The organism is Pseudonocardia sulfidoxydans NBRC 16205 (assembly GCF_007989085.1).
GTDB classification, from domain to species: Bacteria; Actinomycetota; Actinomycetes; order Mycobacteriales; family Pseudonocardiaceae; genus Pseudonocardia; species Pseudonocardia sulfidoxydans.
This window is the reverse complement of record NZ_BJVJ01000034.1, coordinates 1-57149: the sequence shown is the minus strand read 5'-3', so window position 1 is coordinate 57149 and position 57149 is coordinate 1. Positions and strand designations below refer to the sequence as shown.

The 57149-nt window shown below is 73.3% G+C and carries 54 protein-coding genes (1 of these 54 running past the window's edge); 29 read left to right on the top strand and 25 right to left on the bottom strand.

Translation table 11 applies throughout. The features are described 5' to 3' along the window. From PSU4_RS17210 to PSU4_RS17185, 6 genes are all read left to right on the top strand, one after another. Window positions 1-71, top strand: the 3' portion of a protein-coding gene (locus PSU4_RS17210) for an SCO6880 family protein (RefSeq protein WP_147109455.1). It extends 1441 nt beyond the left edge of the window; the window shows 71 of its 1512 coding nt (coding positions 1442-1512); its start codon lies beyond the left edge, outside the window; the stop codon is at window positions 69-71. Beyond that, complete coding sequence (locus tag PSU4_RS17205) at window positions 68-1624, top strand: putative type IV secretion/conjugal transfer ATPase (RefSeq protein ID WP_246115169.1); 1557 nt, start codon at window positions 68-70, stop codon at window positions 1622-1624. Before PSU4_RS17210 ends, PSU4_RS17205 begins: the two co-directional genes overlap by 4 nt. A 20-nt stretch (window positions 1625-1644) precedes the next feature. Next, the gene (locus PSU4_RS17200; RefSeq protein ID WP_246115168.1) at window positions 1645-2925 is read left to right on the top strand and encodes a right-handed parallel beta-helix repeat-containing protein; all 1281 of its coding nucleotides are present in this window, start codon (window positions 1645-1647) and stop codon (window positions 2923-2925) included. Further along, window positions 2922-3755 carry a trypsin-like serine peptidase gene (locus PSU4_RS17195; protein WP_147109449.1) on the top strand — a complete coding sequence of 278 codons (834 nt, stop codon included), beginning with the start codon at window positions 2922-2924 and terminating at the stop codon, window positions 3753-3755. Before PSU4_RS17200 ends, PSU4_RS17195 begins: the two co-directional genes overlap by 4 nt. A 5-nt stretch (window positions 3756-3760) precedes the next feature. Further along, entirely contained in the window at window positions 3761-4897 is a 1137-nt protein-coding gene (locus PSU4_RS17190) for a C40 family peptidase (RefSeq protein ID WP_373866065.1), read from the top strand. 73 nt (window positions 4898-4970) lie between these two features. Beyond that, the gene (locus tag PSU4_RS17185; protein WP_147109443.1) at window positions 4971-5777 is read left to right on the top strand and encodes an SCO6745 family protein; all 807 of its coding nucleotides are present in this window, start codon (window positions 4971-4973) and stop codon (window positions 5775-5777) included. A gap of 224 nt (window positions 5778-6001) precedes the next feature. On the opposite strand, the gene PSU4_RS32905 is transcribed toward PSU4_RS17185, so the two are convergent. Further along, window positions 6002-6418 (bottom strand): HigA family addiction module antitoxin, encoded by a 417-nt coding sequence (locus PSU4_RS32905; protein ID WP_307724792.1) that lies wholly within the window; start codon window positions 6416-6418, stop codon window positions 6002-6004. Between the two features lie 146 nt (window positions 6419-6564). After that, a complete protein-coding gene (gene ychF / locus PSU4_RS17170; protein WP_147109440.1) occupies window positions 6565-7638 on the bottom strand; it encodes a redox-regulated ATPase YchF in 1074 nt (357 codons plus the stop codon). A gap of 95 nt (window positions 7639-7733) precedes the next feature. On the opposite strand from ychF, the gene PSU4_RS17165 reads away from it, so the two are divergent. The 5 genes from PSU4_RS17165 (at window position 7734) to PSU4_RS17145 (ending at window position 12802) form a co-directional block, all read left to right on the top strand. Then, complete coding sequence (locus PSU4_RS17165) at window positions 7734-8177, top strand: hypothetical protein (protein WP_147109437.1); 444 nt, start codon at window positions 7734-7736, stop codon at window positions 8175-8177. A 68-nt stretch (window positions 8178-8245) separates the two neighbouring features. Then, window positions 8246-9751, top strand: a complete 1506-nt coding sequence (locus PSU4_RS17160; protein ID WP_147109435.1) for an AlkA N-terminal domain-containing protein — start codon at window positions 8246-8248, stop codon at window positions 9749-9751. Then, window positions 9748-10248 (top strand): methylated-DNA--[protein]-cysteine S-methyltransferase, encoded by a 501-nt coding sequence (locus PSU4_RS17155; RefSeq protein WP_147109433.1) that lies wholly within the window; start codon window positions 9748-9750, stop codon window positions 10246-10248. Before PSU4_RS17160 ends, PSU4_RS17155 begins: the two co-directional genes overlap by 4 nt. A gap of 140 nt (window positions 10249-10388) precedes the next feature. Next, complete coding sequence (locus tag PSU4_RS17150; protein ID WP_246115167.1) at window positions 10389-12017, top strand: DNA recombination protein RmuC; 1629 nt, start codon at window positions 10389-10391, stop codon at window positions 12015-12017. Continuing rightward, window positions 12014-12802 (top strand): DUF6542 domain-containing protein, encoded by a 789-nt coding sequence (locus tag PSU4_RS17145; RefSeq protein ID WP_147109431.1) that lies wholly within the window; start codon window positions 12014-12016, stop codon window positions 12800-12802. Before PSU4_RS17150 ends, PSU4_RS17145 begins: the two co-directional genes overlap by 4 nt. On the opposite strand, the gene PSU4_RS17140 is transcribed toward PSU4_RS17145, so the two are convergent. Next, the gene (locus PSU4_RS17140) at window positions 12732-13691 is read right to left on the bottom strand and encodes a 4-hydroxy-3-methylbut-2-enyl diphosphate reductase (protein ID WP_147109429.1); all 960 of its coding nucleotides are present in this window, start codon (window positions 13689-13691) and stop codon (window positions 12732-12734) included. The genes PSU4_RS17145 and PSU4_RS17140 overlap by 71 nt on opposite strands. A 235-nt stretch (window positions 13692-13926) precedes the next feature. Between PSU4_RS17140 and PSU4_RS17135 the strand changes: the two genes are divergently transcribed. From PSU4_RS17135 to PSU4_RS17125, 3 genes are read left to right on the top strand one after another with little or no spacing between them, the layout of a single operon-like run. Beyond that, window positions 13927-14553 carry a lipid droplet-associated protein gene (locus tag PSU4_RS17135; RefSeq protein WP_147109427.1) on the top strand — a complete coding sequence of 209 codons (627 nt, stop codon included), beginning with the start codon at window positions 13927-13929 and terminating at the stop codon, window positions 14551-14553. Next, a complete protein-coding gene (xseA, locus tag PSU4_RS17130) occupies window positions 14550-15821 on the top strand; it encodes an exodeoxyribonuclease VII large subunit (RefSeq protein ID WP_147109424.1) in 1272 nt (423 codons plus the stop codon). Before PSU4_RS17135 ends, xseA begins: the two co-directional genes overlap by 4 nt. Continuing rightward, entirely contained in the window at window positions 15818-16042 is a 225-nt protein-coding gene (locus PSU4_RS17125; protein ID WP_147109420.1) for an exodeoxyribonuclease VII small subunit, read from the top strand. The genes xseA and PSU4_RS17125 overlap by 4 nt, the downstream gene beginning before the upstream one ends. A gap of 7 nt (window positions 16043-16049) precedes the next feature. Here PSU4_RS17125 and PSU4_RS17120 read toward each other — a convergent pair whose 3' ends face one another. Further along, entirely contained in the window at window positions 16050-16856 is an 807-nt protein-coding gene (locus tag PSU4_RS17120) for a DUF4245 domain-containing protein (protein WP_147109418.1), read from the bottom strand. A 91-nt stretch (window positions 16857-16947) separates the two neighbouring features. Here PSU4_RS17120 and glpX point away from each other — a divergent pair, with 91 nt between their 5' ends. The 4 genes from glpX to PSU4_RS17100 all read left to right on the top strand — a co-directional run bounded on the left by glpX (window position 16948) and on the right by PSU4_RS17100 (window position 21844). Beyond that, complete coding sequence (glpX, locus tag PSU4_RS17115; protein WP_147109416.1) at window positions 16948-17979, top strand: class II fructose-bisphosphatase; 1032 nt, start codon at window positions 16948-16950, stop codon at window positions 17977-17979. A 130-nt stretch (window positions 17980-18109) separates the two neighbouring features. Further along, a complete protein-coding gene (locus PSU4_RS17110) occupies window positions 18110-18733 on the top strand; it encodes a L,D-transpeptidase (RefSeq protein WP_147109413.1) in 624 nt (207 codons plus the stop codon). A gap of 58 nt (window positions 18734-18791) precedes the next feature. Beyond that, entirely contained in the window at window positions 18792-20195 is a 1404-nt protein-coding gene (locus PSU4_RS17105) for a class II fumarate hydratase (protein ID WP_147109410.1), read from the top strand. A gap of 104 nt (window positions 20196-20299) precedes the next feature. After that, window positions 20300-21844 carry an ATP-dependent DNA ligase gene (locus tag PSU4_RS17100; protein ID WP_147109407.1) on the top strand — a complete coding sequence of 515 codons (1545 nt, stop codon included), beginning with the start codon at window positions 20300-20302 and terminating at the stop codon, window positions 21842-21844. 25 nt (window positions 21845-21869) lie between these two features. On the opposite strand, the gene PSU4_RS17095 is transcribed toward PSU4_RS17100, so the two are convergent. After that, a complete protein-coding gene (locus PSU4_RS17095) occupies window positions 21870-22901 on the bottom strand; it encodes a ketopantoate reductase family protein (RefSeq protein ID WP_147109404.1) in 1032 nt (343 codons plus the stop codon). 172 nt (window positions 22902-23073) lie between these two features. On the opposite strand from PSU4_RS17095, the gene PSU4_RS17090 reads away from it, so the two are divergent. Then, complete coding sequence (locus tag PSU4_RS17090; RefSeq protein WP_147109400.1) at window positions 23074-24525, top strand: GuaB1 family IMP dehydrogenase-related protein; 1452 nt, start codon at window positions 23074-23076, stop codon at window positions 24523-24525. A gap of 210 nt (window positions 24526-24735) precedes the next feature. On the opposite strand, the gene PSU4_RS17085 is transcribed toward PSU4_RS17090, so the two are convergent. The 3 genes from PSU4_RS17085 to PSU4_RS17075 form a co-directional block, all read right to left on the bottom strand. Continuing rightward, entirely contained in the window at window positions 24736-25692 is a 957-nt protein-coding gene (locus PSU4_RS17085) for a hypothetical protein (RefSeq protein WP_246115166.1), read from the bottom strand. Between the two features lie 158 nt (window positions 25693-25850). Further along, window positions 25851-27134 carry an RNA 5'-3' helicase PhoH2 gene (gene phoH2 / locus PSU4_RS17080; RefSeq protein WP_222596302.1) on the bottom strand — a complete coding sequence of 428 codons (1284 nt, stop codon included), beginning with the start codon at window positions 27132-27134 and terminating at the stop codon, window positions 25851-25853. A gap of 331 nt (window positions 27135-27465) precedes the next feature. Further along, on the bottom strand, window positions 27466-28791 hold the full coding sequence (locus PSU4_RS17075) for a DUF885 domain-containing protein (RefSeq protein ID WP_186817011.1): 1326 nt from the start codon (window positions 28789-28791) through the stop codon (window positions 27466-27468). A 343-nt stretch (window positions 28792-29134) separates the two neighbouring features. Here PSU4_RS17075 and PSU4_RS17070 point away from each other — a divergent pair, with 343 nt between their 5' ends. The 3 genes from PSU4_RS17070 (at window position 29135) to PSU4_RS17060 (ending at window position 30810) form a co-directional block, all read left to right on the top strand. Continuing rightward, window positions 29135-29551, top strand: coding sequence for a hypothetical protein (locus tag PSU4_RS17070; protein WP_147109393.1), 417 nt, complete (start codon window positions 29135-29137; stop codon window positions 29549-29551). A gap of 285 nt (window positions 29552-29836) precedes the next feature. Next, window positions 29837-30202 carry a hypothetical protein gene (locus PSU4_RS17065; protein ID WP_147109390.1) on the top strand — a complete coding sequence of 122 codons (366 nt, stop codon included), beginning with the start codon at window positions 29837-29839 and terminating at the stop codon, window positions 30200-30202. A 263-nt stretch (window positions 30203-30465) separates the two neighbouring features. Next, entirely contained in the window at window positions 30466-30810 is a 345-nt protein-coding gene (locus PSU4_RS17060; protein ID WP_147109387.1) for a hypothetical protein, read from the top strand. Window positions 30811-30926: 116 nt separating this feature from the next. On the opposite strand, the gene PSU4_RS17055 is transcribed toward PSU4_RS17060, so the two are convergent. Beyond that, window positions 30927-31688: an isoprenyl transferase gene (locus tag PSU4_RS17055; RefSeq protein ID WP_186817012.1), complete on the bottom strand. Its 762-nt coding sequence runs from the start codon at window positions 31686-31688 to the stop codon at window positions 30927-30929. 109 nt (window positions 31689-31797) lie between these two features. Here PSU4_RS17055 and trhA point away from each other — a divergent pair, with 109 nt between their 5' ends. Continuing rightward, a complete protein-coding gene (gene trhA, locus PSU4_RS17050; RefSeq protein ID WP_373866064.1) occupies window positions 31798-32481 on the top strand; it encodes a PAQR family membrane homeostasis protein TrhA in 684 nt (227 codons plus the stop codon). 4 nt (window positions 32482-32485) lie between these two features. Here the strand turns inward: trhA and abmR are convergent, their stop codons facing one another. Both abmR and PSU4_RS17040 read right to left on the bottom strand, forming a co-directional pair. Further along, the gene (abmR, locus tag PSU4_RS17045; protein ID WP_147109468.1) at window positions 32486-33085 is read right to left on the bottom strand and encodes an ATP-binding transcription factor AbmR; all 600 of its coding nucleotides are present in this window, start codon (window positions 33083-33085) and stop codon (window positions 32486-32488) included. Between the two features lie 184 nt (window positions 33086-33269). Then, a complete protein-coding gene (locus PSU4_RS17040) occupies window positions 33270-35270 on the bottom strand; it encodes a thioredoxin domain-containing protein (protein ID WP_147109381.1) in 2001 nt (666 codons plus the stop codon). A gap of 69 nt (window positions 35271-35339) precedes the next feature. On the opposite strand from PSU4_RS17040, the gene PSU4_RS17035 reads away from it, so the two are divergent. Further along, window positions 35340-35564 carry a hypothetical protein gene (locus PSU4_RS17035; RefSeq protein WP_147109379.1) on the top strand — a complete coding sequence of 75 codons (225 nt, stop codon included), beginning with the start codon at window positions 35340-35342 and terminating at the stop codon, window positions 35562-35564. Window positions 35565-35567: 3 nt separating this feature from the next. Here PSU4_RS17035 and PSU4_RS17030 read toward each other — a convergent pair whose 3' ends face one another. Beyond that, window positions 35568-35849: a hypothetical protein gene (locus PSU4_RS17030; protein ID WP_222596299.1), complete on the bottom strand. Its 282-nt coding sequence runs from the start codon at window positions 35847-35849 to the stop codon at window positions 35568-35570. Between the two features lie 160 nt (window positions 35850-36009). Between PSU4_RS17030 and PSU4_RS17025 the strand changes: the two genes are divergently transcribed. Next, window positions 36010-36624, top strand: coding sequence for a hypothetical protein (locus PSU4_RS17025; RefSeq protein WP_147109376.1), 615 nt, complete (start codon window positions 36010-36012; stop codon window positions 36622-36624). 12 nt (window positions 36625-36636) lie between these two features. On the opposite strand, the gene mca is transcribed toward PSU4_RS17025, so the two are convergent. Next, complete coding sequence (gene mca, locus PSU4_RS17020) at window positions 36637-37566, bottom strand: mycothiol conjugate amidase Mca (RefSeq protein WP_147109374.1); 930 nt, start codon at window positions 37564-37566, stop codon at window positions 36637-36639. Window positions 37567-38039: 473 nt separating this feature from the next. Between mca and greA the strand changes: the two genes are divergently transcribed. Beyond that, window positions 38040-38525 carry a transcription elongation factor GreA gene (greA, locus tag PSU4_RS17015; protein ID WP_147109371.1) on the top strand — a complete coding sequence of 162 codons (486 nt, stop codon included), beginning with the start codon at window positions 38040-38042 and terminating at the stop codon, window positions 38523-38525. Here the strand turns inward: greA and ilvA are convergent. Further along, window positions 38515-39783, bottom strand: coding sequence for a threonine ammonia-lyase (ilvA, locus tag PSU4_RS17010; RefSeq protein ID WP_147109369.1), 1269 nt, complete (start codon window positions 39781-39783; stop codon window positions 38515-38517). The two genes, greA and ilvA, sit on opposite strands and share 11 nt — an antisense overlap. Window positions 39784-39871: 88 nt before the next feature. On the opposite strand from ilvA, the gene PSU4_RS17005 reads away from it, so the two are divergent. Next, window positions 39872-40093, top strand: coding sequence for a hypothetical protein (locus tag PSU4_RS17005; protein ID WP_147109366.1), 222 nt, complete (start codon window positions 39872-39874; stop codon window positions 40091-40093). Window positions 40094-40095: 2 nt separating this feature from the next. Here PSU4_RS17005 and PSU4_RS17000 read toward each other — a convergent pair whose 3' ends face one another. From PSU4_RS17000 to PSU4_RS16990, 3 genes are all read right to left on the bottom strand, one after another. Then, entirely contained in the window at window positions 40096-41238 is a 1143-nt protein-coding gene (locus PSU4_RS17000; protein ID WP_147109364.1) for a cystathionine gamma-synthase, read from the bottom strand. Between the two features lie 92 nt (window positions 41239-41330). Further along, window positions 41331-42701, bottom strand: a complete 1371-nt coding sequence (locus PSU4_RS16995; protein ID WP_147109361.1) for a cystathionine beta-synthase — start codon at window positions 42699-42701, stop codon at window positions 41331-41333. Window positions 42702-42709: 8 nt separating this feature from the next. Further along, on the bottom strand, window positions 42710-46600 hold the full coding sequence (locus tag PSU4_RS16990; RefSeq protein WP_147109359.1) for a WD40 repeat domain-containing protein: 3891 nt from the start codon (window positions 46598-46600) through the stop codon (window positions 42710-42712). Between the two features lie 506 nt (window positions 46601-47106). Here PSU4_RS16990 and shbA point away from each other — a divergent pair. Further along, window positions 47107-48168: an RNA polymerase sigma factor ShbA gene (gene shbA, locus PSU4_RS32810; RefSeq protein WP_281290693.1), complete on the top strand. Its 1062-nt coding sequence runs from the start codon at window positions 47107-47109 to the stop codon at window positions 48166-48168. Window positions 48169-48212: 44 nt separating this feature from the next. Here the strand turns inward: shbA and PSU4_RS16980 are convergent, their stop codons facing one another. The 3 genes from PSU4_RS16980 to PSU4_RS16970 form a co-directional block, all read right to left on the bottom strand. After that, entirely contained in the window at window positions 48213-49472 is a 1260-nt protein-coding gene (locus tag PSU4_RS16980) for an RNA polymerase sigma factor (protein WP_147109356.1), read from the bottom strand. 4 nt (window positions 49473-49476) lie between these two features. Beyond that, on the bottom strand, window positions 49477-49836 hold the full coding sequence (locus tag PSU4_RS16975) for a YciI family protein (protein WP_373866063.1): 360 nt from the start codon (window positions 49834-49836) through the stop codon (window positions 49477-49479). An 86-nt stretch (window positions 49837-49922) separates the two neighbouring features. Further along, on the bottom strand, window positions 49923-50378 hold the full coding sequence (locus tag PSU4_RS16970; protein WP_147109355.1) for a pyridoxamine 5'-phosphate oxidase family protein: 456 nt from the start codon (window positions 50376-50378) through the stop codon (window positions 49923-49925). Window positions 50379-50504: 126 nt separating this feature from the next. On the opposite strand from PSU4_RS16970, the gene PSU4_RS16965 reads away from it, so the two are divergent. Next, on the top strand, window positions 50505-51734 hold the full coding sequence (locus PSU4_RS16965; protein WP_147109353.1) for an acetyl-CoA C-acetyltransferase: 1230 nt from the start codon (window positions 50505-50507) through the stop codon (window positions 51732-51734). Window positions 51735-51912: 178 nt separating this feature from the next. On the opposite strand, the gene PSU4_RS16960 is transcribed toward PSU4_RS16965, so the two are convergent. The 5 genes from PSU4_RS16960 to PSU4_RS16940 form a co-directional block, all read right to left on the bottom strand. Then, entirely contained in the window at window positions 51913-52725 is an 813-nt protein-coding gene (locus PSU4_RS16960) for a Bax inhibitor-1/YccA family protein (RefSeq protein ID WP_147109351.1), read from the bottom strand. Window positions 52726-52833: 108 nt separating this feature from the next. Further along, window positions 52834-53253: a hypothetical protein gene (locus PSU4_RS31375; protein ID WP_186817010.1), complete on the bottom strand. Its 420-nt coding sequence runs from the start codon at window positions 53251-53253 to the stop codon at window positions 52834-52836. Window positions 53254-53315: 62 nt separating this feature from the next. Continuing rightward, window positions 53316-54539, bottom strand: a complete 1224-nt coding sequence (locus tag PSU4_RS16950; protein ID WP_147109345.1) for an acyl-CoA dehydrogenase family protein — start codon at window positions 54537-54539, stop codon at window positions 53316-53318. A gap of 15 nt (window positions 54540-54554) precedes the next feature. After that, a complete protein-coding gene (locus PSU4_RS16945; RefSeq protein ID WP_147109342.1) occupies window positions 54555-55379 on the bottom strand; it encodes an SDR family oxidoreductase in 825 nt (274 codons plus the stop codon). Window positions 55380-55433: 54 nt separating this feature from the next. Beyond that, complete coding sequence (locus tag PSU4_RS16940; RefSeq protein ID WP_147109341.1) at window positions 55434-56063, bottom strand: TetR/AcrR family transcriptional regulator; 630 nt, start codon at window positions 56061-56063, stop codon at window positions 55434-55436. Window positions 56064-57149 lie beyond the last annotated feature (1086 nt).

Sequence of the window (57149 nt, the reverse complement as noted above, 5' to 3'; positions counted from 1 at the left end):
CGGCGTTCGTGGCGGCGGTACTGCCCGTCGGCATCGGGCTACCGCGGCTGCGGGGAGGGCTGGACGGATGAGCACACGTCCACGACGGATGTCCGACGGTGGCCGCGGTGCCCGCGAGCTGCTCGCGTCGTTCGGCGACGGTGCCCGCGGAGCCGATGCCGCGGCGCCCGCGCCGGTTCCGGATCGTCGCGAGCGGGCTGCGCGCCAACGGGTCCCGCGCCGTGGCCGGGCCGAGCCGGGCCACGGGTGGGCCGCGGTCGAGGCTGCCTCGCGGGTGCCGGTGTACCGGGCGACCACCGGCGAGGTCGGCGGCCTGTTCCCGCTGCTGGCAGCGGACGGTGTGCCGGCCGTCGGCGCCCGGATCGGGTACGACGCTCTGTCCGGCGGCGCGTTCTACTGCCATCCCGTCGAGTGGCTGCTGCGCGGCCTCGCGACGAACCCGAACATGGTCGTCTTCGGCGAGCCGGGCCGCGGGAAGTCGTCGACGGTCGTCGCGTTCTGCCTGCGCATGATGCTCTTCGGCATCAGGACCCTGGTGTCGGGCGACGTCAAGGGCGAGTACACGCCCCTGCTGCGCGCACTGGGCATCACCCCCGTCGAGCTCGGCAACGGCAGCGTCGCCCGGCTCAACGCCCTCGATCTCGGCCCGCTCGCGGCGCGCTGGCCGGGGTGGTCGGCCACCCGCCGGCGCGAGGAGCTGACCGGCATCCTGGCCCGCTGGACGCGGCTGCTCGCCGCGCTCGCCGAGACCCAGGGCTACAGCCCGACGGTCACCGACGAGCTGGTGATCGCGGTCGTCCTGCGGCGCCTCGTGGGCGGTGACGGTGACGCCACCCGGTTGCGCCCCATCACGATCCCCGACGTCGCGCGCGCACTCGCCGATCCCGATCCCGACCTGTGGCGGCACGCCCGCTTCGCCGGGGAGCGCGAGTTCCTCGACCACACACGGCTGATCACCGACGCCTTGTCCAACCTGGTCCACGGGCCACTCGCCGGGCTGTTCGACTCCCCCACGAACGTCGATCTCGACTGGGACGCGCCGATCCAGTCGATGGACCTGTCGCGGCTGCGCTCGCGCGGCGACCAGGCCGTCGCCGTCGCGCTGACGTGCCTCGGCTCGTGGTCGTCGATGATCACCGATCTGCAGGACGACGGCGAGGTCCGCATCGTGGTGCGCGACGAGGTGTGGCGGCAGCTGCGGCTCGGGTTGCGGGCGGTGCAGGCCGTCGACTCCGATCTGCGGCTCTCCCGCGCGGAGCGACGGATCCAGCTGCTGGTCATGCACAAGCCGTCGGACCTGCTGTCGGTCGGCGAGGCCGGGTCTCAGGAGGTCGCGATCGCGAAGGACCTGCTGTCGCTGTGTTCGACGCGGATCCTGCTGGGGCAGTCGACGCGGGTCGCCGACGAGCTGGCCACCGAGCTGGCGCTGTCCGAGCGCGAGCAGGAGGCGACGACCGGCTGGGCCATGGAGCGCCGCGGGCGGGCGCTGTGGAAGATCGAGAACCACCCGGGACGCAAGGTGCAGACCGTGCTGTCTCCCACCGAGCAGCGCATGTTCGACACCGACGCCCCGCTGCGCGCGCCGGCCCGGGCGAACGCCCGTCCCGTCGGGGTCTCTCGATGAGCCGGCGCCCGCTGCTAAGCGTGACGGTGGCGGTGGTCCTGGCCGTCGTCGCGCCGGCCACCGCGTCCGCCGCGACGGCACCACGTTGCGGCTGGCAGGCGGCCGCCACCGAGCTCGCCGCCGCGACCGCGGGCTCCTCCGATGCTCGCGCGCGAGCCGTCCACGAGGCCCTGACCGCCGCCGGGATCGGGACGACGTCCGCACCTGGCTGCACGGAGACGCCGCGCGAGCGAAGGACCCGCAGCGACACGACACAGGGCAAGGGGATCGACGACGGCGCACCCGGTGGTGGGCGCACGCTGACCGTCGGCTCCGGCGGGCAGTACCGCGACATCGCCGCCGCGGTCGAGGCGTCGTCACCGGGTGACACCGTCGAGGTCTCCGCCGGCACGTACCCGGGCTTCGCCGTGACCCGCGACGGCGCCCCCGGTTCCTGGCTGACGATCGCCGCCGCTCCGGGGTCCGAGGTCGTCGTCGAGGGCGAGCCGGGGTCGGGCAACGGGCTCGTCGGTCTCGACGGCCGGTCCTGGGTGCGGCTCGTCGGGCTGCATGTGCGCGGGTCGTCGACGCACGGCGTGTACGGCGACAAGGTCGACCACGTCGTCCTGCGCGACTGCGAGGTCTCGGGTTCCGCCGACGGCGGGATCGTGCTGTCCGGCGGCACGCACGTGCTCGTCGACGGCTGCGAGGTCCACGGCAACAACGCCCGCGGCACCGGCGCGAGCAACGAGGCGATCTCGATCGTCGGGACGACGACGTTCGAGGTCGTCGACTCGGCCGTGCACGACAACGGCGAGGAGGGCGTCGACGCCAAGTACGAGGCCGCCGACGGCGTCATCCACCACAACCGGGTGTGGGACAACCGCGGACCGAACATCTACGTCGACTCCGCCCACGACATCACCGTGCGCGACAACGAGGTCTGGGGCGCGACCGAGGCGAGCAAGTCCGGGATCGGGCTGGCGGTGGAGGACTGGTCGCAGACACGCCGGCTGGCGGGTATCACGATCAGCGACAACGTCGTGCGCGACAACGCGGGTGCCGGGATCGACTTCTGGGTGGAGTCCAGCGGCGACGTCTCCGACGTCACCGTCACCGGCAACCACATCGGCGGCAACGGCCGCGGCGGGATCACCTTCAACACAGGTGCGCTCGCCGAGGTCACCGTCCGGGGCAACACCTTCGGCGAGGGCGACCGGCCGCCCACCGGCCGGGGTGGGGTCGCGGTGCTCGACAACGTCACGGGGACGATCCCGGCCGTCACCGACGCCGTCCTCGGGCGACGCGGCGGTGACCGATGACTTCTCGTCGAGCCGGGCTCATCGTCGCAACGGTGCTGGCCGTGGCACTCGCGTACCCGAGCACCCCGGTGCTGCGCGCCGCCGCAGGACCTCCTCCGGCGGCGATCCTGACCGCCGCCGCGGATATCGGGGGCGGTGACGCGAGCGGCTCGCTCTTCCGGGCACCGCGCTCAGCGACGGTCGGGCAGCTGCGCACCGACCGGACGTCTTGCACCGCAACGGTCGTCGAGTCCCGTAGCGGCAGTGTCGCGGTGACGGCGGCGCACTGCGTCCACCGGCCCGCGCGGTCGCCGATGCAGCTGCCACCCGGCGCACCGGGTCCACTCACCGTCACCGGGTTCGTCCCGGGACGCGACGGCGACCGGGCGCCGTTCGGCAGCTGGCCGGTGGAGCGCGTCGAGATCGACCCGCGCTGGGCCGGGTCCGGCGAGCCGACCCACGACGTCGCGTTCCTGCGGCTCGGCGAGGTCGACGGCCGGACGGTGCAGGGCGTCGTGGGGACGCAGCGCATCGCGTTCGGCGCGGTCCCCGCGGGCACCCCGATGACGGCGCTGGGCTATCCCGCCGCGGCACCCTTCGACGGCCGCACCCTGCGCCGGTGCACGAGCCCGGGCGTCACGATCAGCCGTGCCGCGTTCGGCGCGCTGCAGATGCGGTGCGCGATGACGCCCGGCGCGTCGGGTGGCCCGTGGCTCAGCGGGTTCGACGCGGCGACGGGCGCCGGCACGGTCTCCGCCGTCACGAGCTTCGTCGACGAGTCGAACGGGCTGCTCAGCGCGGTCGCGCTCCATCCCGGGGCACGCGGGCTGTTCGATGCGGCCGACCGATGAGACGCGTGCGGCCCCGGGTGGCGGTGCTCGTGGCCGCCGCGGTCTGGCTGGCGGCGTCGACGACGCTGTTCACCGGTGTCGCGCTGGTCGCGGTCGCCGGGGGTGCGCTGGCGGGTGGCTGCGCTGGTGACGGCGGCCCCGGCGGGGGCGCCCGTCTGCTGGGCGACCGGGCGTGGTCGGCCGAGCAGACCGACAACGCGCAGACGATCGTCCAGGTCGTGGTGTCGCGGCAGCTGCCGCGGCGGGCGGCGGTCGTCGCGGTGGCCACGGCGATCGTCGAGTCGCGGCTGCGCAACGTGTCCCACGGTCACGCCGACTCGATGGGGTTGTTCCAGCAGCGACCGTCACAGGGCTGGGGGCCGCCCGAAACGGTGCTCAACCCCGCGCTGGCGACGGCCGCGTTCCTCGACCGCCTCGCCGGCGTGCCCGGCTGGGCCGCGATGGCGCCCGGCGTTGCGGCACAGACGGTGCAGCGCTCGGCCTACCCGCAGCGGTACGCACCGGCCGAGGTGGCCGCGGCGGCCCTGGTCGCGTACCTGTGGCCGGGTCCCGACGACGTCGCAGGGGGTGACCCGCAGGCCGCTGCGGCCGCGACCCTGCGCTGCACCGACCAGGGCGCGGCGGAGATCGCTCCCGCCCGCGCCGGTGGCGACCCACCCGCGCGGGGCGACCCGCCGCGCTCACCGGGGCGCGTGGCCAAGGACCGGGTCCCGCCCGATTTCACCCTGCCCGCCGACCCCCGCCAGCGCGCCGCCGTCGCCTACGCGATCTCCAAGATCGGCCGCCCGTACGTGTGGGGGGCCAAAGGCCCCGACGCGTTCGACTGCTCCGGTCTGATGACCGCTGCCTGGGCCGCGGCGGGCGTCCCCGTCCCGGCGGGGACGGTCACCCAGAAGACGGCGGGCACGCCCGTCGCCGTCTCCCGAGTCGCGCCGGGCGACCTGCTGCTCATCCCGGGCTCGCTGGGGTCGCCGCGCAACCCGCGCCACGTCGGCATGTACATCGGCCACGGCCTGGTGGTCGACGCCCACGACTCCCGTTCCGGGGTGATCGTGTCGTCGCTGTCGGCGTGGGTCCCGAAGATCGTGACGGTCCGCCACATCGCGGGACCGAGCGGCACCCCGACGGCCCGCGCGGCTTGAGCGCCGACGGCCGATGAGTTCGCGACGCGCGCGGCGTCTACCCGGCATGCCCACCGCGAGCACCGCCCGTCGCATGTTCGAGCTCCTCGAGCCGATCTGCCTGGTCACCTACTGCGCTGACGAGCCGAACGAGGAGTTGGCCGCGCTCGGTCACCGCACCTACTGGGACGGCTACTTCGCGAGCCGGGCCGCGCCGCTGGGCAGGGTGCCGGCCCAGGTCGTGCACGCGGCGTTCTACAGCTTCGCCGAGGGCGAGGCCGCGCGGCACATCCCGAGCGCGTGGCAGACGGTCCCGCCCGAGGTCTCGCGCGCCGCGTGGCAGCGGGGCAGCGTGACGGCGCTGCGGCGCATCCTCGGCGAGGAGCTGGCCGGTTCCGCCGGCCTGGTGCGCGCCGCCGACCTGACGGCCAAGGCCGCGACGGGCGCGCCGACGAACGGCCGGGTCATGTACGCCGGGATGCGGACGTTGCCCGTCCCGAGCGACCCGGTCGACCGCCTGTGGCACTGCGCGACCATGCTGCGCGAGCACCGCGGCGACGGGCACGTGGCGGCGCTGCTGGGCGCGCAGATCGGCGGCACGGAGGCACACATCCTCAGCGCGCTGGACTGCGGCATCCACCCGGCGGAGTCGTTCGGGCGGGTCCACCACCTGCCGAAGGCACGACTCGCCGAGGTGATGGCGGGTCTGCGCGAGCGCGGGCTCGTCGACGACGAGGGGCGGTTCACCGACGCCGGCCGCGAGACCAAGCGCGGCATCGAGGCCGTCACCGACGAGCTCGCCGCACCGCCCTACGCCGCTCTGTCGGCCGACGAACTCACCGAGCTGCAGACCACGCTCGAGCCCATCACCGCGACACTCGTGGCGGCCGGATCGCGGTGAGGAGGGGGCAGCCCACGTCGTCGTTCTCCAGGCGCGATGACTGCCACCGAGGCGCCACGCTCCGATCGCTCGGCGAACACGTCCGCCACAGCGGCCGAGTTCCGGAAACACCCGGCGACGACCTGAGTTCCAGACCTTTCGCGAGCAAGGGCTTGCGCCCTTCCAGCGGTGTGGGAAGACCCTCATGCCACGCTCGACCGCGACGCATACGGACGTCGAGAAACTCAGGACGTCGACGATGACTGCCGGCTTCGCTCCAACCGCCTGGGCACCCACAGGACCCAGTCAACCTCACTGCGTGGCAGCGCCGACCAACAAGGCGTGCTGATCAGGCAATTCACGCGACCCGCAATGGGGGTGATCGAAGCGATCTGCTCCCCTGCGATGTCCTCGGCACGATCGAGTTCGTAGCGACTCTGCAGGTTGATCCAGAACTCCGCCGATGTGCCGAAGTACCTCGCGAGCCGCAAGGCGGTGTCCGCCGTGATCCCCCGCTTGCCGTGCACGATCTCGTTGATCCGGCGCGGCGGCACTCCGATCGACACAGCCAGCTTGTTCTGAGTGATCCCGAAGCCCTCGATGAAGTCCTCCATGAGGACCTCTCCCGGGTGGATCGGGGCGATCTTGTCAGTGGTGGTCAACGATCTCCACCTCCTCCGGTCCGGCGTCCGTCCATACGAAACAGATCCGCCACTGGCACGCGCTCACGACGCCACAGACGCTCGGTCTCCTTGGCACCGAACGACCTGATCAAGGCACCGGCATATAACGCAGAGCGTCAATAACGCTAGACGTTGAACCGGAACTCGACGACGTCGCCGTCGGCCATGACGTAGTCCTTGCCCTCCATGCGGACCTTGCCGGCGGCCTTGGCGGCGGCCATCGACCCGGCGGCGACGAGGTCGTCGTAGGAGACGATCTCGGCCTTGATGAAGCCCCGCTCGAAGTCGGTGTGGATGACGCCGGCGGCCTGGGGGGCGGTGGCGCCCTGCTTGATCGTCCAGGCCCGCGACTCCTTGGGCCCGGCGGTCAGGTAGGTCTGCAGGCCGAGGGTGTGGAAGCCGGCGCGGGCCAGCGAGTAGAGGCCGGGCTCGGCCTGGCCGATCGACTCCAGCAGCTCGCGGGCCGACTCCTCGTCGAGCTCCAGCAGCTCCGACTCGACCTTCGCGTCGAGGAAGACGGCGTCGGCGGGGGCGACGAGGTCGGCGAGCTCCTTGCGCTTCGCGTCGTCGGTGAGGACGCCCTCGTCGGCGTTGAAGACGTAGAGGAACGGCTTGGTGGTGAGCAGCGACAGCTCGCGCAGCGGTTCCTTGTCGACGCCTGCGGCGAACAGGGTGGTGCCGCCGTTGAGGATGTCGACGGCGGCCTCGGCGGCCTCCAGCACGGCGCGGCGGTCCTTCTGCATCCGCGCTTCCTTGGTGAGGCGCGGGACGGCCTTCTCCAGGGTCTGGAGGTCGGCGAGGATCAGCTCGGTGGCGATCGTCTCGATGTCGGCGGCGGGGTCGATCCGGCCGTCGACGTGCACGACGTCGTCGTCGGAGAACACGCGCACGACCTGGCAGATCGCGTCGGACTCGCGGATGTTGGCGAGGAACTTGTTGCCCAGCCCGGCACCTTCGGACGCGCCCTTGACGATGCCGGCGATGTCGACGAACGACACGACGGCGGGCACGACCTTGGCCGACGAGTGGATCTCGGCGAGCTCGTCCAGCCTCGGGTCGGGCAACGGAACGACGCCGACGTTGGGCTCGATCGTCGCGAACGGGTAGTTGGCGGCGAGCACGTCGTTGCGGGTCAACGCGTTGAACAGGGTCGACTTGCCGACGTTCGGCAGGCCGACGATGCCGAGGGTGAGGGACACGACCGACCAGGGTAGTCGCCGTCCTCACCCGACGTTCCGACACCACCGTTCGGCGCAATACGATGGGCCGAAGAGGTCAACGAGGAACGGCGGTCGTGGTGCGTGTCCCGAGTTCGCGCGTCCTGCTCACCGGGGCGGTCACCGTCGCCCTCGCGGTGACGACGGTGGCGGCGGTGGCGTTGACGGGCGGCCCCGAGGAGGCGGTGGCGTTGCCGCGGTTCGCGCCGTCGCCGCCGGGGTCGTCGGTGGTGCTGCCGACGGTCGACGCGCCCCTCCCGACGCTCGACGAGCCGGGGACGCTGCCGCCGTTGCCGGCGCTGCCCGCGGAGACGCGCCCGCCGGCCCCGCGGCGGACCACGGAGGCTCCGTCGACGACGCAGGTTCCGCCGTCGACGCGTGAGCGCCGGGAGCAGCGGTCGTCGGCGCCGTCGACGGCGCGGTCGCAGGTGCCGCCGCCGTCGGCGGGTTCGTCGATGGACGAGCGGGTGCGGTTCGCGTGCGCGCACGGCTACCTGAACGGGCCGATGTGCGAACGGTGAACGACGCCTGACGCTCGTGTCCGATTCCCGCCGGAACCCGCGTCGGTGGGGCTGGCACGATCGATGGCATGCCGCTCGACCAGGACCTCTGTTACCGCGCCGTCGCGTCCCGCGACTCGCGGTTCGACGGCCAGTTCGTCACCGCGGTCCGCACGACGGGCATCTACTGCCGCCCGTCGTGCCCGGCGACGACCCCGTTGCGCCGCAACGTCGAGTTCCTGACGACGGCGGCGGCCGCGCAGCAGCGCGGCTACCGTGCGTGCCGACGGTGCCTGCCCGATGCGGTGCCCGGGTCGCCGGAGTGGAACTGTCGCGCCGACCTCGCGGGGCGCGCGATGCGACTGATCGGCGACGGGCTCGTCGAACGTGAGGGCGTGCCGGGGCTGGCCCGGGCGCTGGGTTACTCGGAGCGTCACCTCAACCGGGTGCTGACGGGTGAGCTGGGCGCGGGGCCGTTGGCGCTGGCCAGGGCGCACCGGGCGCACACGGCCCGGATTCTCGTCGAGACGACGACGATGTCGATGGCCGACATCGCGTTCGCGGCGGGCTTCTCCAGCGTCCGGCAGTTCAACGACACCGTCCGCGAGGTGTACGCGGTGTCGCCGCGGACGTTGCGCACCGAGGCGGCGGCGCGGGGCGCACGCGGGCCGACGCCGGTCGCGGGCGCGCTGGTACTGCGGCTGCCGCACCGGCCCCCGTTCGACGCCGCCGGCGTGCTGGCCTTCTTGCGCGACAGGGCGATCGACGGCGTCGAGGCCCTCGACGGCACCCGCTACCGGCGGACGTTGCGGCTGCCGCACGGCCCGGCGACGGTCGCGCTCGATCTTCCCGACGGCGCCCGGCACGTGACGGCGACGTTGCGCCCCACCGATCCCCGCGACCTCGGGCCGGCGGTGGCGCGGCTGCGGCGGCTGCTCGACCTGGACGCCGACCCGGTCGCGGTCGACGAGGTGCTGGGCGCCGACCCGGCACTGGCGCCGTCGGTCGCCGGGGCCCCGGGCGTGCGGGTGCCGGGCGCCGTCGACGCGTTCGAGCTGGCGATGCGCACGCTGCTGGGCCAGCAGGTGTCCGTGGCGGGCGCGCGGACGACGACGTCACAGCTCGTCGCGGCGCTCGGTGACCCGCTCCCCGACGGCGACGACGCGGCCGACGACGGCGGCCCCACCCTGCTCTTCCCCACGGCCGCAACGGTTGCCGAGCGCGGGGCCGAGTTCCTGACCGGGCCGGCGCGGCGCACGGCGTCGATCGTCGGGTTCGCGGCGGCGGTGGCGTCGGGCGATCTGGTGCTCGACCCCGGCCGCGAACCCGCCGCGCTGCGCACCGATCTGCTCGCGTTGCCGGGCATCGGCCCGTGGAGCGCGGGCTACCTGGCGATGCGCCTGCTCGGCGACCCCGACGAGCTGCTGGCCGAGGACCTCGCGGTCCGCCGCGGCGCCGCCGCGCTCGGCCTCCCCTCCGACCAGGCCGCGCTGACCGCCCACGCCGAACGCTGGCGCCCGTGGCGGTCGTACGCGGCCACCCATCTCTGGCGCGCCTCCGCGTTGCGCCCCACCGTCGTCAAGGAGACGTCATGAGCACCTGGTCCACTCTCGACACCCGCCTCGGCCCGTTCACCGCGGTCGTCGACGGCGACGGCGCGGTCCTCGCGTCCGGCTGGACGGGCGAGGTCGACGACCTGCTGCCGCTGATCCACCCGTCGCTGCGCCCGGCGGAGCCGCAGCGCGTGACCGACCTGGGGCCGGTCGGGAAGGCCGTCACGGCCTATCACGACGGTGACGTGGGTGTCATCGACGGCGTGCCGGTGCGGCAGCGGTCGGGCGAGTTCCTGGAGCGCGCCTGGCAGGTGCTGCGCACGGTCCCGGCCGGCGACCCGGTGACCTACACCGAGTACGCGACGCGCGCGGGGCGGCCGGCGGCCGTGCGTGCGGCGGCGTCGGCCTGCGCACGCAACGCCGCGGCGCTGTTCGTGCCGTGCCACCGGGTGCTGCGGCTCGACGGGTCGTTGGGCGGCTTCCGCTGGGGCGTCGACGTCAAGCGGGCGCTGCTCGACCACGAGGCCCGTGCCGCCTGACGCACCGTCGCAGTGGGTGTCGGCCGACTCGACCGTTTGTTCGACCGCTCGCCGACGTCCGGCCGCCGCCGACCGTGCACTCCGACGGGTGACCGGCGTGCCTGGCCGGATCTGTCGGACCCGGGGTGCACCCTGGCGGTGTGGATCTCGTGACCGCGCTGAACGTGCTGCTCATCGGCCTGCTCGTGGGGCTGCTGGCGGGCGGCGGCGTGGCATGGCTGTTCCTGGGTTCGCGGCACAAGGTGGCCACGGCCGAGGCGGCGCGCCGGGTCGCGGAGGTGTCGGCCACCGCGCGGGCCGACACGGCGGCGTTGCGCGCCGAGCGGTCCGGGTTGCTGGAACGCATCGAGGAGCTGTCCGAAGAGGTCGACACGGCGGTGGAACGCCTGCGCCGCGCCGAGAGCGAGGCGGCGGCCAGCGGTGCGGCGTTGCGCAGTGAGCGGGAGGCGGGTGCCGCCCGGGAGGAGCTGCTCGTCCGCCGCGACGCCGAACTGAAGGACGCGTTCCAGGCCCTGTCTGCGGATGCGTTGGCGCGCAACAACGAACAGTTCGTCGCGCTGGCCGAGGGCCGGATCAAGGAGGCCGCGGCGGCGCTCACCGCGAAGGCCGCGGGCGACGACGCGGCGCGGGCCGCGGCGCTCGACAAGCTGATCGACCCGATGACGGCCACCCTCGCCCGCGTCGAGGGCCAGCTGCGGTCGGTGGAGAAGGACCGCGAGTCGGCCTACGCGGGGCTGCGCGAGCAGGTCGTCGCGATGCACCGGTCGTCGCAGCAGCTGCAGAGCGAGACCCGTCAGCTGGTCAGCGCGCTGCGGGCGCCGCAGGTGCGTGGCCGCTGGGGCGAGCTGCAGCTCGAGCGGATCGTCCAGCTCGCGGGCATGGTCGAGCACTGCGACTTCGACACCCAGGTCACCGGCACGGGCACGGGCGGGGACGCCGACGCAGGTGTCCGCCCCGACATGGTCGTGCACCTGGCGGGCGACAAGCAGATCGTCGTCGACGCGAAGGTCCCGTTCGCGGCCTACCTCGACGCGGTGGAGAGCCGCGACCCGCAGGTCCACACCGAACGCCTGGCCGCCCATGCCCGGCAGTTGCGCGCGCACGTCGACTCGTTGTCCGCCAAGAGCTACTGGTCCGCGTTCGAGCCGTCGCCGGAGTTCGTGGTGCTGTTCGTGCCGGGCGACCCGTTCCTCGAGGCGGCGCTGCAGTCCGACCCGTCGCTGCTCGAACACGCTTTCGCGAGCAACGTCGTGATCGCCACGCCGACGACGCTGATCGCGCTGCTGCGCACGGTCGCGTACACGTGGCGGCAGGAGGCGTTGGCGCGCAACGCCGCCCAGGTGCACCAGCTGGGCAAGGAGCTGCACTCGCGGCTCGCGACCATGGGCAACCACGTCGCGAAGCTGGGCCGCAGCCTCGACACCGCGATCACCAGCTACAACCAGACGGTGTCCTCTCTGGAGTCCCGGGTGCTGGTCACCGCGCGCAAGCTCACCGAGCTGCGGGTGGCCGACGAGGAGCTGGCCGCGCCGGGGCAGGTCGACCGCGCGCCGCGCACGGTCGCGGCGCCCGAACTGGTCGCCTCGGCGGCCGACTCGTTGATCGCGCTGCACGAGCTCGGCCGTGAGTCCTCACGCGACGGACGCGACTCGGGGCGCGAGTCCGGGCGCGACGGGGGGCGCGATGTCCCCCGGGAGGTCGCACGTGAGATCCCCAGGCCGCATGTCGGCGACGACGACGGCGGATCCCGGGCTAACGTGGGAGGGTGACCGCACCCCGACCCGCCGGCGTCCGCGCGTCGGGCCGCCCCGCAACGGGTTCGTCGAGCGTCTCGGGGGCACACGGGCAGTGGCCGATGCCCGACCGTTCGATCATCGGGACGGTGCTGGGCATCCCCCCGGTCGCCGCGCTCGGGGTGGCGGTGGCGTTCACGGGCCTGGGCGTGCTGATCGACGTGCTCCGCATCGGCACCGTCGGCGTCATCTTCAAGATCGGGTTCTTCCTCGGCTGCCTGCTCGCGGTGATGTGGGTACGGCGCCGCAGCCTGTTCGGGCCGATGGTGCAGCCGCCCCTGTTGGTCGCGGTCCTCATCCCGGTGATCGTCCTGCTGGTCGGGCCGCCGCGTTCCGGGGGCGGGATGACCGAGACGCTGCTGCTCGTCGGCGCGCCGCTGATCAACTCGTTCCCGACGATGGCCACCACCACCGCCGTCGTCCTCGCGATCGGGATCGGCCGGTTGCTGCTGCAGCGCTACGACGACCCCGAGCTGCGCCTGCGTCGCGCCACCGCGGGCACCACCGCGGCACGCCCCGCCACCGCGAAGCCGACCCGGCCCGCGAGCAGCTCGGGCCGCATCAAGCGCGACGGCCGCAAGCCGGGCCAGACCGTCGCCGACCGCGCCCGCGAACGGGCCCGGGAGAAGCGGCTCGAGGCCGAACGCGCCGAGGCCGGGGACACGACCCCGGCGGCGCGGCCACGCGGCGTCAGCGAGCGACGCGGTTCGGGCGCAGCTCGCGGGGAAGCGCGAACGTCAAGGTCTCCTCGGCAGTCGTGATCTCCTCGACCTCGCCCCAGCCGCGCTCGGCGAGGTGGTCGAGGACGCCGCGCACCAGCACCTCCGGCACCGACGCACCACTCGTCACGCCGACGGTCCGCACACCGTCGAGCCAGCTGTCGTCGATCTGGCGGGCGTAGTCGATCAGGTACGACGCGCCGGCGCCGGCCGCGAGGGCGACCTCGACGAGCCGCACCGAGTTCGACGAGTTGGCCGAGCCGACCACCAGAACCAGGTCGCACTGCGGGGCCATCGCCTTGACCGCGACCTGCCGGTTCTGCGTGGCGTAGCAGATGTCGTCGCTCGGGGGGTTCTGCAGCGTCGGGAAGCGCTCACGCAGTGCGTGGACGGTCTGCATCGTCTCGTCGACGCTCAGCGTGGTCTGCGACAGCCACACGACCTTCTCCGGGTCGCGCACCGTCACCGAGGCGACATCGGCGACGGAGTCGACGAGCTGCACGTTGGCCGGCGCCTCGCCCGAGGTGCCCTCGACCTCCTCGTGGCCGCGGTGGCCGACGAGCAGGATGTCGTAGTCCTCGCGGGCGAACCGCTTGACCTCGCCGTGGACCTTCGTGACGAGCGGGCAGGTCGCGTCGATGGTGCGCAGCTCGCGGTCCTTGGCCTGGTCGCGGACGGCGGGCGAGACACCGTGCGCGGAGAACACGACGATCGAGCCGGGCGGCACCTCGTCGGTCTCGTCGACGAAGATCGCGCCACGGTCGCTGAGCGTCTGCACGACATGGACGTTGTGCACGATCTGCTTGCGGACGTACACCGGCGCGCCGTGCTTCTCCAACGCCTGCTCGACCGCCTCGACGGCCCGGTCGACGCCGGCGCAGTATCCGCGCGGCTTGGCCAGCAGAACTCGCTTGGTCTCGGGTCCGGACATACCTCCAGGGTACGGGCGCGGCCGCGACCCGGCCGCCGGACGTGACCCACGCCCGTCACCGGCGCGGGCCCGCCCATGTCGTCGGCGCGTGGGTTCCGACGTCACCGCCCGTCTCGCAGCGCAGGTGCGGGCCGTACAACTCTGGCGACGCCCACAGGAGTGACGCGTCGCCTACAGAAGCCGCGCGGCACCTCCCCCGGGTGACGCACCCACCGTTGCAGGGGATGATGCGGTCATGAAGCCGCTGCCGATGCCGGTGCGGATCGCCGCCGGCCTAGTCGCGACCGCCGTCGAGCAGGCACGTGACCTGCCCCGCCTCGTCACCGAACTGCCGGTGACGGCCGTGAGCCAGGCGCTGCAGGCGTCGATGCGGGTGCAGCAGCGCGTCACCGAGCTGGCGATCAAGGGCGACCGCGCGCTGGGTGCGCTGCGCCCCGTCCCGGAGACCCCCAGCTGGGCGACGTTCGACGAGGACGAACCGCCCTCGACCAACGGCGCGTCGGTCACGTCGATGCGCGGCCGCGCGACGTTCGACGAGGACGACCCCGCCGGTCCGGCCTCCCGTGGAAACACCCGTCTGCCGGCCGACCCGTCGGACCCGATCGACGTCGCCGACCCGGCCGCGGAGATCGCCGCCGAGACCAACCGTGCCGGGACGCAGGACCCGGCCGCCGCGGTGGGCGAGGGCCCGGCCGTCCTGCCCGGCTACACGGCCATGACGATCCCGCAGCTGCGTGGCCACCTGCGCCGCCTCGGCGTCGAGGACCTGCGCGCGCTGCTGCAGTGGGAGATCAGCCACGGCAACCGCCCCCCGTACGTGACGATGCTGGGCAACCGCATCGTGACCGTCACCGAGGAGTGAGCGAGGCCCCGACCTCGCCCGAGTCGCCGTGGCCGGTCCGCACGGTCGCGCGCAAGATCGCGGAGTGGGTGGACCGGCTCGGCGCCGTCTGGGTCGAGGGGCAGCTGGCGCAGGTCACGGCCCGGCCGGGCACCGGCACGGCGTTCCTGACGCTGCGCGACCCAGCCGCCGACGTGTCGCTGCAGCTGACGTGCCCGGTCGCGCTGGTCCGCGAGGGCGGGCCCGCGGTGGCGGAGGGCAACCGCGTCGTCGTGCACGGGAAACCGTCGTTCTTCCTGGGGCGCGGGACGTTGAGTTTGCGGGTCGACCGCATCCAGGCCGTCGGTCTCGGTGAGCTGCTGGCCCGGATCGAGCGGCTGCGCCGGCTGCTGGCCGCGGAAGGCCTGTTCGACGTCGCGCGCAAGCGGCCGTTGCCGTTCCTGCCCGCGCGGATCGGGCTGATCACGGGTCGGGCGTCGGCCGCGGAGCACGACGTCGTCAGCAACGCGACGGCGCGCTGGCCGTCGGTGCGGTTCCGCATCGAGCACACCGCGACGCAGGGCTCGCTGGCCGTGCCGCAGATCGTGGAGGCGCTGGGCGTGCTCGACCGTGACCCGGGCGTCGACGTCATCGTCCTGGCCCGGGGCGGCGGCAGCGTCGAGGACCTGTTGCCGTTCTCCGACGAGACGCTGTGCCGGGCGGTGGCCGAGTGCCGCACGCCCGTCGTGTCGGCGATCGGGCACGAGCCGGACACCCCGCTGGTCGACCACGTCGCCGACCTGCGCTGTTCCACCCCCACCGAGGCGGGCCGCCGGCTCGTGCCCGACCTGGCCGAGGAGAGTGCGCGGATCGCCGGTCTGCGCGACCGGGCGCGGCGGGCGTTGCACGGCTGGGTCGACCGGGAGCAGCGGCTCCTGGCTGCGTTGCGGGCCCGGCCGGTGCTGGCGGATCCGTTGCGCGCCATGGCGTCGCGTCACGACGAGATCGAGCGCCTGCGCGACCGCACCCACACCGCGATCGAGCGTGGGCTGACCGCCCGGACCACGGAGGTCGAGCACCTGCGCGCCCGGCTGACGACGCTCGGCCCGGCGGCGACCCTGGCGCGTGGCTACGCGATCGTGCAGCGGATGCCGGAGGACGGCGCACCGGACCGGGGCGTCGCATGGCCGGTGCTCCGCGCGGTCGACGAGGTCGGCGACGGTGACCGGCTGCGCATCCGGGTCGCCGACGGTGCGGTGACGGCCCGTGTCACCGGGAACGGGGACGCCCGGCAGGATGACCCGTCATGAGCGACGCACGGCCCCCGGTCGAGAGCCTGGACTACGAGCAGGCCCGCGACGAGCTGGCAGAGGTCGTCCGCACGCTGGAGGTCGGTGGCCTGGGGCTCGACGAGTCGGTGGCGCTGTGGGAGCGCGGCGAGGCGCTGGCGCGGCGCTGCGAGGAACGGCTGGCCGGGGCGCGCGAACGCGTCGAGAAGGCTCTCGACGACGCCCGCGGACAGGACGACTGATCCGGTCTCAGGACGGTGTGCGGCCCACCGGGAGCGGCCGGCCGTCGACGGCGGCCTGGGCGAGCGTGCGGAAGTCCGCCTCGGTGGCGCTGCCGGTGAGCAGCAGCCGCGACGGCGGGTCCGCCGACGGCAGCGGCGCCACCCACATCGCCTCGTTCCGGGGCCCGACGCGGTAGGTGACCCAGGTGAGCCCGGCGACGTCGACGGTGCCGGTCGCGGTCTGCGGTCCGCCGGCCTCGGTGGCGACAAGGTCCTCCTCGGTGGCGTCGCTCTGCACGAGCCGCACGTAGGCGCCGCCGTCGGTGAGGTAGCCGACCCGCACGGCGTGGCCACCGCCCTGGACGGGACCGGAGTCGGCGGAGTTGGCCCGCCAGCCCGCCGGCACGGTGGGGACGTGCAGCGCGAACGGTGTGAACGGTGCCGCGTCCTGCAACCGGGCGACGGCGTCGACGACCGGGGCCGATCCGGGCTCGACCGTCGGCCCGCCGGGGCTGAAGGAGCAGGACCTGGTGAACAGCACGGCGATGACGATGATCACGCCCATCGCGACGAGCATGTCGCGCACCGACAGCGCACCCCGCGACGGCTTGGCCGGTGGCGCCGACCCGGTGTCGAGGGGCCGTCGCGCCCGCTCCGGCTCGTCCCCGTTACCCGCCGCGTCTGGTCCGGCGGGCCCCCCACCTGCGGCGGACTGCTCCGGCGCGGCGCCGGTCGCGGACGCCGCGGCGTCGTCCGCAGCCGGTCGGGCGGCGGGCCCGTCGTCGGTGCGGTCGGGCTCGGGGCGCTGCGGGTCGGGAGGCGGTGCACTGCTCACGTCACCATCGTCTCAGGCCGATGACGGGCCGGCGCGGGGCGCCGATCTGCGAGGATCGAATCAGACACCCCCGACCCCTGGAGGCGCCCCCATGACCACCGAGCAGCGCATGCGGCCCGACCGCAACCTGGCGATGGAGCTCGTCCGCGTCACCGAGGCGGCGGCCATGGCCGCGGGGCGTTGGGTCGGGCGGGGCGACAAGAACGGCGGCGACGGGGCGGCGGTCGACGCGATGCGCCAGCTCATCCACACGGTCTCGATGCGCGGCGTCGTCGTGATCGGTGAGGGTGAGAAGGACGAGGCGCCCATGCTGTTCAACGGCGAGGAGGTCGGCAACGGCGAGGGGCCGTGGTGCGACGTGGCCGTCGACCCGGTGGACGGCACGACGCTGATGGCCAAGGGCATGACGAACGCGCTGTCGGTCCTCGCGGTCGCCGAGCGCGACGCCATGTTCGACCCGTCCGCCGTGTTCTACATGGAGAAGATCGCCGTCGGGCCCGAGGCCGCCGACGCCATCGACATCACCGCACCCGTCGGGGAGAACATCCGCGCCGTGGCCAGGGCGAAGGGCTACGACGTCGCCGACGTGACGGTCTGCATCCTCGACCGGCCGCGGCACGCCGAGATCGTCGAGCAGGTCCGGGCGACCGGTGCGCGCATCAACTTCATCTCCGACGGCGACGTGGCGGGCGCGATCTCCGCGGCGCGCCCGAACACGGGCGTCGACATGCTGTACGGCATCGGGGGGACACCGGAGGGCATCATCGCCGCGGCCGCGCTGAAGTGCATGGGCGGCGCGATCCAGGGCCGGCTGTGGCCGACCGACGACGCCGAGCGGGAGAAGGCCGTCGCCGCAGGTCATGACCTCAGCCGGGTGCTGACCACCGACGACCTCGTCCGTGGCGACAACGTGTTCTTCTGCGCCACGGGCGTCACCAACGGCGACCTGCTCAAGGGCGTCCAGTACGGGGCGGGCGGCTGCACGACGCAGTCGATCGTCATGCGCTCGAAGTCGGGCACGGTCCGGATGATCGACGGCTACCACCGGCTCACGAAGCTGCGTGAGTACTCGTCGATCGACCTGGGTTCCGACCGGAGCCCGGACTCGCCGCCCCTGCCCTGACCCCGACGGGCCCGCGAGCAGCCCGATCCGCCCCGACGTGACCGAATCGTGAACATTCGCCGACACGATCGGGGCGGGTCGACGTGGTGTGATCATCCCGCGTCCGGGGGGCCGTGACAGGGGGTGCGGGATGCGCACGTGTCGGGTGATGTTCGCGTTGCTGGTGGGTGTCGTCGTGCTCGCCGGGTGCGCGCACGCGGGGGCGGAGCCGTCGAAGTTCCCGCAGCGGGTCCCGCCCGCGGCGGCCACGTCCATGGAGCAAGTGGTCCCGCCCACGACGCCGGCCCCGACGACCGCCCCCACGACCAGGACGACCACAGCGCCCACGACGACCACAGCGCCGCCCACGACGACGCCGAAGCCGACGACCGCGAAACCCGCGGTCCCGGCCGGGCTCGCCCCCGGTACCCCGTGCAAGGCGACGGTGTCGGCGTGCGTGCAGCTGTCGACGAAGAAGGCGTGGCTGATCAGCGGCGGCAAGGTCTCCTACGGGCCCGTGCCGATCACCAGCGGCCGCCCCGGCTGGCGCACACCGCCGGGCACGTTCGCGGTGACGTTCAAGAACATCGACCACAAGAGCAGCCTGTTCGACAACGCCCCCATGCCGTACTCCGTGTTCTTCAACGGCGGCATCGCCTTCCACCAGGGCAGCCTGTCCCAGCAGTCGCACGGCTGCATCCACCTGTCGAAGGCGGCGGCGAAGACGTTCTTCGCGGCGCTGAGCAAGGGCGAGCCGGTCCAGGTCGTCTCCTGACGGTGCCGGTGGTCGCCGTCTCGTCGTGGATCGGCCGCGATCGGGGAACACTGGGGTCATGACCGACTCCGACGGCACCGGGTTCAGGATCGAGCACGACACGATGGGCGAGGTCCGGGTCCCCGCCGACGCGCTGTGGCGCGCGCAGACCCAGCGGGCCGTCGAGAACTTCCCGATCTCCGGCCGCGGCCTCGAGCGGGCCCAGATCCGCGCGCTGGGCCTGGTCAAGGCCGCCGCCGCCCGGGTCAACAAGAAGATCGGCGTGCTCGACGCGACCGTCGCCGACGCCATCGCCGCGGCCGCGGACGAGGTCGCCGAGGGCAGCCACGACGACCACTTCCCCGTCGACGTCTTCCAGACCGGGTCGGGCACGTCGTCGAACATGAACGCCAACGAGGTCATCGCGACGCTGGCGTCCGCGGGCGGCGTCGACGTCCACCCGAACGACCACGTCAACGCGTCGCAGTCGTCGAACGACGTCTTCCCGACGACGATCCACCTGGCCGCGACGGAGGCTCTGGCCCGCGACGCAGCGCCCGCGCTCGACCATCTCGCGGCCGCCCTGCGCCGCCGCGCCGCCGACTGGGCCGACGTCGTCAAGGCGGGCCGCACGCACCTCATGGACGCCGTCCCGATCACGCTGGGCCAGGAGGCCGGGGGCTGGGCCACGCAGGCGGAGAACGGCGCGGCGCGGGTGCGTGACGTGCTGCCGCGGCTGGCGCAGCTGCCGATCGGCGGGACGGCCGTCGGCACCGGGCTGAACGCGCCGGCCGGGTTCGGCGCGGCGGTCGTCGACGAGCTGCGCGCGGCGACGGGCCTGGAGGTGCTGGCGGAGGCACCCGACCACATCGAGGCGCAGGGCGCGCGGGACGCGCTGGTCGAGGCGTCGGGGGCGCTGCGGACGGCGGCGGTGTCGCTGTACAAGATCGCGAACGACCTGCGGTGGCTGTCGTCGGGACCGCGGACCGGGCTCTCCGAGATCCACCTGCCGGATCTGCAGCCGGGCAGCTCGATCATGCCGGGCAAGGTCAACCCGGTGATCTGCGAGGCGACGATGATGGTCGCGGCGCAGGTCATCGGCAACGACGCGACCGTCGCGTTCTCCGGCAGCCAGGGCAACCTGGAGCTCAACGTGATGATGCCGGTCATGGCGCGCAACGTGCTGGAGTCGGCGCGGCTGCTGGCGTCGGTGGCCCGGCTGCTGGCCGACAAGGTCGTCGACGGCGCGCAGGCCGACGTCGAGCGGACGCGGGAGTACGCGGAGTCGTCGCCGTCGATCGTGACGCCGCTGAACTCCTACATCGGCTACGAGGAGGCGGCGGCGATCGCGAAGCAGTCGCTGAAGGAGCGGCGCACCATCCGTGAGGTCGTCCTGGAGCGGGGGCACGTCGAGGCGGGTCGGTTGACGCTCGAGCAGCTCGACGCGGCGCTCGACGTGCTGGCGATGACCCGCCCGAAGTAGGAACCCCTGCCCTGTGAGCGGCAATAGTCGCTATAGCGACTATTGCCGCTCACGACCCCCGGTCGGGGAGGAAATCGTCGGTGGGCACTGCCAGACTCCGTGCTGTGTTGCTCGCCGAGGTCGTGACCACGTCCGCCGCGGTCGCCGCCATCCGCTCCCGCAAGGAGAAGGCCACGGCGATCGGCACACTGCTGCGCGCCGCGCACGCGGAGGGCGTCGTCGAACCCGCCACGGCGTGGCTGTCGGGCGAGACCCGGCAGGGACGCATCGGCACCGGCTGGCGCACCCTGCAGGCCGCGGCCACCGCTCCCGCCGCGGCGCCGTCGCTCACGATCGCGCAGGTCGACGCGACGTTCACCGAGCTCGCCGGCACGGCAGGCGCGGGCTCGGCGCGGCGGCGCAAGGAACTGCTCGGCGGCCTCTTCGGCGCCGCGACCGAGCCCGAGCAGGCGTTCCTCGCCCGGCTCATCGGTGGCGAGCTGCGCCACGGCGCGCTCGAGGGCGTCGTGCTCGACGCCGTCGCGATCGCCGCCGACGTCCCCCTCGCCACGGTCAGGCGCGCGTTCATGCTGTCGGGCCGGCTGCCCGAGACGGCGGCGACCGCGCTGTCCGGCGGCGCCGAGGCGCTCGACGCGGTGGCGCTCACCGTCGGCGTCCCGGTGCGGCCGATGCTCGCCTCCCCGGGCGACTCCCTCGACGCCGCGCTGGGCAACCTCGGGCCCGAGGTCACGGTCGAGTTCAAGCTCGACGGTGCACGCATCCAGGTGCACCGCGACGGCGACGAGGTCCGGGTGTGGACGCGGAGCCTGCGCGAGATCACCGCCGCCGTGCCGGAACTGGCCGAACAGGTGCGGGCGCTGCCCTGCCGGACCGCGGTGCTCGACGGCGAGACCCTGGCGGTCGACGACGACGGCCGCCCCCGCGCGTTCCAGGACACGATGTCGCGCTTCGGTTCCGACGACGACGGCGAGCAGGGCGGCCTCCTCAGCCCGTTCTTCTTCGACCTGCTGCACCTCGACGGGACCGACCTGCTCGACGAGCCCCTCGAACGACGGCTCGACGCACTCGCCGGGCTCCTCGCCGCCGACGCGCACGCCCACCTGCGGATGCCCGGTGTGCGGCGCCCCGATCCGGAGCAGGCCGCGCAGGTCCTCGACGATGCGCTGAGCGCCGGGCACGAAGGCGTCGTCGTCAAGGCGTTGGCCGCGCCGTACGCGGCGGGCCGGCGCGGGAAGGCGTGGCAGAAGGTCAAGCCCGTGCACACGCTCGACCTCGTGGTCCTCGGCGCGGAGTGGGGCTACGGGCGGCGTACCGGCAGCCTGTCGAACATCCACCTCGGGGCCCGCGACCCCGACGGCGGCGACCCGATCATGGTCGGCAAGACGTTCAAAGGCATGACCGACGAGCTGCTCGCCTGGCAGACACGCACGTTCCCCGAGTACGCGCGAGAGCAGGACGACGGCGCGGACGGGTATGCCGTCATGCTGCGGCCGGAGCTGGTCGTCGAGATCGCGCTCGACGGCGCCCAGCGCAGCATCCGCTACCCCGGCGGCGTCGCGCTGCGGTTCGCCCGCGTGCTGCGCTACCGCCCCGACAAGACCGCCGCGGAGGCCGACACGATCGACAGCGTGCGCGCGCTGCTCGCCTGAGCCCCGGCGCAGGCGGCCGGCCGGTTCAGAGCAGCGCGGCCAAGGGGCGCGCCACCCCGGTGTAGCCCAGCAGGTCCGCGATGTCCGACATCGGCAGCGACCGCGGCCGCTGGTGGCGTTGCGCCATCGTCGCCAGCCGGGCCTGCACCGCCTCGTTGAGCGGGGCACGCAACCCGTTCATGCGCGCGAGCAGCACGATCTCGCCGTACAGGTAGTCGCCCTCCGCGCTGCCCCCGCGGGCCAGGCTCTGCCACGTCGACGACCCGCCACGCCGGTGCCCCGGCACGTCCACCGACTCGAACCACGACCGGTCGAGCTCGTCGGGCGTCGACGTGCGCTGGTCGTAGCCCGCCGCCTCCAGGACGACCTCCGCCTCGGCGCACAGCGCGTCGCCCAGCTTCGAACGCAACCTGCTTCGCCGGTACAGCGCGTCGAGGTTCCACCAGAGGTTGGCCAGCAGCTTGCCGACCTTCCAGCGCGCGATGTCCGGCACGACCTGCACCGCGAACTCGGCCGCACGCAGGTCGACGGCGATGCGCTGGGCGTGCTCGCCCGCGCCCGTCGGCGCGTCGCCGAGGTAGAACCCGCCGGCCAGCGGGCTTCCCGGCGAGACGACCTCACCCGGCCGCACGTGCGACGCCCCGCTCAGCACCACGGAGTCGACGACCGTGGCGAACCGCCGCAACGCCGTCCGCGCCGTGTCCAGGCCGTTCTGCATCAGCACCAGCGGCAACGTCGTCGCCGCGGGCCGCTCCTCGTCGTCGTCGACGACCGGCTGCCACGCCCACTCGGCGATGGCTTCCTCGGCGTTCTGCGACTTGACCGCCAGCACCAGGACGTCGTCGGGCCGGAGCGTGACCTCACCCGGCCCGGCCGCCACGGGCACCGGGACCATCCGCACACCGTCGGGCCGCATGTAGCGCAACCCCTTGGCGCGCAGCACATCCAGGTTGGATCCGCGAGCGATGAGCACGACGTCGGTGCCCGCGAGATGAAGCTGCGCCGCGACGGTCGCGCCCACGGCGCCCGCGCCGACGACGACGTACCGTCCGGCCATCTCTCCATGGTTGCTGCGGAGAGTGGTTGTATGCACGTCGGAGTGCGGAGACGATGGTCACCCACACGTGCTAATGCCCTCGACTTCGCGACCCTCCGTGAACATCGCGGCGGCAGTGCCGCGTCACGACGAACGCTGACGCGCAGCCCGTACCCGCGTAGTTTCGAGCACCGTGCGATTCCTCGACAGCGGCGGCCCCGCCCCGGCCGTGACCACCGACCTGACCTACGACGACGTCTTCCTCGTCCCCGGCCGATCCTCGGTGACCTCCCGGTTCGACGTGGACCTCGCCACCACCGACGGTTCCGGCGCCACCGTCCCCGTCATCGCCGCCAACATGACCGCCGTCGCAGGACGACGCATGGCCGAGACCCTCGCCCGCCGCGGCGCCCTCACCGTCCTCCCCCAGGACGTCGACCCCCAGGCCGTCGCCGGGATCGTCACCTGGATCAAGTCCCGCCACCCCGTCTGGGACACCCCGCTCACCCTCCACACCGACGACGCCGTCGCCGACGCCCTCAACCTCCTGCCCAAACGCGCCCACGGAACCGTCGTCGTCGTCGACGACGGCCACCGCCCCGTCGGCACCGTCGACGACGCCGCCTGCCACGGCGTCGACCGCTTCACCCGCCTCGCCGACGTCCTCTCCGCCTCGCCCGTCACCATGCCGATCGACACCGCACCCCGCGACGTCTTCGACGCACTCGGCGGACACGGCGTCGCCCTCGGCCTCGACACCGACGGGCGCCTCACCGGCCTGCTCACCGCCATCGGCGCCGTCCGCGCCGGCATCTACGACCCCACCCTCGACGCGAACGGCCGGCTGCGCACCGCCGCCGCCATCGGCATCAACGGCGACGTCGGCACCAAGGCCAAGGCCCTCCTCGACGCAGGCGTCGACGTCCTCGTCGTCGACACCGCGCACGGCCACCAGGACAAGATGCTCGACGCCCTGCGCGCCGTCCGCCGCGAAGTCACCCAGTCCGGCGCCGACGTACCGATCGTCGCCGGCAACGTCGTCACCGCCCTCGGCGTCGCCGACCTCGCCGACGCCGGAGCCGACATCATCAAGGTCGGCGTCGGACCCGGCGCCATGTGCACCACCCGGATGATGACGGGCGTCGGCCGCCCCCAGTTCTCCGCCGTCGCCGAGTGCGCCGCCGCCGGCCGCGACCACGGCGTCCGCATCTGGGCCGACGGCGGCATCCGCCACCCCCGCGACGTCGCCCTCGCCCTCGCCGCCGGCGCCTCCGCCGCGATGATCGGCTCCTGGCTCGCCGGCACCTACGAGTCCCCCGGCGACCTCCTGCGCGACGAGGCCGGCCGGCCCTACAAGGAGTCCTTCGGCATGGCCTCCAAGCGCGCCGTCAGCGCCCGCACCCGCGGCGACGGGGACTTCGACCGGGCCCGCAAGTCGCTGTTCGAGGAGGGGATCTCCAGCTCGCGCCAGCTGCTGGACCCCGCCCGCCCCGGCGTCGAGGACGTGCTCGACGCGATCTGCTCCGGCATCCGTTCCGCCTGCACCTACGCCGGCGCCCGCACCCTCGCGGAGTTCCACGACCAGGCCGTCCTCGGCGTCCAGACCCCCTCCGGCTTCGCAGAAGGCACCCCCCACGGCCTGTGACCCACCCGGCCCCGCCCGCGGGTGCCCCTGTTGCCCGCGGGTGCCCCTGTTGCACGAACGGCACAGTCGCGCAACTGAGTGGCGCGACTGTGCCGTTCGTTCGGCCCGGGTGGGCCGTGTGACCCGCAACCCCCTCCGCACGAACGGCACGGTGCTGCAACTCAACTGCGTGACTGTGCCGTTCGTTCGGGAGGGGGCGTCAGGCCGGCGTCAGGCCGGGTGCGCCGTCAAGGGTGGGCGGGGACGGGCTGCCGCAGTGGCATGGACCCGTCGGAGCTCCTCGACCACCGCATCCGGCCGGGTGCGGAGATGCTGCGGCAACGTCTGCAGCACGACGATCCCCTGGGCCATCATCTCCGACCGCCGGCGCACGGTCCGTTCGTGCTCGGCCGGCCCGAGGTGGAACTCGTGCGAGTCGATCTCCCAGGCGAGGGCGACGTCGTCGAACCAGGCGTCCGGCACCGCGACGAACCGCCCCGCAGCGTCGACGACGCGCGCGTTCCACAGCGGTGCCCCCAGCCCGGCGCCCGCAACCAGCCGTCGGGCCTGCGCTTCGGCGACCGACCTGACGCCGTCGGACACCTCCGCGAGGACCGCGCGCGGCAGGGCCGAACCACGGGACGTGCCGGCGGCCAGCTCGCGGCGGAGCGTGGCCGGTTCGGCCAGCCCGCGCTGCACGACCTCGGCGATGGCCGACCGCACGTGGTTACGGTCACGGGAGCGTCGCGCGAAGTCGAGTACTGCACGAGCCACCGGCGCCAACGGCATCGACGAGTGGACCGGCTCCGGCAGCCGCTCGGTGCGTTCGGCGAGCACACGACCCGCCCCGGTGCGTCTCCGTTCGGCCGGGATCAGGAGGTGGACGGGTCCTGTCGCCCTGGGGATGCGGGTGAGGCCGTGCAGCTCGAGCGCGTCGAGTCCCGTGAGCACGGCCGGCTGCCTGACGTAGACGAGCGCGGCGCGGCGCCGGTCGTCGCGGGTCGTCGGCCCGTTGTGCAGGACGATCACGCCGGGGAGCAGGGTCCGCCACGGTCCCCCGGGCCGACAGCGGTGGAACGCGGTCCGACGGGACACGCCGACCGCTTCGAGCTCTCGGACGTGGACGATCCAGTCCCCGCAGAGGTCGGCCACGTCCACGACGGCGGGGCCGCTGCCACGTCGAGTCATGGGTCGATGATCGACAGATCCGCACCCGGCGGGAGCCGGTACGGCCGCACCTGTGGACAACCTGCCGGTATGTGGACAACCCCTCACGAACGAACGGCACAGTCGCGCAACTGAGTTGCGCGACTGTGCCGTTCGTGCACTTCAGGCGGGCGGCAGCGTCAGGCCGAGGGACCCTCCAGCATCTCCGTCACCAGGGCCGCGATGGGGCTGCGCTCGCTGCGGGTGAGGGTGACGTGGGCGAAGAGGGGGTGGCCCTTCAGTTTCTCGATCACCGCGGCGACGCCGTCGTGGCGGCCGACGCGGAGGTTGTCGCGCTGGGCGACGTCGTGGGTGAGCACGACCCGCGAGGCGGTGCCCAGCCGGGAGAGCACCGTGAGCAGGACGTTGCGTTCCAACGACTGTGCCTCGTCGACGATCACGAAGCTGTCGTGCAGGGACCGGCCCCGGATGTGGGTCAGCGGGAGGACCTCGAGCATCCCGCGTGCCAGCACCTCGTCGAGCACGTCTTGGCTGACCAGTGCGCCGAGGGTGTCGAAGACGGCCTGGGCCCAGGGGGCCATCTTCTCGCTCTCGCTGCCGGGCAGGTAGCCCAGTTCCTGGCCGCCGACGGCGTAGAGGGGCCGGAAGACGACGACCTTGCGGTGCTGCTGGCGTTCCAGCACGGCTTCGAGGCCGGCGCAGAGCGCGAGCGCGGACTTGCCGGTTCCGGCGCGGCCGCCCAGCGACACGATCCCGACTTCGGGATCGAGCAGCAGGTCGAGGGCGATGCGCTGTTCTGCGGAGCGGCCGTGGAGCCCGAACGCTTCCCGGTCGCCGCGGACGAGCTTGACGCGCTTGTCGGCGGTGATCCGGCCGAGTGCGGCGCCGGAGCCGCCGAGGAGGCGGAGCCCGGTGTTGCAGGGCAGGTCGCGGGCGGCGTCGTGGTCGAGGCTCCCTTCGCGGAAGAGGGCGTCGACCTCTTCCTGGGTGACGTCGAGGTCGGCCATGCCCGTGAATCCGGAGCTGACGACGTCCTGGGCGTGGTACTCGTCGGCGGGCAGGCCGACCGCGGCGGCTTTGACCCGCAGCGGCATGTCCTTGGTGACGAGCACGATCTCCCGGGTGCCTCCGGCCTCGGCCTGCAGGTTGAGCGCGCAGGCGAGGATGCGGCTGTCGTTGCTGTCGGTCCGGAAACCGGCGGGCAGGACGCTCGGGTCGGTGTGGTTGAGCTCGACGTGCAGGGTGCCGCCTGCGGTCCCGACCGGGATCGGGGCGTCGAGGCGGCCGTACTTGATGCGCAGTTCGTCGAGCTGGCGCAGCGCCGTACGCGCGAACCACCCGAGCTCGGGGTGGTTGCGCTTGCCTTCGAGTTCGGAGATCACCACCAGCGGCAGGACGACCTCGTGCTCGTCGAACCGGGTCAGGGACCACGGGTCGGACAGCAGCACGGAGGTGTCGAGCACGTAGCAGCGGGACGGAGTGCCAGACGGGGCGTCGGTGCTCTCCGGAACGAAGGCGTTGCGACGGTCGGTCACGGGTGCTCCTTGTGGGCGCGACACCACGCCCAACTCACTGGTGGGCCGGCCGGCCCCTGACGGGTCACCCGACGACTTGCTGCTCGTCGCCCAGCGCCCGCGAGGGCCGGGTGCCGGCCCCCTCGGGTGCAACACACCACGACCAGGGCCTCCCCGGACGGTCCGCATCGGGTGCGTCCCGTCGCCATGAACGCTACTAGCGGTCACCCGGGTGCGGTCAACAGCAACAGCACGTGGCGAAGAACGCGCGTCGCCAGATTTAACAGTTCGGACTACCGCTCGTCGCTCTCTGCTCACCGCTGAGCGGCCGGTTTCCGGGTAGCGACGGCACGGTGGTCCCGGATGGCGGCGGCCCGGGCGGCGCAACGATGACTGGTCCGAGCGGGGCAGCGGCGAGGTCGGCGCGCAGGTGTTCGGGGACGTGCGGGGTGTCGAGGAGGCGTCGGTAGCGGGTGACGGGGTCGGGTCCGGCGGCGAGCCAGGCGCGGACGAGGGCCTCGCCTTCGACGTAGGCGGTGGTGTATCCGCGCCATCGGGGGTCGACGACGAAGCGCAGCAGGGTGTCGGCGCGCGCGTCGTCGACGAGGAGCCACCGGCGCAGGTGGGCGGCGGCGTCGTCGACCGGGCGGCCGCGGTCGTGGATCATGAGCGCGGCGTCCTGCCGGACGGGGGCGAGTTCGCGCAGGGTGGTCTCGACGGCCTGGGCGAGCGCGCCGTCGCAGCGGATGCCGGTGTCGGCGAGGACGTCAGCGACCCAGGGGCCCCAGTCCGGTCCGGCGACGACGTCGAGCCCGGTGTCGGCGGCACCTTCGGTGACGAGGCTGTGCGGGGACGGGGTGACGACGATGTCGCGTTCCGGTTCGCCGGGGCGGCGGACGCCGCGGACGAGGCAGTGCTCGGCGTGGTGGCCGGGGTAGGTCTCGTGGGCGACGAGCGCGGCGAGCTGGGTGGCGCGCAGGCCGGCGTCGGCGGCGATGCGGACGTGGGAGCGCAGGCCGCCGAGGTGCTGGGTGAGGCCGGTCCAGGGCCGGTCGTGGACGAGCTCGATGTCGACGTGCTCGTCGTCGGGGAGTCCGTAGAGCGCGCGGGTGCGGTCGCGCAGGGCTGTGAGGAGGGTGTCGACGGCGGCGCCGGTCCGGGTGGGTGGCACGGTCTCGCGGCGTCGGAACGCGGCGAGGCGGTCGGTGAGGGTGCCGCGACCGGGGAGGAGGGCGTCGAGTGTGGTGTGGGCGGCGCGGTAGCGGTCCTCGTCGGGGGTGTTGCCGTCGAGGTCGACGTCGAGGGTGGCCCGGACGTGGTCGACGAACCCGATGTGGTCGCCCGCGGCTCGCCGCGCGTGAGCGTGCAGGGCTCCCAGCTGGGCGTCGAGGAGGCTCGTGCGGGTGACGTCGAGTCCGGCGTCGCCCAGGCGTCGCCGCAGCCGGGTGGCGGTGCGGACGAGGTCGGTGGGGTCGGGGAGGGGTCCGTCGGCGGCGTGTCGGCGTAGTTCCTGGTCACCGGTCCAGGTGTCGACGATGCCCGGGACGAGCCGGTCGAGCCTCAGCGCGAGCAACACGTAGTCACGGGGGACCAGGCTCGGCGGCATCGCAGCACCGTACGCGCAGCCGGTGGGTGACGCGCGGACGTCGCGTGACCGGGCCGGAACTACACAGCGTGTACGTGCGAAAGGTTACTGCTCTGTTCGTGGGTAATGCACTGACTCTCCGTAGAAGAACAAGTCTCCAGGGCGCCCCCACCCGGCCCGCAACTACACTCGATCGAGTGCGTAACTAAACGTAAAGTGCCGACCTCACACGATAGTGGTACGGAAGTTGGTGTAAGGGAAGGCGGCGGATAGCTTTTCCTCAGTCAGCGCGGGCTCCCCGGTCGGGCGTTGACACGGACGGTGTCGGCTTCGGTCGGCACCAGAAGACCAACAGGAGACAAACGTGCTGAAGAAGGCTGGAATCGTCGCGGCCACCGCCACCGCGGGCCTGCTCGCGGTCAGCCCCCTCGCCTTCGCCGGCGAGGCCGGCCACGGCCACGGCCACGGCCACGGCCACGGCCACGGCCACGGCGGCCACCACCACGGTGGTACCGACCAGGTGAACTCCAACAAGGAGATCCACCAGGGTCTGGTCAACATCTCGGACAACAACATCAACGTTCCCGTCACCGCGTGCGGCAACGACCTGCCGATCAACGTGCTGGGCATCCAGGTCTCGGACGTCACCGCCGACCTGACCGGCGCCCTCGGCCTGGCGGCCCCGACCGAGGCCAAGAGCGCGGCCGACCAGTCGCAGGACCGCTCCTGCGACGTCGCGGCTGCTGCCGGCGACACCTCGTCGCAGAGCAACGACGACTGAGCCCTCCAGCTCAGCGCGTAGGGCCCCGGACAGACCGTCCGGGGCCCTACGTCTGCGCCAGGGGCGCTTTTTGCTGTACCGACCGGGAATGACGCCTGAATTCGAGTTCACTCGAACGTGGGACGTAACCCGGCAAACGACACGTCAATTACACGATCGGGTTACTCGGTTTGGCTCCCGCGTACGAGCCCGATACATTTTCACCAGTCAGCACGGCTCCCCCGTCAGGTGCTGGCAACGTCCAGGAGTCGGATTCCGATTCCAGATGACCAACAGGAGATAAACGTGCTGAAGAAGGCTGGAATCGTCGCGGCCACCGCCACCGCGGGTCTGCTCGCGCTGTCCCCGCTCGCCTTCGCGACCGAGGGCCACCACGGCCACGGCGACCAGGTCAACTCCAACGAGGAGCTGCACCAGGGCCTCGTGAACGTCTCGGACAACAACGTCAACGTCCCCGTCACCGCGTGCGGCAACAACCTGCCGATCAACGTGGCCGGCGTTCAGGTCTCCGACATCACCGCCGACCTGACCGGCGCCCTGGGCCTGCTGGCCCCGACCGAGGCCAAGAGCGCGGCCGACCAGTCGCAGGACCGTGGCTGCGACGTCGCGGCTGCCGCCGGCGACACCTCGTCGCAGAGCAACGACGACTGAGCTTTCTAGCTCAGCACGTAGGGCCCCGGACGATTCGTCCGGGGCCCTACGTCTGTTCCGGGCACGATTCGAGTCGGGCGGAAATACACCCGATCGGGTGCGTAACCCGGCGATCGACACGTCAATTACACGATCGGGTTACGGAGTTTGGTTCGGACCCGACATGCCGGATAAGTTTTTCCCAGCCAGCACGGCTCCCCCGTCAGGTGCTGGCACGTTCTAGGAATCGGCGAGAGCCGACCCGAAGACCAACAGGAGATAACGTGCTGAAGAAGGTCGGAATCGTCGCGGCCACCGCCACCGCGGGCCTGCTCGCCGTCGCCCCGCTCGCCTTCGCCCACGAGAGCGGCGACCAGGTCAACTCCAACAAGGAGCTGCACCAGGGCCTCGTCAACGTGTCGGACAACAACGTCAACGTGCCGGTCACGGCGTGTGGCAACAACCTCCCGATCAACGGCCTCCTGGCCGTTCAGGTCTCGGACGTCGTCGCCGACCTGACCGGTGCCGCCAACGGCTCGGCCGCGTCGGCCGCCGACCAGTCGGAGAACCGCTCCTGCGACGTGGCCGCCGCCGCCGGCGACACCTCCGCGCAGAGCAACGACGACTGAGCTCTTTCGCTCAGCGCCTGACGCGAAATGGCGCCGGACCTTCGGGTCCGGCGCCATTTTCGTGCGCCGAGAACTATTTGCATTTGCACATTTCTGCGGCAGCAGACAAGGCGCGGTCAGGAACCGAAACGGCGGTGCCGTGCGGCGTAGTCGCGCAATGCACGGAGGAAGTCGACCCGGCGGAACTCCGGCCAATAGGCCTCGCAGAACCAGAACTCCGAATGCGCCGACTGCCACAGCAGGAAACCCGAGAGCCGCTGCTCACCCGAGGTTCGGATGATGAGGTCGGGGTCGGGCTGGCCGGAGGTGTAGAGGTGCGCGGCGATGTGGTCGACGTCGAGGACGTCGGCCAGCTCCTCGATGGAGGTGCCGGACTCGGCGTGCTGGAGCAGGAGCTTGCGCACCGCGTCGGCGATCTCCTGGCGCCCGCCGTAGCCGACGGCGACGTTGACCTGCAGCCCCGTGCGGCCGACGGTCCGCGAGGTGGCCGCCGCCAGCCGTGACCCGATCTCGGCGGGCAGGGTTTCCAGGGCCCCGACGACGCGCAGCTGCCACGGCCGGCCGGGCTCTGCGAGGTCGTCGACGACGTCGGCGATGATCTCGAGCAGGGGCTCCAGCTCGTCCGCGGCGCGCGTGAGGTTGTCGGTGGACAACAGGAACAGGGTGACGACCTCGACGTCGGCCTCGCGGCACCATTCGAGCAGGTCACCGATCTTGGCGGCACCGACCCGGTGGCCGTCGTTGACGTCGACGAGGCCGGCGTCGCGGGCCCACCGTCGGTTGCCGTCGAGCATGAGGGCGACGTGACGCGGCCTCTCGGCGCTCTCGAGCCGCCGCGTCAGGCTGCGTTCGTAGAGCGAGTAGAGGAGGTCGCGCACGCCCACGGCCGGAGAGCCTACGCGCGCGGCGGCGCGGGGCGGAGATCCGAGTCGCGAGTTCACGTCCGCGGCACGTCGAGGACATGGCCGGTGCCGTAATCTCGGACAGGTGACAGCAGGGACCATGGCCCAGCCACCGGTGCCCCCGTTGGTCAAACCGCGGATGCGTGGCTGGCTGCACTTCTGGTCGTTCGCGGTGTCGATCCTGGCGGCCGCGGCGTTGATCTCGGTGGCCGCGTCGCTGGTCGGTGCGGGTGCGGCGCTGGCGACGGCGGTGTACAGCCTCACGATCCTCGGGCTGTTCGGCGTGAGCGCGCTCTACCATCGCCGGACGTGGACGACGGTCCGTTCGCGGATGGTCATGAAGCGGCTCGACCACTCCATGATCTTCCTGTTCATCGCGGGCACGTACACGCCGGTCGCGGCGCTGGCGATGCAGCCGTCGACGGCCCGGTGGGTGCTGTTCACGGTGTGGGGCGGCGCGATCGCGGGCGTCGTGCTGAAGATGGCGTGGCCGGCCGCCCCGTCGTGGCTCGCCGTGCCCATCTACGTGGCGCTGGGCTGGGTCGCCGTGTTCGTGTTCCCCGAGATGCTGCGCACCGGCGGCGTGGCGGCGTTCGTGCTGGTCGTGGCCGGGGGCGCGCTGTACACGGCGGGCGCGGTGTTCTACGCGACGAAGTGGCCGAACCCGTGGCCCGCGACGTTCGGGTACCACGAGTTCTTCCACGCGGCGACGGTGCTGGCCGCCGCGTGCCACTACATCGCGATCTGGCTGGTGCTGTTCGCCGGCTGACCGGTCAGTCGGCGGTGGGGCCCTTGGTGCGCAGTTCGTCGACCTTCGCCATCGCCTCGCGCAGCTCGCCCAACCACTCCTCGGCGTGCTCGCCGACGAGCCGGACCGCCCAGGCGAGAGCATCGGATCGCGACCGGGCGACCCCGGAGTCGACCAGGGTGTCGAGCACGATCCGCTCGGGCTGACGCAGTCGCGTCATGACGGGTACCGACGCCGTCGTGAACAGTTCGGTGACGTCGCCGATCCGGGCGCCCCAGGCGACCTTGCGCTGGTAGCGATGTTCGGCCTGGCGGGCGATGTCGATGCGCTCGTCGCGGGTCTCCTCGCGGAAGCGCGAGATGCGTCCCGCCGCGGCGGCGGCGCGTTCGGCGCGGCCGGTCTCGGTGTCGTCGACGTCGCCGTCGCCGTCGGGGGCGGCGAGCTCGCCGACGACGACGATCTCCTCGCGGTCGACGGTGACGTCCGGTGCGCCGACGAACCAGCCGTCGGGCAGCCGTCCGGAGAGCCAGGCGGCGGCGTCGTCGGCGCCGGGGAGGTCGGACTGCTGCCAGCCGCCCCGTCCGGGGCCCCGGCCCCGTCCGCCGCCGTGCCATCCGCGGTGCATGCGTCCCGACATGGGGTCCTCCTCGTATGCCGAGCCACTCATCCTCGAGCAGCTCGATTACGAGATTACACAGCAATACAACCAGCGTGCGAGTGTTCGCCGTGGGCGGACGCCGCCCGCCCACGCGCGCGAGGAGAGCACAGCCCTTGTGAGTGGCGATAGTCGCTATAGCGACTATCGCCACTCACAGGGTCAGGGCGGCCTCCAGCTCCGCGGGCCCGGTCACCGGCCGGTCGCACACGAAACCCCGGCACACGTACGCCGCAGCGGCACCGTCGACCAAGGGACGCGAGGCGAGCAGCGGCACCCCGGCGGCGTCGGGGGGCCCGGCGACGACGACCGTCCCGCCGACCGCCACCCGCCGCGCTGTCGCGACGAGGGAGGAGTCGTCCCCCACGACCGCCACCTGAACCGGACCCGACGCCATCGCCTCCGCCGCGGTCAGCCAGTGCCCTGCGAAGCGGGGGTGCCGCTCGGCGAGGGTGCCGATCGTCGACACCGCGGCCTCGGCGGCCTCCCGGTATCGGGCCGACTCCGCGGGCGACGCCAGCACCGACGCCGTCACCAGGGCACCGGCCAACGCGGACGCCCCACAGGGGGAGGCGTTGTCGGTCAGCTCCCGCGGCCGGTGCAGCAGCTGTTCCCCGTCGTCGGCGGTGTCGAACCAGCCACCGGGCGTCGAGGGGTCGGGGAAGTGCGCGAGCGCGAGGTCGAGCAGCCCGGTGGCGGCGGTGAGCCGGGCCGGGTCGCCGGTGGCCTGGTGCAGGGCGAGCAGGCCGTCGGCGAGCAGGGCGTGGTCCTCCAGCACCGCCGCCGCGGTACCGACGACACCGCCACGCGACGACCGCCGCACCCTGCCGTCGACGACGTGCAGCCGCAGCAGCAGGTCGGCCGCCTCACCCGCGGCGGTGACCCAGTCGGGCCGGTCGAGCGCGGCACCGGCCTCGGCGAGGGCGAGGATCGCCATCCCGTTCCACGAGGTCACGACCTTGTCGTCGCGCGCGGGCTGCGGCCGACGGTTCCGCGCCGCGAGCAGTCGCGTGCGCACCGAGGACCACCGCTCGCGATCGGAGGGGTCGGCGGGCAGCTGCAGCGTCGACATGCCGTGCTCGAAGGTCCCCGCGTCGGTGACCGCGAGCAGCGACGCGGCCCACCCGGCGTCGTCGCCGAGTACGGAGTCGAGCTGCGACGGGGTCCACGCGTAGGTCAGCCCCTCCACCCCGTCGGTGTCGGCGTCGAGCGCTGAGGCGAAACCACCCTCCGGGGTCCGCAGGTCGCGCAGCAGGAACGCGGCGGTCTCGTCGGCGACCCGGCGGGCGAGGGCCGAGCCGGTGCGGCGCGCGAGGTGGGCGTAGACACGCAACAGCAAGGCGTTGTCGTACAACATCTTCTCGAAGTGCGGCACGACCCAGTCGGCGTCGACGCTGTAGCGGGCGAACCCGCCGGCGAGCTGGTCGTAGAGGCCGCCGCGGGCCATCCGCTCCGCGGTCAGCTCGACCATCGACAGCGCCGGCGCGGAGCCGGTGCGTTCGTGATGGCGCAGCAGGAACTCCAGCACCATCGACGGCGGGAACTTGGGCGCGCCCCCGAACCCGCCGGTGCCCGCGTCGAAACCCTGGGCGAGCGCGGCGACGGCGGCGTCGAGCGTGCCCTCCCCGACGACCGACGGCGGCAGCGCCGTGACCGCCGACTCCGCGAGCCGGGCCGCCATCTCCCCGGCCGCGCCGCGCACGCGGTCGCGGTCGTCGTCCCAGGCCGTGGTGACGGCGTCGAGCAGCTGGCGGAACGACGGCATGCCGCGCCCGGGCGTCGCCGGGTAGTAGGTGCCGCAGTGGAACGGCTCGCCGACCGGGGTGAGGAAGCACGTCATGGGCCAGCCACCCTGGCCGGTCATGGCCTGGGTGGCGTTCATGTAGACGGCGTCGATGTCGGGCCGTTCCTCGCGGTCGACCTTGATCGCGACGTAGCCGGCGTTGACCTGCGCGGCGGTCGCCTCGTCGGAGAACGACTCGTGCGCCATGACGTGGCACCAGTGGCAGGCGGCGTAGCCGACGGACAGCAGGATCGGGACATCGCGCCGCTGGGCCTCGGCGAACGCGTCGTCGGACCACTCCCACCAGTCGATGGGGTTGTCGGCGTGCTGGAGCAGGTACGGGCTGGTCGCCGCGGCGAGGCGGTTCGGCATGCGCCGAGCCTGCCAAAGTCTCCACGCGCAGGCTTGTCGGGGACGGCCGGGACCGACGAGAGTGACGTCATGGCCGCACGGAAATGGGACGAGCTCAGCCCTCGCGCACGCCGCCTCCTCGTCGCCGCCGGGTCGGCCGACGCCGCGCTGCGGGCGGCGGCGCTGTTCGACCTGCGGCGCCGCTCGGCCGACCGGGTCCGCGGCCCGAAGTGGGCGTGGATCGTTGCGCTGAGCGTCGTCAGTTCGGCCGGGCTCCTGCCGCTGGCCTGGTTCCTCGTCGGACGGCGGCGGTAGCGGTCAGTCCTTGCGCGTGTCGGACGAGGCGTCCTCACCCGCGGGCGACTCGGAGGTCGGCTCCTCCTCGTCGAACGACTTCGGCAGCTTCTTGAGCCGCCGCGTCATCGAGACGATCAGCAGAATCGTCGCGATGCCCAGCAGGATGATGACGACGAGCGCGATCGGGGACGCCTTGCCGAACTCCTCGCCCTTGCCGGGTGGGGGCTCCGGGTCCTGGGCGGGGACGACGACCGCGGCGACCTGGGCCTCCACGGGCACCACCCCGAGATCGACCAGCAGCACCGCACACCTCCGTCGCGACGTACCGCCGACCGGCGGCACACCCCGACAACCTACGCACCCGGCGCGGGCTCGCGCGTGGCGCCCCTGCGTGGCGACGGGTCGCGACGGTTGTGGCACGCTCCGCCGGACTCGGCCGAATGGACGCAGGAGGTCACCGACCGTGGGCTCACCGTTGACGACGACCCGCCGTTCGCTGCACGGGGTCAGCGAGCTGCTGCTGGCCGGGCCGCAGTACCGGTCGTCGGGCACGATCCGACTGCAGGTGACCGCCGGCGGTTTCGGCCAGGTCACGGGCCCGCTGCGGGTGCACGGCGCCGCCCTGGTGTGGGGGGACGACCAGGTCCCGCTCGGGGGCTCGATCCGCGATCTCGCGGTGTGGGCGGGCGTCGAGGCGGGCGCGCCCGACGGGCTCTACTCCGACGGCGCCGACGTCGACCTCGACGAGGCCCTGAGCGTCGACCCCGCGGAGGCCGACGTGATCCACGGCTGGTTCGCTCTGGGCGACGCCGCGTTGCGGACGCTCGGCGGCGGGGCCGAGCCGGTGCTGTGGCCAGAGCATTTCGACCTGGCCGTCACCGTCGACCAGGTCAACTACGGCGTCTCCCCCGGCGACGCGTCGCTCCCCGAGCCGTACGCGTACGTCGGCCCGTGGGAGCGCCGTGACGGCGAGTTCTGGAATGCGCCTTTCGGGGCGTTCCGTCCGGCGACAGAGCTGCCCCACGCCGATGCGCTGGCCGACTTCTTCCGGGCAGGCCAGGCCGCGGCGCGCCTGTAGGCGGTGCTGAGCTCAGCCGGCCTTCGCCTTGTCGGCCGAGGTCACCAGGCCCGAGAACAGGTCGTCCTCGGGCGTCGGCGAGTCGACCAGCGAGCGGACGAGCTCGTAGTCCTCCGTCGGCCACACCTCGCACTGGATCTCCGGCGGCACGAAGAACCAGCGGCTCGTGGGGTCGATCTGGGTGGCGTGCGCCTTCAGCGCCTCGTCACGGACGGGGAACCACTGGTCGCACCGCACCCGTGTGGTGACGCGCAGCCCCGGGTCCTTGCGGTCGCCGTCGTCCCAGCGTTCGAGCCATTCCGCGTACGGCGACTCCAGCCCGCGGGCCAGCAGCGCCTCGTGGAAGGCGACCATCCGGGCCTTGGAGAAGCCGTGGGAGTAGTAGAGCTTGAGCGGCTGCCACGGTGCCCCGGCGTCGGGGTACCGGTCGGGGTCACCCGCGGCCTCCCACGCCGCCATCGACACCTCGTGGGTGCGGATGTGGTCGGGGTGGGGGTAGCCGCCGTTCTCGTCGTAGGTGACGAGGACGTGCGGGCGCTCGGCGCGGATGAGCCGGACGAGGCGCTCGGTGGCTTCCTCCAGGTCGGCCAGGGCGAAGCAGTCCTCGGGCAGCGGCGGCTTCGGGTCGCCCTCGGGGAGCCCGGAGTCGACGAAGCCGAGCCAGTGGTGGCGGACGCCGAGAATCTCGGCGGCGCGGGCCATCTCGGCCTTGCGCACGGCGGTCAGATCGGCCACGACCTCCGGGCGGTCCATCGCCGGGTTGAGGATGCTGCCGCGTTCGCCGCCGGTGCAGGTCACGACCGTGACCTCGTGGCCCTCGGCGACGTAGCGGGCGCTGGTGGCCGCGCCCTTGCTGGACTCGTCGTCCGGGTGGGCGTGCACGGTCATCAGCCGGAAGCGCGGACCGGCCGCGTCGGCGGCTCGCATCTCGGGGTGGCTCATGGGTGGGACGTCGGTCCTTCCGGTCACGTCGGGGTGGCAGCGGGACTGGTGGTCCTGCGCCGGTGCCGATGGTCGCAGACCCCACCGACACCCTCTTGGCTGACCAACGCGCGCCGGGCCCGACCTCTTCCCGCAGCCCCCCGAACGGGGCGTTCGCGGGCGGTGCCGACGACGACCGTCCGGCGTGCCGTTCGTCGCCGCACGGTATCGGCGGGAGGGTCGCAACATCGTCGGACAGTAGCTTTCTACCTGCGAATACAGCAGAGTCGGGAACTCTTCGGGCACCCGGACCGTTCGTCGAAAGAACGCGACGAACGGCAAGCCTCGTGTTACGGTGAGCTACACACGGCCCGCACCCCGGGTCGTGTTTTTCCTTACTCGGGGCGATGCCACATCTGCGGCATGCCCGACTGTGCCGCGGCAACCGGTCCCTGCCCATGCACGGGACCCGGACGGCTGGAGGAGTGATGACCGTGACGGACACCCAGGTGACCTGGTTGACCCAGGACGCATTCGATCGGCTCAAGAGCGAGCTCGACCAGCTGATCGCGAACCGCCCCGTCATCGCTGCCGAGATCAACGCCCGCCGCGAGGAGGGCGACCTCAAGGAGAACGGCGGTTACCACGCCGCGCGCGAGGAGCAGGGCCAGCAGGAGGCGCGCATCCGCCAGCTCCAGGAACTGCTCCGCACGGCGCAGGTCGGCACCGCCCCCACCAGCACCGACGTCGCCTCCCCCGGCACCGTCCTCACCGTGCGCTACGACGACGACGACACCGAGAAGGTCCTGCTGGGCTCCCGTGAGGAGGGCTCCCACGGCGACCTGCAGGTCATCTCGCCGAACTCCCCGCTCGGTGCGGCGCTGCTCGGCGCGAAGATCGGCGAGACCCGCGAGTACAGCCTGCCCGACGGCGGGACCATGAAGGTCACGCTGGCCGGCGTGGAGCCGTTCACCGGCTGACGGACCCCGTCCCCCACGGTGCTCCGGCCTCGTCGAACACGGCGTGGCCGGAGTTCCGTAGTGCGCCCACGATCGCGGCGCAGTGCTCGGGGCCGCGCGTCTCCAGGCTGATCTCGACGTCCACGTCACCCAGCGGGATGGCCGCCGAGATACGGGTGTGCTCGACGTCGACGACGTTGGCGCCCAGGTCACCGACCTGCGTCAACAGCTCGGCCAGGGCGCCGGGCCGGTCGTCGACGCGCACCCGCATCGACAGGTAGCGCTGCGCCGCAGCCATACCGTGCTCGATGACGTGCAGCAGCACGAGCGGGTCGATGTTGCCGCCCGACAGGACGGCGACGGCAGGCGTCCGGAACCGGTCCGGGTGCTCCAGCAGGGCCGCGACGGCCGCCGCGCCCGCCGGTTCGACGAGCACCTTCGACCGCTCCAGGCAGTGCAGCAGCGCGCGGGCCAGCGCGTCCTCACCGACGACGACGAACTCGTCGACCAGAGCCGCGACCTGCGGGTAGGTGACCCCGCCGGGGACCCCGACCGCGATACCGTCGGCGATGGTGCGCATCCGGTCGAGCGCGACAGGGCGGCCGTGGCGCATCGACGCCGGCCACGCGGCGGCCGCCGCCGCCTGGACTCCGACGATCCGCGCGTCGGGCCGCCGCGCCCGGACCGCGGCCGCGACCCCGCCCAGCAGACCACCGCCGCCCGTCGGGACCAGCACCGTCGCGACGTCGGGCACGTCCTCCACGATTTCCAGGCCGACGGTGCCCTGACCGGCGATGACGTCGACGTGGTCGAAGGGGTGCACGAGCACGGCGCCCGTCCGGGAGGCGAACTCCACGGCGGCGGCGAGGCTGCCGTCGATCGTCTCCCCGACGAGGCGGACGTGGGCGCCGTAGCCGCGGGTGGCGTCGACCTTGGGCAGTGATGCCCGTTCGGGCATGAACACGGTGGCGTCCACGCCGAGCAGCCGGGCCGCGAGCGCGACGCCCTGGGCATGGTTCCCGGCGCTGGCGGCGACGACGCCGCGGGCGCGCTCGTCGTCGTCGAGGCGGGCGAGCCGGGTGTAGGCGCCACGGATCTTGAACGACCCCGTCCGCTGCTGGTTCTCGCACTTGAGCCACACGGGTCCGCCGGCCCTCTCGCCGAGCGTCCGCGCCGGCAGGGTCGGGGTGCGACGGACGACGCCGACGAGCAGGTCACGGGCCGCTTCGACGTCCTCGATCGCGACCGGGGGCGGCGTGGGCCGGGGGTTGCCGGTCACCCGGGCATCCTCGCAGGCGCCCCCGCGGCGGCGCGGGTAGCCTCGGCCGCACACGCCACGACGGACGCCGGCGTGATCAGGAGGTCGGATGACTCGGCTGCGGGCTGTGGTCCCGCTGCTGGCCGCCGGTGTGCTGGCGGTGCTGGCGATCCTCACGGTGCGCAGCGCCGGCTGCGACGACCCGGGCCACTACGAGCTGCGGGGCGGCACCTACGAGCTGGTCGGCGGCTGTATCGCGCCGGGCGACGTGCTCGTGCCGCAGCCGACGTCGACGCCCCCGACCGACGCCGACGCCCCCGCCAAGTCGTAGGACTACAGCCGCCCGAGCGCCCCGCGCAGGTCCTCCAGCAGGTCGTCGACGTCCTCGATGCCGACCGACAGCCGGACCAGGTCGTCGGGAACCTCGAGCGCCGAGCCGGCGACCGACGCGTGCGTCATCGCGGCCGGGTGCTCGATCAGCGACTCGACCCCACCGAGCGACTCGGCGAGGGTGAACAGCTCGGTCCCTGCGCAGACGGCGAGCGCGGCCTCCCGACCGGCGGCGACGCGGAACGACACCATGCCGCCGAAGCGGCGCATCTGCTTGGCGGCGACCTCGTGGCCCGGGTGGGTGGCCAGCCCCGGGTAGAGGACCTGCGACACCGCCGGATGTGCGCCGAGCATCTCGGCGACGCGCTCGGCGTTGTCGCTGTGGCGCTCCATCCGCACGGCCAGGGTCTTGGCGCCGCGCAGCGTCAGCCACGTGTCGAAGGGGCCGGGCACCGACCCGACCGAGTTCTGGGTGAACCGGATCTGCTCGGCGACCTCGTCGTCGCTGGTCACGAGCGCGCCGCCGACGACGTCGGAGTGCCCGCCGACGTACTTGGTCGTCGAGTGCAGCACGACGTCGGCGCCCAGCGCGAGCGGCGTCTGCAGGTACGGCGAGGCGAACGTGTTGTCGACGACGAGCTTCGCCCCGCCGGCGTGGGAGGCCTCGGCGACGGCGGCGATGTCGGCGATGCCCAGCAGCGGGTTCGTCGGCGTCTCGCACCAGACGACCTTCGTCGTGGGCCGCAGCGCCGCGCGCAGCGCGTGGACGTCGCCCAGGTCTGCGGTGGAGTACTCGATGCCCCACTGCGTCAGGACCTTGTCGACGAGGCGGAACGTGCCGCCGTACGCGTCGTGCGGGATGACGATGTGGTCGCCCGGGCGCAGCAGCACCCGCAGCAGCACGTCGGACGCGCCCATGCCAGAGCCGAACGCGAAGCCGTGGCGGCCGCCCTCCAGCGCGGCGAGACACTCCTGGAGCGCGGTGCGCGTGGGGTTGGCGCTGCGGGAGTACTCGTAGCCGTTGCGGAGCCCACCCACGCCGTCCTGGGCGAACGTCGACGAGGCGTGGATCGGGACGATGACCGCACCCGTCGTGGGATCCGGTTCCTGGCCCGCGTGGATGGCGTTGGTGGAGAAGCCGCGCATAGGGGCACGTTACGCGCGCCCGGGCGACCCCCGCCGACCGCGGTCGTGAGCGGCAATGGTCGCCATGGCGACCATTGCCGCTCACGGGGGGCTCAGTGCAGCGACCCCAGGAACGCCAGCACGTCCGAGCGCGTCACCACACCGGCGGGCATGCCGTCGACGATGACCAGCGCCGCGTCGGCGGAGACGAACGCGCTCATCGCGTTCTCCAGCGACTCCCCCGAGCCGAGCGTCGGCAGCGCGGGCGACATGTGCTTGTCGAGGCGGTCGGTGAGCTGGGCGCGGCCGGTGAACAGCGCGTCGAGCAGGTCGCGCTCGACGACGGCCCCCGCGACCTCGGCCGCCATCACGGGCGGCTCGGCCTTGACGACCGGCATCTGCGAGACGTGGAACTCCCGCAGGTAGTGCACGGCGTCGGCGACCGTCTCGTTGGGGTGCGCGTGCACGAGGTCGGGGATCGAGCCGTCCTTGCGACGCAGCACGTCACCGACGGTGGCGCCCTCCGTCGGCGGGAGGAAGCCGTAACCCGACATCCAGGTGTCGTTGAAGACCTTGCCGAGGTAGCCGCGGCCGCCGTCGGGCAGCAGCACGACGACGACGGAGCCCTCCGGGGCCTGCTCCGCGACCCGCAGCGCGGCCACGGTGGCCATGCCGCAGGAGCCGCCGACGAGCAGGGCCTCCTCGCGCGCGAGGCGGCGGGTCATCGCGAACGAGTCGCCGTCGGTGACCGCGAGGATGTCGTCGCAGATGTCCTTGTCGTAGGTCGACGGCCAGAAGTCCTCGCCGACGCCCTCCACCAGGTACGGACGTCCGGTGCCGCCGCTGTAGACCGAGCCGACCGGGTCGGCGCCGACGACCCGGACGCGACCGTCGGACACCTCCTTGAGGTAGCGGCCGGTGCCGCTGATGGTGCCGCCGGTGCCGATGCCCGCGACGAAGTGCGTGATCCGCCCCTCGGTCTGCTCCCAGATCTCCGGGCCCGTCCCCCGGTAGTGCGACTCCGGGTTCTCACGGTTGGCGTACTGGTTGGGCTTCCAGGCGCCCTCGATCTCGGTGACGAGCCGGTCGGACACGTTGTAGTACGAGTCGGGGTGCTCGGGCTCGACGGCCGTCGGGCAGACGACGACCTCGGCGCCGTAGGCCTTGAGGACGTTGCGCTTGTCCTCGCCGACCTTGTCGGGACACACGAACACGCACCGGTAGCCACGCCGCTGGGCGATCATGGCCAGGCCGACCCCGGTGTTGCCCGAGGTGGGTTCGACGATCGTGCCGCCGGGGCGCAGCTCGCCCGACTTCTCCGCGGCGTCGATCATGCGCTCCGCGATCCGGTCCTTCACGCTGCCGCCGGGGTTGAAGTACTCGACCTTGGCCAGCACGGGCACGTCGATACCCGCACTCACCTGCCCCAGCTTGACCAGCGGCGTGTTCCCGACCAGCTCTGACACGTGCTCGACGTAACGCATGCGCACATTCAACACGGGTTGCGGTACGGCGTGTCCGGCAGGAAGCGGTCCCACTCGTCCGGAGTGACCGCGTCGCCCGCGTTCGCGCAGACCGCCGCGGCCGCGGCGTCCGGGTCGGTGCCCCACATGTCGACCCAGCCGTCGGCGCCGGCCGCGGCGATCCGCGACCCGTCGGGGCTGAACCCGGCCGTCCACACGGTCGCGGTGAGGCCGCCGTGCAGCGTCGCCCACGGCACCGGGTGCTCGGGGTCGCGCACGTCCCAGATCCGGACGGAGCCGTCGCCGCTGGCTGCGGCGAGGTAGCGGCCGTCGCGGCTGTGGTCGAGGCCGAAGACGGTGTTGCCCGGCCCGGTCAGGGGCTCGCCGACGGGCCGTGGGTGCGCGGGGTCGGCGACGTCCCAGAGCCGGACGGTCCGGTCGGCGGTGCCGGTGGCGACCCGCCTTCCGTCGGGGCTGAACGACACCCCGTAGGCGTAGCCGGCACCCGCGGGCACCGGGTCGCCCGACGGCCGCGCCCGTGCCGGGTCGGTGACGTCCCACAGCCGCAGGGTGCCGTCGGCGGACACGGCGGCCAGCGTCCGCGAGTCCGGGCTCCAGGCCGCGCCGAACACGTAGCTGGCCGGCCCGGTCAGCGTCGCGACCGGGGGCCCGGGCGGGCGGGTCATGTCGAAGAGCCGCACGGCGTTGTCGTCGCCGGCCGCGGCGAGGGTGCGGCCGTCGGGGCTCCACACGACCTGTTCGACGAGGGCGCCGTCGCCGGGCAGCGGGGGCCGCGCGACCGCGCCGCCGGGTCCGAGATCCCAGACCTGCACGCCGCCGTCGGTGGCGCCGGAGGCGACGGTTCGCCCGTCCGGGCTGGTCGCGACGGATCCGGACAGGCCGGGCGCCCCGGTGGGAGCGCCGAGGGCCGGGGTGAGCGGCCCGGGTGCGCGGGGGTCGGCGACGTCCCAGAGCCGTACGTTCTTCGCCGACCCGCCGACGCCGAGCGCGACCGAGTGCCCGTCGGGCAGCCAGTTCAGGGCGAACACGGTGTCGCGGGGGTCGCGGATCCGGGCGTCACCGGCGTCCCACACCCGGACGGTGCCGTCGCCGCCGACCGTGACGAGCCTTCCGGCGTCGTAGCCGACCTGCACGACCGTCGACGGGTGCGGCCTGCTCCCCGTCGACGCGCCCGTCTCGAGGTCCCAGGTCCACAGCCGGTCGTCGGACGACGCGCCGGCCAGCGTGGTTCCGTCGGGGCTGACGGCCAGGCTGTTGACCTGCGCGGTCGGGCCCGTCAGCGGTGCACCGGCGGCGACGGGCAGGGCCGGGTCGGCGACGTTCCACAGCGCGACCGTGCGGGCCGCCCCGGACGCGGCGAGCCGGGTCCCGTCGCGGGTGAACGCGAGCGCGAGGACGGCCTTGCCGTCGCCGAACGGGGTGCCGACGGGGCGCGGCACGGCCGGGTCGGTGAGGTCCCAGAGCCGGACGAGACCGTCGGCGCCGCCGGTGGCGAGCAGCCGCCCGGCCGGGGCGAACGCCAGCACCCGCACGGCCCCGGTGCCGGCCGCGAGCGGGGCGCCCGCGGCGGCGGGCCGGGTGGGGTCGGTGACGTCGAGCCGGGTGACCGCGCCCGCGGCGTCGGCGGCGGCGAGGACCCTGCCGTCGGCGGAGAACGCCAGGCCGTAGATGGTGTCGGCGGGCCCGGGCAGCGGCGCGGTGAGCGGGCGCGGCGGCCCGCTCCCGGCCAGGTCGAACAACCGGACGGTCCGGTCGGTGCCCGCGGTCGCGGCGGTGCGCCCGTCGGGACTGACGGCGAGCGCGTAGTCGGCGCCGGCCTGCCCGGTGTCGACGGCGTCGCCCAGCGGGAGCGGCCGTCCGGGCCCGGAGACGTCCCAGCGCTGCAGCCGGGCCGTCGCGGCGCCCTCCGCGGCGTCGACGGTGAGCATCGTGCGCCCGTCGGCCGACACCACGGCCTGGCGGGCCTTCCCGCCCGGGGACAGCAGCCGTGTCGAGGTGGACGCCGTCGTCGACTCCAGCAGGCTCGACCTGGCGGTGTCGGTCGGGGAGATCCGGTACGCGGCCACCGCGAGCTGCGCGGCGAGGCCCGGGTCGGATTCCCGCAGCGTCTGGGCCTGCACGGCCAGCTCGCGCGACGTCGCGGTGTCGCGGGCGGCGACGGCGGAGACCCGCTGCGCCGTCGCGACGACGGCGAGCACACCGACCGCCAGCACGAGGACGACGAGCACCGCGACCGCGGACCGCAGCCGCCTGGTCCCGCGCCGGCTGTCGGCCAGCTCGCGGTCGCGGCGCGCCGTGCTCGCCCGCAGGTACTCGCTCTCGGCGGGCAGCAGATCGTCGGCGGCCGCGGCCCGCTCGGCGTCGTCGAGGACCCGCCCGCGCAGCAACGCGCCGTCGTCACGGCCGGTGTCACGCCAGATCCGGGCGCCCTCGGTGAGCCGGCCCCGCGCCGACCGGGCCACCCGGTCCTCGGCCAGCCAGCCCGCGAGCCGCGGCCACGCCCGCAGCAGCACCTCGTGGGCGATCTGGACGACCCCCGCGTCGAGGCTCACCAGCCGTGCCGCCACGAACCGGTCGACGATGCCGGCGACGGCGGCGTCCTCCTCCCCCGGCGGCCCGAGCAGCTCCTCGCGGGTCGCGCGCCGGCGCGTGTCGGCGATCTCGGGCGTCGTACGCACCAGGCGCAGCAGCACCTTGCGGGTCAGGTCGTGCAGCTCGGGCGGCAGGCCGTTCCACACCCGTTCGGCGGTGTCGGCGACGGCCTCCCGCAGCCCGCCCGCCTCCCGGTAGGCCTCGACCGTCATCCGGCCGCCGCCGCGTTCCCACGTCGACGCCAGTGCGTGCGACAGCAGCGGCAACGACGCCACCGGCAGCTCGTCGCCCGCGCGCAGCTCCGCGACCAGCAGCTCGACGAGCCCGGCCTCCACCTCCACGCCGACGTCGCGGGCCGGGCCGGTGACGACGGCGCGCAGCTCCTCGTCGGACATCGGGCCCACGGTCACCTGCGCCACCGACAGCGGCCGCAGCAGGTACTCGTTCGACAGCGCCTGGGCGTAGAAGTCGGCCCGCAGCCCCAGCACCGTGATCACCGGGGCGCCCGCCCCGCCCTCGCCGACCTCGCTGAGCATCCGCAGGAACGCGTCGCGCCCGGCCGGGCTCGTCGCGCCGGTGAAGACCTGTTCGAGCTGGTCGACGACGATCACCGCGGGGCCACCCCCGGCGGACACGATGTGCTCGGCGAGGGTCGTCGCCGGGTCCTCGCCCGGCACGAAGACGGCGACGTGCCACGGCGCCCCGCCCGGTGCCGGGACCTCCCCGCGCAGCAGCGCGGGCACGAGCCCGGCGTGCAGCAGCGACGACTTGCCCGATCCCGACGGTCCGACGACGGTCAGCAGCCCGCCCGTCGTGGCGAGCGGGCGGAGCCGGCGCAGCAGGTCGGCCAGCAGCCGGTCGCGGCCGTGGAACAGCTCCGCGTCCTCGATCCGGTAGGCGGCCAGGCCCTTGTAGGGGCACGGCGCCACTGACCGTTCCGTCAGGTTCGAGCCGGGGGTCGGCGCGTCGACGGCGGGCGCGGGGGCGCGGGCAGCGTCACGCACCCGGCGCAGCGCGGCCAGCCAGCCCTCGACGGTGGCCCCGTCCGCGCCCAGGGCCCGGACGATCCGGTCGAGCCGCTCCGCGGGCGGCAGGGAGGTGCCGCTGACGTAGTCGCGGATCGAGGTGAAGGGCAGCGGGTGCTCGCCCTTCCCGTCGCCCGTACCGCGGGCGATGTCGCGGAAGCTCAGGCCGCTGCGGTCCTTGAGGAGCTGGAGCTCGCGGACGAAAGTGTCGCGGTCGCTCACCCGGGAGGGGTCGGCCCGGTCCGGGCGGGCCGGGACGGAACCGTGCACGTCGTGCGCCATCACGCTCCCTTGCACCATGGTGGGCGGCGATCGTACGACCCCGAGAGATGTGGGCCCGAACGGTACCCACCGGCTGTACGAATCTGTACGGATCCGCACCACCGACGAGTGGACCGGCCCCGGAAGGGTGGTTCAGCGGCTACGCTCTGCCTCCGCACGGTGACGGCGTCCGCGGAGGGCACGCCGAGGGGGAACGCCATCACCGTGTCTCCACCGTTCACGGCCGACGGCCCGGCCGCGGACGGACCGCGACTCCGCGGCGCCCGACCACCGCCGGGCGCCGCGGGACCCCCGGAACCCGGCCGCGCTCCCCGCGTGCCACTGAACGACGAAGGGCAGGTGGCCCGCCGGTGCACCCGATCGGCGGCATGGACGGCGACGACGACCCCGAGAACGCCGGGCCGCCCCACGACGGCGCGTGGTTCCCGGGTGCGCGTCGGCCCGGTCCTTCGATCGGCCCCGCTGGACAGGGGGGCCGGCCCCGGCGTGGCCGCCGGAGCGGACCCGTGCGTGGCTCCGCCCGCGACGACGACGGCGACCGTGGCGGTCCCGGCCGCTTCGACGACTCCGACTCCGGCACCGGTGCGGGCGGGGGCCGCGCCGGTGCCGGGCCCACCCCGGCCCACCCGGTCGACCTTCCGCCGACGCCCGGGCGAGGGACCGTCGACCGACCGGCCCCCGGGCGACCGGAGGAGCCGGTCCGTGCCCCGAGCCCCGCGCCCGGTGACCCGATCGACCACGAGCCCGACGTCCCTGGTCCTGACCCTGGTCCCGGACCCGGCGCCGAGGACGCACCCGACGCCGCCGGTCCCACCGTCGCGCTGCCCGCCGAGCTCCTCGCCGGCGGCATCCTCGACCGGCTCCTGTCGGCCCGCGCCGACGCGCCGGCCGACGACCCTGCCGCTCCCGAGGACCCGGCCGCTCCCGACGACCCGGCCGCTCCCGACGACCTGGCCGCTCCCGAACCCTCCGCGCCCGGGAAGAGCCGGCGCTCCTCCCACTCCCGCGACGACACACGCATCGACGACCTCGCCCACCGGGCCGCCGCCGGCGACCGTGCCGCGCTGCACGAGCTGCTGCGCCTCGTCGACCCCCTCGTCGTGCGCTACTGCCGCGCCCACGTCGGCGGCAACCGGATCGGCCTGGCCGGTCCCGACGACGTCGCCCAGGAGGTCATGGTCGCCGTCTGCAAGGCGCTGCCCAGCTTCGACCGGAGCCGCAGCGTCTTCATGGCGTTCGTCTACGGCATCGCGGGCAACAAGATCGCCGACGCGTTCCGCGCCGCGGCCCGGGACCGGTCCGTGAGCACGGACGAGCTGCCCGAGGGGGTCGACCTCGCGGGCGGCCCCGAGGCCGAGGCCCTGCGCGGCGACGCCGCCCGCCGGGTCGCGACGCTGCTCGCCCGGCTGACGGAGTCGGCCCGGACGATCCTCGTGTACCGCCTCGCCCTGAACTACTCCGCCGAGGAGACGGCGACGCTCGTCGGCATGACACCCGGCGCCGTCCGCGTGGCCCAGCACCGCGCACTGCAGAAGCTGCGCGACTGGATCGCCGACGGCGACTTCTGACGACCCCTGTGAGTGGCGATAGTCGCTATCGCGACTATCGCCACTCACGACCCCGGCATCACCTCACCGAGGCGGTCCGCCAGGAAGTCGCGCTCCGCGTCGTTGCCGACGAGCTCCAGCGCCGCCCGGTACTCCGCCGCGGCCTCCTCGACGCAGCCGAGCCGGCGCAGCAGGTCGGCCCGCGCCGCCGGCAGCAGGTGCCCGCCCCGCAGCCGCGGTTCGTCGCGCAGGGCGTCGAGCAGCGCCAGACCCGCGGCGGGCCCGTCCCGCATGGCGACGGCGATCGCCCGGTTGAGCTCGACCGCCGGCGACGGCTCGATCCGCGCGAGGACGTCGTAGAGCGCGACGATCTGCGGCCAGTCGGTGGTCTCGACGTCCGCGGCCTCGACGTGCAGCGCCGCGATCGCCGCCTGCACCCCGTACGGTCCGGGGTCGCCGCCGGTCAGCGCCCGCACGACCAGCGCCTGGCCCTCCTCGATCCGGGCGCGGTCCCAGCGGCCGCGGTCCTGGTCGGCGAGCAGGACCAGCCGGCCGGTCCCGTCGACGCGGGCCTCGCGGCGGGCGTCGACCAGCAGCATCAGCCCGAGCAGCCCGGCGACGTCCCGTTCGGCGGGGAGCAGCCGCAGCAGGATGCGGGTGAGCCGGACGGCCTCGTCGACGAGGTCGAGCCGTTGCAGCCCGGCGCCCGTGCCGGCGGCGTACCCCTCGGTGAACACGAGGTAGAGCACCCGTAGGACGCCGGGCAGCCGCTCGGCCAGCTCCTCGGTGGCGGGGACGCGGAAGGGGATGCGGGCGTCGCGGATCTTGCGTTTGGCCCGGACGATGCGCTGCGCCATCGTCGCGGTGGGAACGAGGAACAGCCGCGCCACCTCGGGGGTGTCCAGGCCGCCGAGGCAGCGCAGCGTCAGCGCGGTCCGGGCCTCCATCGGCAGCGCCGGGTGGCAGCAGGCGAAGAACAACCGCAGCCGCTCGTCGGGGACGTCCTCGTCGTCGACGGCCGGGGCGGCGACGATCTCGGCGCGTTCGGCGTCGGCGCGCAGCAGGGCGAGCCGGGCCGCGTAGCCCTTGTCGCGACGCAGCCGGTCGACGGCCTTGCGCCGCGCCGTCGTCAGCAGCCAGGCGCCGGGTCTGCGGGGTACCCCGTCGCGGGGCCAGGTGACGAGCGCGGCCTCGATGGCCTCGGCGGCGACCTCCTCGGCGAGGTCGAGGTCGCCGAAGCCACGGACGAGCGTCGCGAGGAGCCGGCCGTGCTCCTCCCGGAACACGGCCTCCACCCCGGCGACGACCCGTCCGTCGTCGGGCACGTGCTCAGCCCGCGGCGAACTCGACGAGTGGGCGGAGCTCGATGCTGCCGCCGTTCTGCGAGCCGGGGCAGCGGGCCGCCCAGTCGAGCGCCGAGTCGAGGTCGGGGACGTCGAGGATGTAGTAGCCGCCGAGGATCTCGCGTGTCTCGGCGAACGGGCCGTCGGTGACCAGGCGGGTGCCGCCGTCGTCGACACGGACGGTGGTGGCGGTGTCGGTGCCGTGCAGCGCGTCGCCCGCGATCCAGACGCCGGCTCCGGCGACGGCCTTGTTGAAGTTCTCGTAGGCCTCCATCATCGGCCCGGCCTCGGCGGGGTCGGGGGCGGTACGGCTCTCGGGAACGTAGATGAGCAGCATGTACTTCACGGGGTCCTCCGGTTCGTGCCGCGCGGCGGGGTGCCGCACATCATGACGACGATCGGCCGGCTCCGGAATCGACAACCTGCTGGTGCTCATTCGCGTTCGACGCGCCGCAGCCCCTTCCCGGGGTGCCAGAACTCGACGACCAGCCGGTCGCCGGCCTCGTTGAGGTGGGTGTGCACGACCTCGTGGAGGTCGGCGGTGAACGCCAGCCCCTCGACGGCCCCGGTCAGGTCGCCGGTGCAGCGTGCACGCCCGGCCACCTTGACCTCGCCGGGCCACTGCGCGGGTGCGTCGTCCGGTGGGTCGACGGTGGCGCTGTGGAGGGCGAAGCGGGGGTCGCGCAGCAGGTCGGCGCCCTTGCGCGCGTCCGGCATCGAGCCGAAGGTGAGCTCGCCGTCGGTGATGCGGATCTCGATCCCACTGATGCGCGGCGACCCGTCGGCGCGCACAGTGGCGAGGGTGAGGTGCTTGTACGCGGTGAGGATCCGGCGCGCCTTCGCGGCGAACTCCGGTTCGGCCTGCTCGACGTCGCTCCACGAGGTCATGGGCGTCATCCTGCCGCTCATCCCTGACAGAACCCGTCAGGGATGTTCCCCGCTGTCCCGCGACGTAGGCTTCCTCCAACCGGCCGACCGTTCGTTCGCCTGAGACCCGACTCCCGAGGAGCTTTGATGCCCGACGCCGTCATCGTCGCCGCCGCCCGGTCCCCGATCGGCCGCGCCCACAAGGGATCACTCGCGACCATCCGGCCCGACGACCTCACCGCGCAGATCGTCACCGCCGCGCTCACCCAGGTACCCGGCCTCGACCCCACGACGATCGACGACCTGATGCTCGGCTGCGGCCTCCCCGGTGGCGAGCAGGGCTTCAACATGGCCCGCGCCGTCGCCGTCGAGCTCGGGCTCGACACCGTCCCCGGCACGACGATCACCCGCTACTGCTCCTCGTCGGTCCAGACGACCCGGATGGCCCTGCACGCCATCCGCGCCGGCGAGGGCGACGTGTTCGTCTCCGCGGGTGTCGAGACCGTCTCCCGGTTCACCAAGGGCAGCTCCGACAGCCTCCCCGACACCCACAACCCGCTGTTCGCCGACGCCGAGGCCCGCACCGTCGCCACCGCGGAGTCGGGGACCGACACCTGGACCGACCCGCGCCTCGACGGCGACGTGCCCGACGTCTACATCGCGATGGGGCAGACCGCCGAGAACGTCGCCCGGCTGGAGAACGTCACCCGCGAGGACATGGACCGCTTCGGGGTCCGCTCGCAGAACCTCGCCGAGCAGGCCATCGCCGACGGCTTCTTCGCCCGCGAGATCACGCCCGTGACGCTGCCCGACGGCACGGTCGTCTCCACCGACGACGGCCCCCGCGCGGGCGTCACCTACGAGGGCGTCGCCGGCCTGAAGCCGGTCTTCCGTCCCGACGGCCGGATCACCGCCGGCAACTGCTGCCCGCTCAACGACGGCGCCGCCGCCCTGGTCGTCATGTCCGACACCCGCGCCCGCGACCTCGGCATCACCCCGCTGGCCCGGGTCATCGCCACCGGCGTCACCGCCTTGTCGCCCGAGATCATGGGGCTGGGCCCGATCGAGGCCAGCCGCCAGGCGCTCGCCCGCGCCGGCATGACCATCGACGACGTCGACCTCGTCGAGATCAACGAGGCCTTCGCCGCGCAGGTCATCCCGTCGGCCCGGCACCTGGGCATCGACCCGCTCGACAACGACAAGCTCAACGTCCACGGGGGCGCGATCGCCGTCGGCCATCCGTTCGGCATGACCGGCGCCCGCATCACGACGACGCTGCTCAACGGCCTGCGCGCCAGGGACAGGTCGATCGGCCTGGAGACGATGTGCGTCGGCGGCGGTCAGGGCATGGCGATCCTGTTCGAGCGCCTCAGCTGAGCCCTGTGAGCGGCAATAGTCGCTATCGCGACTATTGCCGCTCACAACCGCTGACCTGGGGAAACGACCCCGGAAACAGCGAGCGCCGCGGACCCGGCTCGGATGAGCGGGTCCGCGGCGCCGTCGGCCGGGAAGGGGGGATGTCCCCGGCCGGCCTCAGGTCGGGGCCGTACCGCGGCTAGTTGGAGCGGAAGTACGAGAGCAGTCGCAGGATCTCGATGTAGAGCCAGACGAGCGTCGTCATCAGGCCGAAGGCGATGTACCAGGCGAACTTCGCCGGGACACCCTCACGGACCGCACGATCGGCCTGGTCGAAGTCGAGCAGCAGGCTGAACGCCGCGACGCCGATGCAGACGATGCTGAACAGGTACGCGAGCGGCGAGCCGTCGCGCAGACCGAGGCCGCCGGTGGTGAAGAAGCTGACCACGAGGTTCACCAGCATCAGCACGACGACGCCGATCATGGCGCCCATCAGCCACTTGGTGAACCGCGGCGTCACGCGCACCGCGCCCGTCTTGTAGACGATCAGCATGCCGATGAAGACGCCGACGGTGCCGACGACGGCCTGGAAGCCGATGCCTTCGAAGTTGGTGCCGGACAGCTCGAGCGCCCCGGTGATGCCGCCGAGGGCGACACCCATCGCGGCCGAGTAGATCAGCACCAGCGCGGGGTTGCTGCTCTGCTTGAAGATGACGATCAGCGAGACGACGAAGCCGACGATGAACGCCGGCAGCGTGAGCACGAACAGGCCGGACATGGCCGTCGCGATACCGGCCGCGAGCGCGACACCACCGGTGATCGCCGTCTTCATGACGACGTCGTCGATGGTCAGCCGGCGCTCGCCGGCCGCAGCGGGCCCGAAGCCGCCCTGCGAGGCGCGTGCATCGGCCGCGGCCGCGCCGGCGCCCATGGCGCCCGCGTTGCGGTCGAAGTTGGCGTATCCGCCCTGCTGGGGCAGGTTGCGGAACGCCGGGTTGCTGGTGGTGCGCACCCTGGTCCTCCTACAGAACGGTCGGGCCTTACGTGCTGTTCAACGCACGGTCCCCGTGATCGGTTCCCATACGTAAAGGTCACTTTACCCACGGCGGGGTGACGGTCCTCATGCCGCCGCGCGGCCTCCGCCCGCCTGGTCGAGCTCGATGCCCGACGACTCCAGGTCGGCCTCGGCCACGAGCCGGGCGAACGCACGTTCCGATCCCTGTTCCGGTGTGGCGGCGAGCCGCGCGGTGTCGACGCCGACCGCCTCGCACACCTCGAGCAGCACGTCGTCGTACGCGGACTGCAACGCGACCCGCCGGACCCGGCTCCCCGATCCCCCCGCACGCAGGTTGCGCCGCAGCCGCCGCAGGTCGGCGACCAGGTCCTCGATGGGCGGCCGGGACGGGACCCCGACGGACCGGCGACGGCGCGCGGCGAGGACGGACGGCACCCGCAGGGCCGCCCAGAAGATCAGCGTCGGCGCGAGTGTGACCAGTGCGTAGATCGTCAGCCCCACCCACAGCGGACTGGTTCCCGCCACGCACGCGAGACTACCGCGCGCCACGCCCCCGGAAACCCCCTCCGACCGGCGCTTTCCCGTCGTCAGCCGCGGGACTCCGCGGTGTCGCGGTGGCGACGCAGTTCCTGCCGGGCGATGGCCCGCTTGTGGACCTCGTCGGGCCCGTCGGCCAGCCGCAGCGTGCGGACGTGGGCGTACGCGGCGGCCAGCGGGAAGTCGCCGGTGACACCACCCGCACCGTGCACCTGGATGGCCCGGTCGATGATCGTCAGCGCGATGTTCGGCGCGGCGACCTTGATCGCGGCGATCTCCGTGCGCGCCGCCTTGTTGCCGACCGTGTCCATCAGGTAGGCGGCCTTCAACGTCAGCAGCCGGATCATCTCGATGTCGATGCGGGCCTCGGCGATCCAGTCCTGGATGTTCGCGCGCTCCGACACCGGCTGCCCCCAGGTGACCCGGGAGTCGGCGCGGCGGCACATGAGCTCCAGAGCCCGCTCGGCGACGCCGATCGTCCGCATGCAGTGGTGGATGCGGCCGGGGCCCAGGCGCGCCTGCGCGATCGCGAAGCCCTCCCCCTCGCCCTTGAGGACGTCCTTCGCCGGGACGCGGACGTCGGTGAACGTGATCTCGGCGTGGCCCTCGCGGTCGGCGTAGCCGAACACCGTGAGGTTGCGGAGGACCTCGACGCCCGGCGCGTCGATCGGGACGACCATCATCGACTGCTGCCGGTGCGGCAGCGCGTCGGGATCGGTCTTGCCCATGACGATGAGCACCTTGCAGTTGCGGTGCAGCGCGTTGGACGCGAACCACTTGCGCCCGTTGAGGACGTACTCGTCGCCGTCGCGGACCATGCTCATCTCGACGTTCGTCGCGTCCGAGCTGGCCACGGCCGGCTCGGTCATCGCGAACGCCGAGCGGATCGTGCCGTCGAGCAGCGGGCGCAGCCAGCGCTCCTTGTGCTCGTCGCTGCCGAAGAGCGTGAACACCTCCATGTTGCCGGTGTCCGGGGCGCTGCAGTTGAACACCTCCGGCGCCAGGAACGCGCTGCGCCCCATGATCTCGCACAGCGGCGCGTACTCGAGGTTGGTCAGGCCGGGGCCCCAGTCGGGGTGCGGATGGAACAGGTTCCACAGCCCGCGCTGCTTGGCCAGGTCCTTGAGGTCCTCGAGGATCTGCGGGTGGTGGTGCGGGTCGCGGGCCTCGAGCATCTGCTGCTCGTACACGGCCTCGGCCGGGTAGACGAAGGAGTCCATGAACTCCAGCAGCTCGGCCTCGATCGCCTTGGCACGGTCGGAGATCTCGAACATGGCTCTTCTCCCAGGTCAGGATTCGGGACCGAGCAGGGACGCCTGGTAACGACGCATCCCGCGCAGCCAACGGTCGTAGTCGGAGCCCTTGCGCCGGTACATCTCCAGCACCTCGGGGTGGGGCAGCACGAGGAAGCGCTCGTCGTCGATCGCGGCGAGGACGGTCTCGGCGACCTCGGCGGGCTGCAGCACCGTCCCCGCCTCGACCACCGACCGGCCGGCCGCCGCGCCCATCGGGTCCTCGGATCCGGTGGCGGCGCGCAGCATGTCGGTGTCGACGCCCATGGGGCACAGGCAGCTCACCCGCACACCCGCGTCGCCGTAGGTGATCGAGAGCCATTCGGCGAAGCCGACAACGGCGTGCTTGGTGACGGCGTAGGCCGCCGACCCGATCTGGGTGAGCAGCCCCGCGGCCGACGCCGTCGTGACGAAGTAGCCCTCGCCGCGCTCGACCCAGCCGGGGACGAGCAGCTTCGCGGCGCGGACGTGCGCGCGGACGTTGACCTCGATCGCCCGGTCCCACTCCGACTCGGCGGCGTCGAGACCGCCCCTCGGGCCGATGCCGGCGTTGGCGCAGTAGATGTCGACGGGCCCGAACTCCTGCCCGGCGAGGGCGATCAGCGCGGCGATCGCGTCGGCGTCGGCGGCGTCCGCAGCGGCGCCGACTGCGACATGGGCGCCCGCGGCCGCGTCCGCGTCGGCTGCGACCCGCTCGGCGGCGGCCCCGTCGATGTCGGAGACGACGACCCGGGCGCCCGCCCCGGCCAGTGCGGCGGCGAGCGCGGCACCGATCCCGCCCCCGCCGCCGGTGACGACGGCGACCTTCCCAGCGACCCGCACAGCGACCTCCTCGTCCGGCGACCTACCGACCCTAAGCTGAAACCAGATTCATGTTCAATCCGGCCGTGGCGTGATCCGCAGCGCGTTCGTCCACAACCGGGTGAGGGTCTCGACGAGCTCGTCCAGCTCCCACGGCTCGCCCTGCACGAACGTCAGCTGCGCCATCCGGCTGACCATGCTCGACAGCGCCGTCGCCGACAGCAGCGAATCCAGCTCCGGATCGGCCACCCCGCGCACCTGCAGCTCCCGGATCGCCCGCGCGTTCCGCTTCGTGAACGCCTCGCTGCGCCGGCGCCGCAGTGCCCGCACGCTCTCGTCGATCTCCGCGACCTGGTCGAGCAGCCGCATCAGCTTCGCGTTCCGCGCGTACGACTCCAGGTAGGCGCGGTTCGCCGCCCTGATGACGGCGACCGGGTCGTCGGTACCCGTCATCTCCCGGACGTTCGGGTGCAGCATCTCCTCCTTGGCCTCCTCCAGGACCGCGGCGAAGATCTCCTCCTTGTTCGTGAAGTACGTGTAGAACGAGCCGACGGCGCACTCCGCCTCACGCGTGATGTCGGTGAGCTTCGCGTCGAGATAGCCCTGCCGCTCGAACACCCGCCGCGCCGCCGCCACCAGCGTCGCCCGGGTACGCAACCCCCGCGCCGTGCGCGGCGGCTCGCGCACCTCCCGCCCCACGTCCATCCGACGACCCTATCTGAATCCGAGTTCACCATCAGGACAACGCTCGCGGACGGTCCCGCTACGTGCTCGCCCGCGGCGCTCACCCCGACCCCTGTGAGCGGCAATAGTCGCTATAGCGACTATTGCCGCTCACGAGCCTCGGCAGGCACGACCGAGTAGGTCGAGAACCCGCACGGCGTGGGTCGTATGCCGGCTCACCCAAGCCTCGCAGCTCCTCACGCATCACCCCGGACCTCGTCGTCGATGTGAGAGGCAGGGTGTCGCGGATGAGCCGGCCCCACTGCAACTGCAGGACCGCAGGCGCCTCGTCCTCCCCGACACCGCGCGAACCTGCAACGCCGTCGCCGCCACGGGACGTCCGGAGCCGCCGGCACCGCCGCCACGACCTCGCCCGGTCGGCGCAGCACCGCGGCCGAGGCCTCGACCGTCCGCAGCCTCGCCCGGGTCGCGTCGACGTGGTCGAACTCGTCGGCACGTGCCTGCCGCGGGGGCGGCATCGGCCGGCCGCCGAGGAAGACCGACATGACGACGTCGTCGACCGGGCCGCCCGTCGATCCGGAACTCCCCCACCAGCACGCCCTCGACGGCGAACCCGCACACCGAGCAGAGCCGTCGATCAGCGGTGTCGGGCCCGAGCACCCGCGAGGTCGCCTCGGCTGCGCCCTGCCGGTCCGCCTTCGCGACGGCCGGACGCACCAGCGCCTTCCCGACGCCGGTGGGCGGGGTCGACGGCGAGTCCCTCGATCCGGACGTGCCCGTGCGCGGGAACCGACAGCCCCGTCCACGACGTCAGCCAACCTGCGACCGTCATCGACCTCGGCGACGAGGACGTCGGCGGGCGTGACGCGGTCGGTGAAGAACGTGAGCTCGGCGCCGGGGCGGGTGAGTTGTCGGGGCTCCAGGTGAGCAGGTCGATCCGGGCGAGAGCGTCGCCGTCGTCGAGGTGGGTGTCGCGGATGTCGATTCCGATTCGCCCCCATCCCGCGCGACCTCTCGGCCGCAACCTCACCGTCGCCGCAGGCTCAGGATCGGACCGTCAGATTGCGCGCGACCTCTCGGCCGCAACCTCACCGTCGCCGCAGGCCC

Coding starts and splice junctions, on each gene's coding strand:
- abmR (WP_147109468.1), bottom strand. CDS start 33,085: ATGCACCGCGGATGGCACGGCGGCGGACGGGGCCGGGGCCCCGGACGG.
- PSU4_RS17075 (WP_186817011.1), bottom strand. CDS start 28,791: ATGCCGCCGAGCCTGGTCCCCCGTGACTACGTGTTGCTCGCGCTGAGG.
- PSU4_RS17135 (WP_147109427.1), top strand. CDS start 13,927: ATGAAGCCGCTGCCGATGCCGGTGCGGATCGCCGCCGGCCTAGTCGCG.
- PSU4_RS16995 (WP_147109361.1), bottom strand. CDS start 42,701: ATGCGTTACGTCGAGCACGTGTCAGAGCTGGTCGGGAACACGCCGCTG.
- PSU4_RS17095 (WP_147109404.1), bottom strand. CDS start 22,901: ATGGCCGGACGGTACGTCGTCGTCGGCGCGGGCGCCGTGGGCGCGACC.
- PSU4_RS17195 (WP_147109449.1), top strand. CDS start 2,922: ATGACTTCTCGTCGAGCCGGGCTCATCGTCGCAACGGTGCTGGCCGTG.
- PSU4_RS17140 (WP_147109429.1), bottom strand. CDS start 13,691: ATGTCCGGACCCGAGACCAAGCGAGTTCTGCTGGCCAAGCCGCGCGGA.
- mca (WP_147109374.1), bottom strand. CDS start 37,566: ATGAGCCACCCCGAGATGCGAGCCGCCGACGCGGCCGGTCCGCGCTTC.
- PSU4_RS17105 (WP_147109410.1), top strand. CDS start 18,792: ATGACCGACTCCGACGGCACCGGGTTCAGGATCGAGCACGACACGATG.
- PSU4_RS17125 (WP_147109420.1), top strand. CDS start 15,818: ATGAGCGACGCACGGCCCCCGGTCGAGAGCCTGGACTACGAGCAGGCC.
- PSU4_RS17035 (WP_147109379.1), top strand. CDS start 35,340: ATGGCCGCACGGAAATGGGACGAGCTCAGCCCTCGCGCACGCCGCCTC.
- PSU4_RS17040 (WP_147109381.1), bottom strand. CDS start 35,270: ATGCCGAACCGCCTCGCCGCGGCGACCAGCCCGTACCTGCTCCAGCAC.
- PSU4_RS17160 (WP_147109435.1), top strand. CDS start 8,246: ATGCCGCTCGACCAGGACCTCTGTTACCGCGCCGTCGCGTCCCGCGAC.
- PSU4_RS16965 (WP_147109353.1), top strand. CDS start 50,505: ATGCCCGACGCCGTCATCGTCGCCGCCGCCCGGTCCCCGATCGGCCGC.
- PSU4_RS17205 (WP_246115169.1), top strand. CDS start 68: ATGAGCACACGTCCACGACGGATGTCCGACGGTGGCCGCGGTGCCCGC.
- PSU4_RS17155 (WP_147109433.1), top strand. CDS start 9,748: ATGAGCACCTGGTCCACTCTCGACACCCGCCTCGGCCCGTTCACCGCG.
- PSU4_RS17085 (WP_246115166.1), bottom strand. CDS start 25,692: ATGACTCGACGTGGCAGCGGCCCCGCCGTCGTGGACGTGGCCGACCTC.
- PSU4_RS17000 (WP_147109364.1), bottom strand. CDS start 41,238: ATGCGCGGCTTCTCCACCAACGCCATCCACGCGGGCCAGGAACCGGAT.
- PSU4_RS16970 (WP_147109355.1), bottom strand. CDS start 50,378: ATGACCTCGTGGAGCGACGTCGAGCAGGCCGAACCGGAGTTCGCCGCG.
- PSU4_RS16940 (WP_147109341.1), bottom strand. CDS start 56,063: ATGGACGTGGGGCGGGAGGTGCGCGAGCCGCCGCGCACGGCGCGGGGG.
- PSU4_RS16950 (WP_147109345.1), bottom strand. CDS start 54,539: ATGTTCGAGATCTCCGACCGTGCCAAGGCGATCGAGGCCGAGCTGCTG.
- PSU4_RS17185 (WP_147109443.1), top strand. CDS start 4,971: ATGTTCGAGCTCCTCGAGCCGATCTGCCTGGTCACCTACTGCGCTGAC.
- PSU4_RS17110 (WP_147109413.1), top strand. CDS start 18,110: ATGCGCACGTGTCGGGTGATGTTCGCGTTGCTGGTGGGTGTCGTCGTG.
- PSU4_RS17005 (WP_147109366.1), top strand. CDS start 39,872: ATGACTCGGCTGCGGGCTGTGGTCCCGCTGCTGGCCGCCGGTGTGCTG.
- glpX (WP_147109416.1), top strand. CDS start 16,948: ATGACCACCGAGCAGCGCATGCGGCCCGACCGCAACCTGGCGATGGAG.
- PSU4_RS16990 (WP_147109359.1), bottom strand. CDS start 46,600: ATGGCGCACGACGTGCACGGTTCCGTCCCGGCCCGCCCGGACCGGGCC.